This window comes from Methylophaga nitratireducenticrescens (assembly GCF_000260985.4).
Taxonomy (GTDB): Bacteria; Pseudomonadota; Gammaproteobacteria; order Nitrosococcales; family Methylophagaceae; genus Methylophaga; species Methylophaga nitratireducenticrescens.
Genome location: NC_017857.3, coordinates 2,653,358 through 2,711,028, shown reverse-complemented (window position 1 = coordinate 2,711,028; position 57,671 = coordinate 2,653,358). Strand labels below are relative to the sequence as shown.

The window sequence follows — 57,671 nt, the reverse complement described above, 5'->3', positions numbered from 1 at the left end:
CCAATGCCATCAGTATTGTCTCCAAACAAGCTACCATCATTATTGAATACCACGGTATTAACTGCTCCAGCCAACTCGGCCCGGGCAGATTTTTGCTGGGTTATCTTCCAGACCTGCTCCTTGAATGGCACTGTTACATTGATGCCTTTTAGTTTAAGCACGTCGCGAAGCTGTTGAAGACTGTTCTGCAGCCCGTCCAACGGAACTTCAATCGCTGAATATTCAATATCCTCACCGGTTTGTCTGGCAAACTCGGCATGAATCAAAGGGGATTTACTATGATGTATCGGGTTACCGATTACGGCGTATTTATCTGTCATGTTCAGCGTTGTAATTTTTGGGCAATATCTTTGGCAAAGTAGGTGAGGATACCGTCGGCACCCGCACGCTTGAATGCCAGCAGGCTTTCCATAATCACTTCTTCACCTAGCCAGCCTTTTAACGTTGCTGCCTTGAGCATCGCATATTCACCACTGACCTGATAGACAAAGGTCGGTTTTTGAAACGTCTGTTTCACCCGATACAGCACATCCAGATAAGGCATGCCGGGTTTGACCATCACCATATCAGCACCTTCCTGAATATCCAAAGCGACTTCATGTAAGGCCTCATCAGAATTTGCTGGATCCATCTGATAACTGAATTTATTGCCACCGGCTAAATTCCCTGCACTGCCCACAGCATCACGAAATGGTCCATAAAAACTGGAGGCATATTTGGCGGAGTAAGCCATGATCCGGGTATGTATATGTCCGGCATTTTCCAGAGCATTGCGTATCGCGCCAATTCGTCCATCCATCATATCGGAGGGGGCAACTACATCGGCTCCAGCCTCAGCATGAGATATCGCCTGTTTGATCAGTACTTCGACTGTTTCATCATTAATAATATAAGCGTTGTCATCGATCAAGCCATCCTGGCCGTGGGTGGTAAAGGGATCCAGAGCAACATCAGTCATCACACCCAAATCGGGGAAGGCTTTTTTTAATGCTCTGACGGCCCGTTGCGCCAAACCATCGGGATTAAACGCTTCAGCAGCATCCAGCGATTTCTGTTCCAATGGGATCACTGGAAACAATGCCATCATCGGGATGCCCAATTTGTGGATAATTTCAGCTTCCTGAAGCAGCAAATCAATGCTCAGTCTCTCCACCCCAGGCATTGAAGTGACTTTTTCTCGTTGACTTTTGCCTTCGAGTACAAAGCAGGGATAAATCAGATCATCGACGGTTAGCTGGTGCTCTCGAACCAGTCGCCGGGAAAAGTCATCTTTGCGCAAACGACGGGGTCTTTGTTGTGGAAAAGCGGAAAAATTAAAATACTGTTGGGTCATAAGTTCTGCCAGGTAAATAAGCTGCGCTTCATACTACCGCTGGCAAGGTAACTTGTCATCGTTTTTAGCGTGGACGCATAGGCTGCAGATAGGCTAAAATTGCAAAGATTTTGTCTGGGGAGAACGTCGTCCCCTGTTCCTTTTTTATCTGGTGGAGGTTCCCCTTGCGTACAACTGCGCTACTTGCTCTTGAAGATGGCACGGTCTTTCACGGCGAATCAATCGGTGCTGTGGGCCAGTCAGTTGGTGAAGTGGTCTTCAACACCGCGATGACAGGTTATCAGGAAATTATTACCGACCCGTCGTATTGCCGCCAAATCGTCACTCTGACTTATCCGCATATCGGTAACGTTGGCGTTAACAAAGACGATGAAGAATCTGACCAGATTTATGCCAGTGGTTTAATCATTCGCGAACTTTCACCCGTCATGTCCAGCTGGCGTGGTGAAGAAGCTTTGGATAAATATCTTGAGCGCCAGAATGTTGTGGGACTGGCCGGTATTGATACCCGTCGTCTCACACGTTTGTTGCGCGAAAAAGGTGCGCAAAAAGGCTGCATCGTTGCTGGCGATAATATTGATGTTGATGCGGCAATTGCTGCGGCCAAAGCCTTTGCTGGTTTGAAAGGCATGGACTTGGCCAAAGAAGTTTCCACCAAACAGGCTTATGAGTGGACCGATGGTGTCTGGCACATCGACAACCAGTCCCGTAAAGCCGAGCCCCGTTTTCATGTGGTTGCCTATGATTATGGCATCAAGAAAAACATCATGCGTATGCTGACCGAACGTGGCTGTAAATTAACGGTAGTACCTGCTCAAATGCCAGCTGAAGAAGTCATGAAACTTAATCCTGATGGTATCTTTCTGGCCAATGGCCCGGGTGACCCGGAGCCTTGTGATTATGCAATCAAGGCGATTCAGTATTTCCTTGATAAAGAGATGCCAATTTTTGGTATCTGTCTGGGACATCAATTACTGGCATTGGCTTGTGGCGCCAAAACCGAAAAAATGAAATTCGGTCATCATGGGGCGAATCATCCGGTTCAGGAATTGCTGGCAGGGCTGGTGATGATTACCAGCCAAAATCATAGTTTTGCTGTAGATGAAGCCACCTTGCCAGACACGGTAGAAACCACCCATCGTTCTTTATTTGATGGCACATTGCAGGGCATACATCATAAAACCAAACCGGCTTTCAGCTTTCAGGGGCATCCTGAGGCAAGTCCCGGTCCGCAGGATGCTGCACCTCTATTCGATCACTTTATCGACCTACTCGAACAAGCGACAGGTAAATAACACACAATGGCTAAACGTACTGATATTCAAAGCATTCTGATTCTCGGTGCTGGTCCGATTGTTATCGGTCAGGCCTGCGAATTTGATTATTCTGGCGCACAGGCTTGTAAAGCTCTGCGGGAAGAAGGTTATCGCGTCATTCTGGTCAATTCCAACCCGGCCACCATCATGACTGACCCAAATATGGCCGATGCAACTTATATTGAGCCGGTTACCTGGGAAGCGGTCAGCAAGGTTATTGAAGTTGAGCGTCCCGATGCAATTCTGCCGACCATGGGTGGCCAAACCGCGTTGAACTGTGCGTTAGACCTGGAAAAACATGGCGTACTGGAAAAATATGGTGTCGAGATGATCGGTGCTGACAGTGAAGCCATCAATAAGGCCGAAGATCGCGATTTGTTCCGTGCGGCAATGCGCAAAATCGGTCTCGATATGCCGCAATCGGATATCGCTCACTCGCTGGAAGAAGCTCTGGAAGTTCAACAGAAATTTGGTTTCCCAGTGATTATCCGTCCGTCGTTTACCATGGGCGGTAGTGGTGGTGGTATCGCCTACAACCGTGAAGACTTTGTCGATATCTGCCAGCGCGGTTTGTATCTGAGCCCGACCTCCGAGTTGCTGATTGAAGAATCAATCATCGGCTGGAAAGAATATGAAATGGAAGTGGTGCGTGACAAAAAAGACAACGCCATCATTATCTGTTCCATTGAAAACTTTGATGCAATGGGTGTGCATACCGGTGATTCAATCACTGTTGCACCGGCTCAGACGTTGACCGACAAAGAATACCAAATCATGCGTAACGCCTCGCTGGCAGTTTTGCGTGAGATTGGTGTAGAAACCGGTGGTTCGAACGTGCAGTTTGCGGTGAACCCGGAAACTGGTCGTTTGATCATTATCGAAATGAACCCGCGGGTGTCACGCTCGTCTGCTTTGGCTTCTAAAGCAACCGGTTTCCCAATTGCCAAAGTCGCTGCCAAATTGGCGGTGGGTTATACACTGGATGAATTACAGAACGAAATTACCGGTAATGCCACACCGACGTCATTTGAACCGACAATCGATTATGTCGTTACCAAAATTCCCCGTTTTACCTTTGAAAAATTCCCGTTGGCGGATAATCGCCTGAGCACTCAGATGAAGTCTGTTGGTGAAGTGATGGCCATTGGTCGTAATTTCCAGGAATCTTTACAGAAAGCATTACGTGGACTGGAAACAGATCGGGATGGTTTTAACGAAATCCTGGATCTGAAAGCTGAAAATACCGCTGAAGTATTACGTCGTGAACTAAGTTTGCCGGGATCAGACCGACTTTGGTATGTCGGCGATGCTTTCCGTTATGGAATGAGCTTTGACGAAGTTCAGCAACTGACACATATTGATCCGTGGTTCCTGATTCAGATCCAGGAGCTGGTGGAAATTGAACATCAGCTTAAAGAGCGTTCTTTAAACGATATTGATGAAGCTGAAATGCGCGCATTGAAGCGCAAAGGTTTCGCTGATTCACGTCTGGCAAAACTGTTACACAAGACGGAAAAGCAATTCCGCAGCCATCGTCATGCATTGGGTGTACGTCCGGTGTATAAACGGGTTGATACCTGTGCAGCTGAATTTTCAACCTCAACTGCCTATATGTACTCAACCTATGATGAAGAATGTGAAGCCAACCCGACCGATCGTGACAAGATTATGATTTTAGGTGGTGGCCCCAACCGTATCGGTCAGGGTATTGAGTTTGATTACTGTTGTGTTCACGCCGCGTTGGCGTTACGCGAAGATGGTTACGAAACCATTATGGTTAACTGTAATCCTGAAACCGTTTCCACCGATTACGATACCTCCGACCGACTGTATTTTGAGTCACTGACGCTGGAAGATGTACTGGAAATTGTCGCGCTGGAAAAACCTAAAGGCGTGATCGTCCAGTTCGGTGGTCAGACACCATTGAAACTGGCGCGTGCACTAGAAGCTGCCGGTGTACCGATTATTGGTACTTCGCCGGATGCGATTGACCATGCAGAAGATCGTGAACGGTTCCAGCAAATGGTTGAGAAACTTGGTTTGCTGCAACCGCCTAATCGTTTAGCACATTCAGTTGATACCGCTGTGTCACTGGCTGCCGAAATCGGTTATCCATTAGTGGTGCGTCCATCTTATGTATTGGGTGGCCGTGCAATGGAAATCGTTTATAACGAAGAAGAGTTACAGCGTTATATGTTGACAGCAGTATCGGTTTCCAATGATTCACCGGTCTTGCTGGATCGTTTCCTGGATGACGCCATTGAAGTCGATGTGGATGCAATTTGTGACGGTAAGGAAGTCCTTATCGGCGGTATTATGGAACATATCGAACAGGCTGGTGTTCACTCAGGTGACTCGGCTTGTGCTTTACCACCTTACAGCCTTAGTCATGAAATTATGGATAAGTTACGGGTTCAGGTGAAACAGATGGCGCTTGAGCTGGGTGTGGTGGGATTGATGAATACCCAGTTTGCTATTCAGGGAGAACGTATTTTTATTTTAGAAGTGAACCCACGTGCTTCACGTACGGTGCCGTATGTATCCAAATCCATCGGTGTACCATTGGCCAAAGTTGCTGCACGCTGTATGGCCGGTATGAGCCTGGCAGAGCAGGGTGTTACCGAAGAAGTGATTCCATCTTATTTCTCGGTTAAAGAAGCTGTGTTCCCATTCATTAAGTTCCAGGGTGTGGATCCAATTCTTGGACCAGAAATGAAGTCTACCGGTGAAGTGATGGGTGTTGGTCGCACTTTCGGCGAGGCATTTGCCAAATCCCAGTTAGCAGCCTCTGTTAGTCTGCCGGTGGGTGGTAAAGCCTTTATTTCAGTGCGGGATGCCGACAAACAATCGGTTATCAAGATTGCCAAAGATTTGTTAGGCTTGGGATTCTCGTTGTTGGCCACCCGTGGCACACAACAAACGTTGATTGAAGCGGATGTGCCTTGTGAACGGGTGAAAAAAGTCGCCGAAGGTCAGCCGCATATTGTAGATATGATTAAAAACGATGAAATTGCTCTGATTGTAAATACAACTGAAGGTCGACAAGCCGTTGTGGATTCAAGAGAGATCCGCCGTGCAGCTTTACAACATCAGGTGAACTACACCACAACATTGGCCGCTGCTCGTGCCACCATTCTGGCCTTGCATTGCGAAGATAGTGTGTCGGTGAATCGTTTACAGTCATTGCATGGAGAATTAAATTAATGGCCGTTCCTATTACCGCCCGCGGTGCCCAAGCACTGAAAGATGAGTTACACGAACTGAAAACCGTCAGACGTCCAGCTATCGTTAATGCGATTTCTGAAGCGCGCGCCCATGGTGATTTAAAAGAAAATGCCGAATACCATGCCGCGCGCGAGCAGCAAAGCTTCACAGAAGGCCGTATTCAGGAACTTGAATCGACTTTGGCGGATTGCCAAGTGATTGATCCTACGTCTTTACCTAAAGATGGCCGCGTGGTATTTGGTGTAACGGTTGATTTGCTGAATATCGATACTGATGAAGAAAAGCAGTATCAGATCGTGGGCGATTATGAATCAGATATTAAATTGAACCGTATTTCCATTTCTTCACCCATTGCCCGTGCATTGATCGGCAAGGAAATTGACGATGTAGCAACTGTTCAGGCGCCGGGTGGTGCAATCGAATATGAAATTACCGGCATTCATTATCTGGACTAACTGTTGAATCGTTCTGAAACCATTGGCGAACGCTTATTACTGACACTGTGGGTAGGCGCTTTATGGTCAATTGGTTATCTCGCTGTACCATTGGCTTTTATCAGCCTTGAGGCATTGGTGGCCGCAGAATATGCGGCCAAACTGTTTTTTGCAGTGAATGTTATTGGCATAATCAGTGGTACGTTAATCCTTCTCGGCAAAATAATTATTCAGCGTGGTAGGGCAATGTATTCCTGGCGATTCTGGCTATTGATTGCCATGCTGTTAATTACTCTGATTTTTAGCATGTATGTCCAGCCGGAAATAGCCAATATAAAAACTGTCGATAACTGGCGTTTAGAGACCAATCTCGCCGAGCGCTTTGAATGGTTACATATGCTGAGTCAGAATTTGTATCTGATGTTGAGCATTGCCGGTTTATTGTTAGTACTGAGTACCGACAAGAGCCACGTGGCAGAGAAGAGCTGAAATGGCGCGCAGTAAATCCAGCACAAATTGGCTTAAAGAACATTTTGACGATCCTTATGTCAAAAAAGCACAGCAAAAGGGTTACCGTTCCAGAGCAACCTTCAAACTGGAAGAAATCGATCAGAAAGATAAATTAATTCGCAACGGCATGTCGGTGGTCGATCTTGGTTCGGCGCCTGGGGGATGGTCTGATTATGCTTTGCATCGGGTCGGTGACAAAGGTAAAGTTATTGCATTGGACATTTTGCCGATGACGCCTTTGACTGGAGTACATTTCATCGAAGGTGATTTTCGTGAGGATCATGTACTCGAACAACTGAATGAAGTATTGGCCGGACAATCAATAGACCTTGTATTATCGGATATGGCCCCCAATATGACAGGTGTAGGCGCAATCGATCAGCCGGGCAGTATGTATCTGGTAGAACTGGCATTGGATTTTGCTATTAATAACTTGAGTAAACAGGGTGATTTTCTGGTCAAAGTTTTTCAAGGTGAAGGATTTGATGAATTCTTGAAGTTCATGCGGGCACATTTTAATAAAGTGATAACCCGTAAACCAGATGCTTCACGCGCTCGCAGCCGTGAGGTATATCTACTCGGACGTGGACTGAAATGACAGTAAAAAGACTAACGTTACTAGGGGTAACAAACATTGAGTGACATGATGAAAAATATTGTTTTATGGGTCGTCATCGCGATGGTATTGATGTCGGTATTTAACAATTTCGGTCCGCAGCAAAGCAAGCAGAGCGAAATGGATTACTCGACCTTTATCAGCAGTGTGAAAAATGGCGGGGTCTCCAGTGTGGATATTCAGGGCCGGACGATCACCGGCGAATTATCGGATGGCAGTAACTTCACAACCTACAGCCCAGATTACGATCCAGGTTTGATTGGTGATTTGCTGGATAACGGCGTGGCTATCAAAGCTGAACCAGCAGAAAAAACCGGTCTGCTGATGCAGATATTTATCTCATGGTTCCCAATGTTGTTACTGATTGGTGTGTGGATTTTCTTCATGCGTCAGATGCAGGGTGGCGGTGGCAAAAATCCTATGTCATTCGGTAAAAGCAAAGCCCGTATGCTGAATGAAGATCAGGTTAAAGTGACTTTCAAAGATGTCGCTGGTGTCGAAGAAGCTAAAGAAGAAGTTCATGAGTTAGTAGACTTCCTGCGTGACCCAGGTAAATTCCAGAAGCTGGGTGGGCGCATTCCACGCGGTATTCTGATGGTAGGTTCGCCGGGTACTGGTAAAACCTTGTTGGCCAAAGCGATAGCCGGTGAAGCGAAAGTACCTTTCTTTACTATTTCAGGTTCTGATTTCGTGGAAATGTTTGTTGGTGTCGGTGCCTCACGGGTTCGTGACATGTTTGAACAAGCCAAAAAACATGCGCCATGTATTATCTTTATTGATGAGATTGATGCGGTCGGTCGTCACCGTGGTGCAGGTCTGGGCGGTGGTAATGACGAACGTGAGCAGACACTGAACCAGTTGCTGGTTGAGATGGATGGTTTTGAAGGTAATGAAGGTGTCATTATTATTGCCGCCACCAACCGTCCTGACGTACTTGATCCCGCTTTATTGCGTCCGGGTCGTTTCGACAGACAGGTTGTGGTGCCATTACCGGATATTCGTGGACGTGAGCAGATTCTGAAAGTTCATATGGGTAAAGTCCCCGCTGATGAAGATGTTAATCCAAGTGTTATTGCACGCGGAACTCCAGGCTTTTCAGGTGCTGATCTGGCCAACCTGGTGAACGAAGCAGCCTTATTTGCAGCGCGCACCAACAAACGTTTGGTTTCAATGAATGATTTGGAACTGGCAAAAGATAAAATCATGATGGGTGCCGAGCGGCGCTCCATGGTCATGAGTGATAAAGAGAAAGAGCTGACGGCTTACCATGAGGCTGGCCATGCGATTGTCGGTCGTAGTGTACCGGGCCATGATCCGGTCTATAAAGTCAGTATTATTCCGCGTGGTCGTGCACTTGGTGTCACCATGTTCTTGCCAACGGAAGACCGTTACAGCTATACCAAACAGCAACTGGAAAGTCAGATTTCCAGTCTTTACGGCGGTCGGTTGGCTGAGGAAATGATCTTTGGTTCTGAAGCGGTTACCACGGGTGCGTCGAATGATATTCAACGGGCAACCGAGCTGGCACATAATATGGTGACCAAATGGGGTTTGTCTGACAACATGGGACCATTGTCTTATGGTGAAGATGAAGGCGAAGTATTCCTTGGTCGTAGCGTGACACAACACAAAGCGGTATCCGATTTAACGGCTAAACAGATTGATGAAGATGTTCGCGCATTGATTACTCGTAACTATGATCGTGCCAAAAATATCCTCACCGAAAATCTTGATAAATTGCATACCATGGCAAAACTGTTGATTACGTATGAAACTATCGACAGTGATCAGATTGATGCCATTATGGAAGGTCGTGAACCAGGTGCACCTAAGGGCTGGGATGATAAATCATCGACTCCACCACCATCCGCTAAAGCAGATGAAAATGGCCCTGAACCTACAGGCAAGCCTGCTGATCAATTAAACTGAGAAAAGTTAAATCATGATGATGGATTTTGCGGACAAATCTCTGGATTTGTCCGCTCCGCACGTTATGGGCATCGTCAATGTAACGCCCGACTCCTTTTCGGATGGTGGGCGTTTTTTTTCGGCTGATAAAGCCCTCGAACAAGCTCGAAAACTGGTTGCTGATGGTGCTACTATTATTGATATTGGTGGCGAATCGACTCGTCCCGGTTCTGATCCTGTAGGCGTTGAAGAAGAAATTCGCCGTGTTGTTCCATCAATCGAAGCAATTCGTTCTGAACTTGATGTAGTTATCTCAATTGATACCATGAAGGCTGAGGTCATGCGTGCTGCAGTCACTGCTGGAGCGAGCCTGATAAACGATGTAAATGCATTGCGTGGTGATGGGGCATTACAGACAGCTGCAGAACTGGGCGTGCCGGTTTGCCTGATGCATATGCAGGGCTCACCTCAAACCATGCAACAACAGCCCCAATATGCCGATGTGGTCAGTGAAGTAACTGAATTTCTGTCTGAGCGGGTCGCTGCCTGTGAAGCAGCGGGAATCTCGCGATCAAAGATTATTCTGGACCCGGGATTTGGCTTTGGTAAAAATGCCCGTCATAATCTACGATTAATGAAACATTTATCGGTGATAACGGAATCGGATCTGCCTGTTCTGGTCGGGGTTTCACGAAAATCCATTATCGGTGCGATGTTAAATGTATCTGTTGAAGAAAGATTGGCGGGAAGCCTGGCTCTGGCATCGATAGCGATCTGGCAAGGCGCAAAAATCATACGCAGTCATGATGTACGGGAAACCGTACAGGCAGTTCGATTGTGTGAACATGTAATGCAGGTTAACGATTTTGACTGAACAAAAACGACGTTATTTTGGTACTGATGGCATCAGAGGAAGAGTAGGCGATGGCGCCATTACACCTGACTTTGTATTAAAACTCGGTTGGGCGATTGGACGTGTGCTGGCGAAGGAACGTAACAGCAAGGTTTTGATCGGTAAAGATACCCGAATATCCGGTTATATGTTTGAATCCGCATTACAGGCAGGCCTTTCAGCCGCTGGTGTAGATGTTTATTTAATGGGGCCGATGCCAACCCCCGCAGTAGCTTATCTAACCAGAACATTTCATGCCCAGGCAGGCATTGTAATCAGTGCCTCGCATAATCCCTATCACGATAATGGCATTAAATTCTTCTCTGATAAGGGAACCAAGTTACCCGATGCTGTTGAGCTGGCAATTGAAGCTATGCTGGACCAGCCAATTAAAACGGTTGATTCTGCCTATTTAGGCAAGGCCCATCGTATTGCTGATGCTGCAGGACGTTATATTGAATTTTGTAAAAGCACAATTTCTACTGGCGTAGATTTATCCAATCTGAAAATTGTGGTGGATTGCGCTCATGGCGCCACTTATCACATTGCACCAAATGTATTCCGTGAGCTGGGTGCCGAAGTCATTTTGATGGGGGCCGAGCCGGATGGTCTGAATATCAATCAGAATTGTGGCTCGACTGAACCGCGATTACTCCAAGCCAGCGTGCTCGAGCATAAAGCTGATTTGGGCATTGCCCTGGATGGCGATGGGGATCGGCTTATCATGGTGGATCATCAGGGCGAGCTTGTGGACGGGGATGATATTCTGTTCATCATAGCTCGTGGTAGACAACGTGCTGGCTTGGATCGAGGTCATGTTGTCGGTACACAGATGTCGAATCTGGGATTGCAGCATGCATTGGAAAAACACGATATTATTCTGCACCGGGCAAATGTCGGTGATCGTTATGTGATGGAGAAGCTGCAACAGGTTGACGGACTGATAGGAGGTGAGGCATCAGGTCATATCATCTGCCTGGATAAAACCAGTACAGGGGATGGCATTGTCGCCGCATTGCAGGTATTGGCTGAAATTCAGCAAACAGGTAGCAGTCTGCATGAATTGTGCTCTGCTATCATAAAATATCCACAACGACTTATTAATGTACGTATTAATAAACTGGTTAATTTACGAGACTATCCAGAAATTCAGACAGCAGTAGAAGCTGTGGAAAATACACTTGGTCAGGAAGGGCGAGTGCTGCTGAGAGCTTCCGGAACAGAGCCTGTTATAAGGGTTATGGTTGAGGGGCACGATGCAACCCGCACTAACCATCTAGCCAAGTCTCTGGCTGAACAAATTGAGACAATATTACAGCGTTAATCCGGTAGTTTTATTATAGTAACAGCGTAAACGGTAATGACATTGCTTTATCTACTGTCTGTCGGTAACCTTTATGATTCATTTTTATTAAGAGTAGGTATCTGTGCGCAAACCGCTGGTCGCTGGTAACTGGAAAATGAACGGCTCTAGCGCAAGTAACAAATTGTTGCTTGATGCGATACTGGCGCAAAGAGACTCGTTTGCGTCAGTGGATGTCGCTCTATTTCCTCCCGCACTTTATATACAACAGGTTCAGTCTGCTTTAACGGGAACAGGAATGCATTGGGGCACTCAGAATGTATCGCAATTTGACTCCGGTGCCTATACAGGTGAAATATCAGCGGCCATGTTGCGTGATTTCAGTTGTCAGTATGTTTTGATCGGGCATTCAGAGCGACGTTGTTTGTACGCGGAATTAAACCTGGATCAGGTCTTTCTGGATCACATCATCGCTGAAAAATATGAAATGTCTGTCAAACATGGCATTACACCTATTATCTGTATCGGTGAAAGTCCAGAAGAACATTCCATGGGGCGTACCGAAGAGATGGTAGCACGACTTATGGACATCGTTATTGCGCAACAGGGTGTCGAAATGTTGTCAAAAGTTGTATTAGCATATGAACCGGTTTGGGCAATCGGTACAGGAAAAACCGCCAGCCCGGAATGGGCGCAGGATGTGCATTCTTTTATGCGTCAGCGGGTGGCAAAACATGATGCAAATATTGCTGCATCACTCAGAATACTTTACGGCGGCAGCGTAAAAGGTAATAATGCTGCCCCATTATTTGCCAAGCCAGATATTGATGGTGGATTAATCGGTGGAGGTTCTCGTGATGCCGATGAGTTTGTCCAAATCTGTCAGGCTGCAGTTCAAAATTAGGAAATTAAATGGATGCGTTGATTCTGGTGGTTCACATTGTGATCTCACTATTGTTAGTAGGTTTGATTTTAATCCAACACGGTAAAGGGGCTGATGCCGGTGCTGCTTTTGGTGGTGGCGGTGGTGGTGGAGCTTCTGCCAGTTTATTCGGCAGTCAGGGCTCAGCATCTTTTCTGAGTCGTAGTAGTGCAATTCTGGCCACGGTATTTTTTATTACCAGTCTGACATTAGCTTATCTTGCAGGGAATGCTGACAGGGTGCAAAGTGTCACTGACTCAGTTGTCATTGAGCAGCCCGCTGAAGAAACTCCTGCAGATCTGCCAGAATTTCCGTAAAATATGCCTCAATCAAATTGCCGTCGTGGTGAAATTGGTAGACACGCTATCTTGAGGGGGTAGTGCCTTAGGGTGTGCCGGTTCGACTCCGGCCGACGGCACCAATTAGACATTTCATAATGTCGCAAGTAGTACCTAAAAGCCCGTTTTATAACGGGTTTTTTTGTGTCTGTCATATCATAACGTCCCATCACATCCCTTGACATGTACCATTTATTGGTGCCAACTATGGTGCCATCAGACTTAAGTGTAAAGGAGTTGGCACCACATGCTGACCGATGTGAAGATAAAAGCACTAAAACCAAAGGATAAGCTTTACGCCGTATCGGATGAAAAGGGCTTGTACATAGAGGTGTCTACTACCGGCGGAAAATGGTGGCGATTCAAATTCCGTTTTGATGGAAAGCAAAAAAGATTATCTGTTGGCACCTATCCTGATGTTGGTCTTAAGCAGGCAAGAGAGCAACGGGATGAATTAAGAAAGCAGATTGCCAATGGTGTCGATCCTTCCGATATTCGCAAGGCTGAAAAGCAGTTAAATGCTGGTCAGTTAAGCTTTGAGTTTGTTGCCCGTGAATGGCATCAAAAATTTCGGCATCGTTGGTCAGAAAAATACGCGCTCAATACGATCAGCCGTCTTGAAAGAGAAGTGTTTCCCTTCATTGGCTCAAAAAATATTAACGATATTAAAGCACCAGAATTGTTGGCGGTGCTGAGAAGAATGGAAAGCCGAGGTATTTTAGAAACAGCCCACAGAGTTCATCAGAAATGTGGACAGATTTTCCGTTATGCCGTTGCAACTGGCAGAGCAGAGCGCGATCCCTCCACTGACTTGAAAGGTGCATTACCGCCTGTAAAGGTCAAGCATCATGCGTCAATAATTGAACCAAAGCAGATCGGCGGACTTTTAAGGGCCATAAATGGCTATTCAGGCTCTTTTGTGACTCTTTGTGCGCTACGACTAGCCCCGCTAGTTTTTGTACGTCCAGGTGAATTAAGACATGCCGAATGGACTGAGTTTGATTTAGAAAAAGCCGAATGGCGTATACCTGCCGAAAAAATGAAAATGGCCTCAGTTCATATCGTCCCGCTATCTAAACAAGCAATCGCCGTTATCGAAACATTAAAGCCCCTCACAGGCTCAGGAAAGTATCTTTTCCCCTCAATACGCACCATCACAAGACCAATGAGCGAAAACACCGTAAACGGCGCTCTAAGACGGCTTGGTTATACGGGTGATGAAATGGTGGGGCATGGCTTCCGAAGTATGGCCTCTACCATTTTGAACGAGCAAGGCTGGAACCGTGATGCAATCGAAAGGCAACTAGCCCACAGTGAGCGTGATGGGGTTAGGGCAGCTTATAACTATGCTGAGTATTTGTCCGAACGTAAAAGGATGATGCAATCGTGGGCAAATTATCTAGATGGACTAACGGCTGGAGCAGCGGTACTACCATTTATTCAAGCTGGATAAAGCCAATAATATTTACCTCCGAAAGGTGCCTTCAAATCGTAAATAAGGTTCCGACATCATTAAACCTGCCTGAAACCCCTATATTTAATGGATATGCCAGTATGGCTAATGCTCAGAAATCCTGAGCATTTGTGATGATGGTTTCGAAACTGAATTCGTATATTTTACCGTTTATTTTCATGTCGTGCGCCATAGCGTCATAGTCGATGTAGCTCGTGACCTTTCCCTTGAATTAGTACCAATCCTTAGATGATATTTGGTTACTTTATGCGGCATGTTTTGCGTATTCAACTGGTGGCATGTAATTCAATGAGCTATGCGGTCGGATGTGGTTGTAATGCTCCCGCCACAAGTCAATTTCATATTTGGCTTCGTCCAGTGTTCTAAACCAGTGTTGATTCAAACATTCATTCCAGCATCGGAGTTGTCATCAAGGTCTGCAAGTGAATCGAACCAAAATTCAAGATTGCTTTGACAGATGACGGCTTCACTGAAGAGTTTTGGGTTGTCGCCGTCAATGAATTGGATTTCATATTCTTCGACAGGTAAACGTTTAGTATATTTTTCGTTATATTCAGCGATTGTACTAAAGTAAAAGGCTGCTGCTGAAGTGTCATAAGAGACTGCGCATATAGTTATCATTTTTGAGAATCTCCTGATTAGTTAAACGTGCTACAGGAGAAGCCAATGAGATAGCTTAGTATGGTCAATGGCATGCAGTGCTTCGTACTACCGTTGACCAAACAATTTCATTGGTTAATGTTGCTTTTAGTTTTACTTTCTGTGGATTGAAAAAATCTAGACTTGCCAGATTCATTTTCCTGAATTTTTATCGGTGGCCTTAGGTCTACCATCTTTTATTCTACAACTTAATCTACATCAATCTTAAATCGGATGAGCTTCTACGGAATTTCCTTTCAGCACTTCAACAACTATTGCCTTGTAGAACGTAACAGATACAAAAAATACTAGAGGCGTTCTCAGCTACTATCTCTAGTATGCTCAGATTCAAAGCACTTATTTATTATCAGCATTCAAGAAAAAAAATCAGGGTCATTGGTTTTATATTCTGACGTTCATCATGGAGCACAAAAATGGGGGGTTGATGCCACGTGCCAGCTAAGATCGCATTATCAATACGAAAACTGCTGAGCGTCTGCCTTGGCGCATTAGCCAACTGATGCATTATTTTTTCAGCGATAACGGTATCAAGCAAATCAGTCAGTTGTTTTGATTTGGCAGTAGTTTTTAATGATTGTTTGAGTTTTTCACTGACTTTTTTAATTTGCAGATTGTCATCAAGTTGTATGACCGCAAATTCATTCTGATCAAACACCGCTTGCCATTGCTCCAGTGCAGTCATCAATGTGCGCTCAGTGTTTTTTAGATCGGTAATGTCCTGATTAACTTCAATCGCGCCGATAATTTCTCCCGCCGCATTTTTAAGCGGGGTAGCGTGCATAATAATTGTGCGCTGGTGCCCATCAAAAGTTTCGATATTAACGACTTCCGGTTCACTGGTTTCACCATGTTTAACGGCGCGGGCCAATGTCCAGCCTTCAGCGCCCAATTCTTTGCCGTTTTTTTCCCACCAACCTTTGTACACACCATAATGTTCTAGGCCAACATATTTGGCGCCGCCCCAGATCCGTTTTACTTCTGGATTGGCCAGACAGATTTTGCCGGTTTCATCAGCTACCCAAAGGCCGACTGGAATAATGTCGATAATTCTTTTTTGAATATATTCACTTTGTGCCAGCGCCATTTCGACCTGTTTACGATCGGTAATGTCGCTGCTGACACCAATGACTTTGATCGGCCGGTTTGCTGCATCATAAATAAGCTCAGCACGAGATGAGAACCATTTTGTCTGCCCGGTATCATCAATGACTTCGAAATCCCAGTCATGCGGCTGGCCGCTGCCAAAAGTGGTTACTAATTCTTCCAGTGGCAGTTGTGTGAAAGGCATCATGCAATTCGGTAAATGATCTGCTGTGACGCCAAAAAGCTGTGTGGCGTTTTCTGAGCAGGTCACGGTACCGGTGAGCACATTCCATTCCCAATTAATTATTTGAGCCATTTCCAGGGCCGCTTTCATCCGGGCTTCGTTTTCGAGGATCTGATTCAGATATTCGCGGCGAAGATCTTTCATCGGGCCATTATCAGGCGCATCCGATTGCAGGCTCTCGATGGCTTCATCACCATATCTGAGCCAAACCCAGTTTATTTCCAGAAAATCAGCCAAAGAACGCAGGTTTTCATACTCAATCTCGCCACCTTTGGTCCATCTGTTGACGGACGGAATAGAGGTGCCAATCGCTTTGGCAACCTGTGCCTGGGTCAACGATTTTTGTTTGAGCAATACCTTCAGGCGTTCGCCAAATCCGTTTTTTTTCATCGCTTTGCAAAAACTCCTGTGGCCATTTCCAGTGATCAGCTAACTGCCGCAAAGCATGTTAGCACGAACATTTCAGGTCTTTATTATAGCGAGTAAATTACTTAATGAGTAATAAATTACTTGACAGGTAATATTTGACGGGAATATAACTAAAAACGCATGCAGGACTTTTTTCCTGAACGTGACAGAGCAGAAGCTATGAAATCTGCTAAATCATTGAATGCATTTAGTTAAATATTTTTGGAGATACAGAAATGAATATCAGATTACCGATGATTGGTGCTGCCGCTATAGGTTTAACAGTTAGTGCAATGGCCCTGGCACATGGTGTGGTTGAGCATGATGGGGTCAGTAAAAACCTGAAGTTTTTCCCCGATGCCCAGCAAATGGAGCTTTCTTCAATGGAAGAGCCGGGCGTTGCAGCGTTTTTTGAAGATATTGTCGGTTCCGGTCATCCGCAGTCACCGATTTCATGCGGTTTGTTCAGAATCGAAGCGGGCAATCCTCTGGTTTATACCTACGATTACGATGACATCAAAGTCATGCTTGAAGGCAATATTACTTTTTCCGATGGCAAACAAGAAGTATCAGCCAAGCCGGGTGATGTTTTGTTCTTCCCGAATGGTTCAACCATCACTTTTTCGACTGATAGCTCAGGGCTGGCATTCGCTTGTGGCCAGCGAACAGTGTTCTAGTCCAACAACCATTTGCCGGGATGTTTGAGTAATAAAACAGCAAATAATAATAACAATGCTGGCAGACATCCTTATTTTTTGAAGGAGAGAGAAATGAACAAAATCAAACTCAGCAAGATACTTTCATTAAGCCTGTCGATCACTGCTGTTGGTAGTATTCATGCAGCAGACATAATTGATCTGACAGGTGGCGATCCATTTTTTTATACCTTTGACCAAATGGTCACTGAGGACAATAAACAAAAATCGCTGTTGGGCGTTGGTCGTCCGGATAAAACCCATTCACAGATCCCGCATCTGCCGGTTTATTACGGTTATATGAGCACCAACTCCACCTACCGTTTTGTCAACGTGGTTGAGCAGGTGTTCACCATGATAGGTGAGGGTAAGCATGGCCTGTGGCGTATCCAGGAAAATGGCACGGTCCGCTTTTATCTGAAAAGAGATGGCCAGGGTCTGGATAAAGCTGCCGATATTCTGGCGGTTGAAAATCAGCAGCACATTGAAGACAACTACAGCTACTACCTGCCAGAGGAAAGTTGGTCAGGCTATAAATATCCTGATCAAAAGTTTAATGAAGAGGGCAAATTAAATTTCGTAGATTTGCCGATTAATCATCCGATTTTTGATCAGCAATATGCAGATCATGAGCCGATTGATTTGGCTAATTATTATTGCACCATGTCTGGCAATGATTATCCCTACGCCAAAATGGCACTGGATTTTGCTTTCAGTCAGCCGGGCGCCAATCAGATTGGACCATTGGGGAAACGGGCGGGTCTAGATGTAAAAGAAAACTACGCCAAAGTCCTGCGGTTGAATCATTTACCCGATGCCCGTTCGTGGGTAAATGTTGGCCAACCCGGCAAAGATGCATTGCATGTTAACTGGCAAGCGGTTGATGCTGATAAAACGAAAGGCGAGTTTTATCTGGTTGAAAGAACTTTCTTTAATAAACCGTATATTTTTCTGACCGCGGTGTATGACAACCCGGATAACACGGACCATCAGTATATTCGTCCGGCAGGGCCTTATTTTGAATCGCTGGGTGGAAAGGGTGCCGAGCTCAAAAGCACTGTTACTAAAACCCCGCGTTTTCATTTAGAGAATGGCGATATTGGTCAGGCAATCGGCCTGCCGCTCTACGGCGTTCACCATCCGGATCGGGCTTCGTATGATTCTGGTGGTGCCTGCCCGTTAAAAGGTGGCGACTGGGGAAGATATCCAGACACCTCGGGTGGCTCATCGTGGCCAACAACTTATGAGGAAGTCACACCACTTTGTGATGCCTTGTTGGTAGATATCAAGTTTTATTCAAACCTTGATGGCCGTGACTGGACTGATCCAAATAAATATCTGGCTAACGCAGGTATGGGAACTGAAACAGTGACCTACAAAATGCAGCCCGGTCATTACGGTGTTTTTACCGATCCCTATAACACTTCACGCGGCATTAAAAATAGCGAAAGCCAGGATCTGCCTGCGGAAATTACCGTGACTTATCCAACAGCAGAGCCGCCGGTTAGTTTTGTAAAACCCGCTGTATCAGAAGTCGTTCAGGGCATGGTGCCTGGAGAATTCTCTACCTGCCGGCCGGTTATTCAGGCCTCACTCGTTGACGAGGTAAATGTTAAATGAAAACTTTTAAATTAAATCACCTGGTTTTATTGATGACCGGTACCGTCATCAGCTCGGCCAGTTTTGCAGATTCTGGACAAGCTGAAGTTGGCCCTGCAAAAGCAGCCAAAGAGTCTGTGGCTTTTGTAGATTATTTAGACCGTGAGGAAGTCTTTGGTGGCAAGTTTTCCACTTGGGTGGAATTTGCTTCTGATTATGTCTTTCGTGGTGAATCAGAGACCAACGATGGTGATATTCCCTCGTTAAAAGGTGCTATTACCTGGACACATAATACTGGCGTTTACCTCGGTTATTACCTTGCCAATAATATGTTTCCCGGTAATGATTCCGAGGGCAATAATCCAAAAATTAACGCTATCTGGGGTCCTTATGTGGGTTATTCGACTCAGGATATCGCCGACACCGGAGTTAACTACAACGGTATGTTTTTCCAGTATGTGTATCCGGGCGACCGCGATTCAAATTATCTGGAAATGTTTAACTACGTCGATAAACAATTCGGCAAAGTAAATATCAAGCTTGAGTATTCACCGACATTGACTGACTGGTTCGGAGTTGAAGATTTGCAGTCACATAATATTGCCATCCACCCTAGCTACACATTACCGCACGGTTTTACTTTGTCAGGTAGTCTGGGCTATCAATTTTTTGATAACAGTGGCCCTAATCTGGATGCCAATGGCAACGGCAAAGAAGAGTTGGACTGGACGCATTGGAACATAGGTATCAGTCGTAATGTGTTTGGCTTTAATGTCGATTTGCGTTACCACGATACCGATATAAAGAAAGGAAAACACGATTTTTACGGCTTTGATAACAATCATCAGATTGTTGATGAACGTTATGTAATCTCTGTTTCAAAATCGTTTTAGCTTTATTTGTAGACACGGATGTTTGTCAGATAAAGTTTTCAGCTAGGGGCAGGCAACTGCTCCTTTTGCCGGTCACAAGTAATTGTGGTCGGCTTTTTTATATCTGTGATTCTTCCTGAAATAAGTTGACACACTGGAGACTTAATTATGGACAAGCCATAAAAGTCAAGACATAAACGTACGCAACGAGATTATACATTGGCCTTTAAATTAGCCATTGTTGACCAGGTAGAAAAAGGCGAGTTGACGTATAAGCAAGCACAAGCTCATTATGGGATCCAAGGACGAAGTACTGTCCTCGTTTGGCTTCGAAAACATGGCCGTCAAGACTGGCATCCATTGAGGTTAATGCCTATGACTCACACCAATCCCACACCTGAACAGCAAATAAAAGCGCTTGAACGCCAGCTTGAGGATGAAAAGCTGAGAAATCTCGTGCTCAATGAGATGATTGATTACATTGATACGACACAAGGAACCCAGCTGCGAAAAAAGCTTGTCACTATGGGGTTAGGAAACTCCAGAGCCAAGCTCAAATAACCTTAACCCGGTTATGTCGCATCATGGGACTTTCCCGCCAAGCCATATATCAGGCTGAAAGTCGCTTCTGCGAGCGTGCAGTTGCCTTGCAGCCAGTGATGGAAATGGTTCAAGACATCCGGCGCTTTATGCCCCGGCTTGGCACACGGAAGCTGTATCATCTGCTCAAGCCCAAGTTTGACGCCTATGGAATTAAACTCGGACGAGCTGTCGTCTGAAGATCATGGGGCATGATGTCTCACACACGATGACCGTGAAAGATATTAGCCGGGCCTTAAAACAGGCGATACGAAATCGCCTGAGCACACAGCCATTGCTTCATCACTCTGACCGAGGGGTGCAGTATTGTTCACAGGAATACCAAAACCACCTTAACGCCAATGCCATCAAACCTTCTATGACCGATGGGTATGACTGTTATCAAAATGCGTTAGCAGAACGTGTGAACGGTATTCTCAAACATGAGTTCTTACTGACTAAATGCCGAAACCTGGTGCTGTTGATATTTTTTCCACATGCCTGCTACAAACAAGATCAATGCCATCCAGATTATTCCAAAGGTAATCAACCGTTCCGGGGGGTAAGCTTCTTTAAGTACATATACCCCAATCACAAACTGAATTGACGGGTTGATATACATAATAAAACCCACCACGGATAAATCGACACGGGTGGCGGCCATGGCGAACAAAACCAACGGTAAGGCGGTCAGTAGGCCTGATCCAATTAATAACAAGGTCAATTGTGCTGTATCACCAAAGACGAGATTATAATCACTGTTTGATGCTTGCCAGAGAATCCAGAACAAAGCTAAGGGTGCCAGCCACAAAGTTTCAATGGTCAGCCCGTTGACCCCATCCACGGGATGTTTTTTTCTGATGAGGCCATAAAGGGCAAATGCCAGAGCGAGGGATAATCCCACCCAAGGCAGCTTGCCGAGACTGAACCATTCCCATAAAACAGCAACGGTGGCCAGAACCCCAGCCCAGGCCTGTAATGGATGCAACTGTTCCTTAAGCAACCATCTCGCCAATAGCAGACTCATTACCGGAGTAATGAAATATCCTAGACTGGCCTCCAGTACTCGATGTTGTGAAACTGCCCAGATGAATATCAACCAATTTATCGCAATCAGCAAAGAGGATAATGCCAACCAGAAGAGCAGTTTTCTATCTGCGAACGTTTTGACTAATTTACGGCCACGACCAAGAAAAAGGCCTACCAGCAAAGTAGCTAGTAGAGACCATAGTATCCGATGTGAGAGCACTTCAACCGCTGAAACACTATTCAAATAACTGAAATAAAGCGGGAAACTACCCCAAATGACATACGCAGCAACAGCAAAAACTAGACCATACATAAATATCTCAGCAGTAAAAATGTGAAAACGACAATCTTGATGTCATGACATGATAGTAGCTTGACTTTCAAGTTGTAGTTGAAAATCCGTTTGCAATGTACTCTTTGAAATTCAGGTCAGGAGCGAGCAGAAGAATTAATTATCATGGATTAAGAACGTATAGGGCCGATGATACTATCATCCATGGAGATAATCGTTTTAGAGTATATGCCCCACGGGGTAAAACACATCTTATCTTCCATAAATTATAAGTTGGTAATTATATGGATCAGTACAGCTTAATTTTTAGTACTTATGATTATTGTCATTACGTGCTTCAAATACGACACGTTAATGTGTACCATTAGGCGTTGATTAAATAAGCACGATATCACTAAAAATAATAATTATCAGGTGTCACACAGACACTAAATCTCGGAAGAGTGGAAGAGCGGCATGTTAGAGGGATACCTCCCCATTTTGTTGTTTATCATTATTGGCATTGGCTTTGGTGTCATGCCTTTAATTGCAGGCTTTATTATTGGCCCACAGCGCCCAGACGCTGAAAAACGCTCCAGCTATGAGTGTGGTTTTGAACCTTTTGAAGATACTCATGGCAAATTTGATGTGCGGTATTATCTGGTAGCCATCCTGTTTATCATTTTTGATTTAGAAATAGCCTTTTTATTCCCTTGGGCCATCGTGCTTGATGAAATCGGTGTATTTGGTTTGCTGGCCATGTTTCTGTTTCTCGGAATTCTGGTGGTGGGATTTATCTATGAATGGAAAAAAGGAGCCTTGGAATGGGAATAGAAGGCGTTCTCCATGAAGGCATTGTCACAACTTCAGCAGATAAATTAATTAATTGGGCCAGAACCGGATCGTTGTGGCCGATGACCTTTGGTTTGGCCTGTTGCGCTGTTGAAATGATGCAAGCAGGCGCTTCACGGTATGACCTGGATCGTTTTGGCGTAGTGTTTCGGCCCAGTCCACGTCAGTCGGATGTGATGATTGTTGCCGGTACTTTGGTCAACAAAATGGCACCGGCACTGCGTAAAGTATATGACCAGATGTCAGAGCCGCGTTGGGTCATCTCAATGGGGTCCTGTGCCAATGGCGGGGGCTACTATCATTATTCTTATTCAGTTGTTCGAGGTTGTGATCGAATAGTGCCAGTGGATATTTATGTCCCGGGTTGTCCACCAACCGCTGAGGCTTTGCTTTACGGGATTATTCAATTACAGAAAAAAATTCAGCGCACTAATACTATCGCTAAAAGCTCACAAGAATAAGGTCGTTGCATGAAATCGCTCAAAGATAAATTACAACAACACTTTGTCAATCAGCTGGTGGAATGTGAGTTTAATCGTGGCGAATTAACGATCCATATTGAAGCGGAACAGATTATCCCGGTATGCAAAGCGTTACGCGATGAGTTTAGTTTTACCCAATTAATTGATTTATGTGGAGTGGATTACTCTGCATACGGCCACAGTGGCTGGGAAACCAAACAGGCCACCGAACATGGTTTCAGCCGGGCGCGTGAACCGTTTTCGCAAATCGACGAAATGGACGAAGGCTTTCGCTATGCCGTGGTTTATCATCTGCTATCAGTGCAACACAATAATCGACTGCGCCTGAAGGTGGATCTGATTGCTGAAACGCCTATTATTGATTCAGTCACCAGCATCTGGCATTCGGCGGACTGGTACGAACGTGAAGCCTTTGATTTGTTTGGAATTCTCTTTAAAGGCCATCAGGATCTGCGACGTATTCTGACGGATTATGGTTTTGTCGGCCATCCGTTTCGCAAGGATTTTCCATTGATTGGCAATGTGGAAATGCTTTATGACCCCGAACAGAAACGGGTGATTTATCAGCCGGTCAGTATTGAACCAAGAACGCTGGTCCCGCGGGTGATTCGTGACGATAACCGTTACCTGCAACCGCATGGCGAGGCCAAGAAATAATGGCTGAAATTAAAAATTACACGCTGAATTTTGGCCCGCAGCATCCAGCAGCACATGGTGTATTACGCCTGATTTTGGAAATGGATGGCGAGGTTATTGTGCACGCTGATCCACATATTGGTTTGTTGCACCGGGGTACCGAAAAGTTGGCTGAGTCCAAACCCTATAACCAGAGTATTGGTTATATGGATCGGCTGGATTATGTGTCGATGATGTGTAACGAACATGCCTATGTGATGGCGATTGAAAAGCTGTTGGGCATTGAACCTCCAGTCCGGGCACAGTACATCCGGGTATTGTTTGATGAAATGACCCGGGTTTTGAATCACCTGATGTGGCTTGGTGCACATGGTCTGGATATTGGTGCTATGACCGTATTTCTTTACTGCTTCCGTGAGCGTGAAGATTTAATGGACTGTTACGAAGCAGTCTCCGGTGCGCGGTTACATGCAACCTATTATCGTCCAGGTGGCGTGTATCGTGATTTACCCAACAGCATGCCGCAATATCAAAAATCCAAATGGCATTCTGAAGCCGAAGTCAAAAAGTTAAATCAAAACCGTGAAGGCAGTCTGCTCGATTTTATTGAGGATTTTTGTCAGCGCTTTCCCAAATGTGTCGATGAATATGAAACGCTGCTGACTGATAATCGAATCTGGAAACAACGTACGGTGGGAATTGGTGTGGTGTCTCCAGAGCGGGCACTCCAATTAGGCTTTACTGGCCCGATGTTACGTGGCAGCGGTGTGGAATGGGATCTGCGGCGCAAACAACCTTATGAAGTGTATGACCGATTGGATTTTGATATTCCAGTAGGTAAAGAGGGCGATTGCTACGACCGATACCTGGTTCGGGTCGAGGAAATGCGGCAGTCAAACAAAATTATGCAGCAATGCGTTGATTGGTTACGTGCCAATCCTGGTCCAGTAATTCTGGACAATACCAAAATTGCTCCTCCCAGCAGAGCAGATATGAAAGATGATATGGAGGCTTTGATTCACCATTTCAAGCTCTTTACCGAAGGTTATTGTGTTCCTGAAGGTGAGGTCTACAGTGCCGTGGAACACCCTAAAGGTGAATTTGGTATTTACATGGTTTCTGATGGTGCCAATAAACCTTATCGAGTCAAAATACGTGCACCGGGTTTTCCCCATCTGGCTTCGATGAATGAAATGGCTAAAGGGCATTTACTGGCTGATGTGGTGGCTATCATTGGCACAATGGATATTGTTTTCGGGGAGATTGACCGATGACCGAAATGTTACAACTTACTGGCCACAAAGATCAGTTATTTAATGAAACTGTGCGGCAACAATTGGATAATTGGATCAGTAAATATCCACCCGGACAGCCACAATCAGCGGTAATACCCTGCTTGCATATTCTGCAGAATGTTCATGAAGGATGGCTTAGTGAAGGCTTAATGCGTGCCTTGGCGGATTATCTGGGAATCCCGGCGATCAGTGTGTTTGAGGTGGCGACGTTTTATACGATGTTCGAACTCAAACCAGTGGGGCAACACAAAATCAGCCTTTGTACCAATATTTCCTGCCAATTATGTGGTTCGCAAGATATCGCCAGACGGATACAAAAAAAGCTGGGTATTGGTTTCGGTCAAACCACTGCTGACGGCAAATTCACATTAAAAGAAGTCGAATGTTTGGGAGCCTGTGTCGGAGCACCAATGTTATTGCTGGATCATGATTATCATGAGCATCTGACCGAAGAAAAAATTGATGCGCTTCTAGACGGGGTGAAATGATGCAACAAAATCAGGTTTGTTTTCGTACTATGCATCTTGATAAGCCCTGGTCTATGGAAGCCTATCGCAGTATCGGTGGATATGAGGTATTGGAGAAAATTCTGCATGAAAAGACCCGCCAGGAAAGTATTATTGAAACCATAAAAAATTCGGCACTGCGTGGTCGCGGTGGAGCGGGGTTTCCTACTGGACTGAAATGGAGTTTTATGCCTCGGCGGATGCCGGGCGATAAATATATTGTCTGTAACTCGGACGAGGGAGAGCCTGGCACCTGCAAGGATCGCGATATTCTGCGATATAACCCGCATCAGTTGATTGAAGGTATGATCATTGCCGGATACACCATTGGTGCACAACGTGGCTACAACTATATCCGTGGCGAATTTTTTGAGCCGATGGAACGATTTGAACAAGCGTTAGCCGAAGCACGCCAAGCAGGTTATCTAGGCAAAAATATTCTGGGTAGCGGCTTTAATTTTGAACTTCATGCTCATCCTGGTGCTGGAGCTTATATATGCGGAGAAGAAACAGCATTACTGGAATCCCTTGAAGGTAAAAAAGGTCAACCGCGTTACAAGCCACCTTTTCCTGCAGGCTATGGATTATATGGTCGGCCCACTACGATCAACAATACCGAAACACTGGCATCGGTGCCAGTCATCTTGCAGCATGGTGCGGACTGGTTTCATGAGCTGGGTACTCCAAATAATGGGGGACAGAAAATCTTTTGTATGACTGGCCACGTCAATAAGCCGGGAAATTATGAAGTGCCACTGGGCATACCCTTTGCTGAGTTATTGGAACTTGCTGGTGGTGTTCGCAATGGCAATAAACTCAAAGCCGTTATTCCTGGTGGAAGTTCGACACCTGTGGTGCCTGCAGAAGCCATGATGCAAACCGCAATGAGTTATGATGGCATCGGCAAAGCTGGATCGATGCTGGGTGCAGGGTCAGTAATTGTTATGGACGAAACCACCTGTATGGTCAAAGCACTGGAGCGTATTGCGTATTTTTATTACGAAGAATCCTGTGGTCAGTGCACGCCATGTCGTGAGGGCACCGGCTGGCTATACCGCGTCATTAAACGTATTGAAAATGGCGAAGGCCGTCAGGAAGATCTGGATCGTCTGGTGGATGTGGCGAACAACATTAACGGTAATACGATTTGTGCTCTGGGCGATGCCGCAGCCGCGCCGGTTATCAGCTTTATCAAGCATTTCCGCGATGAATTTCAGTATCACATCGATCACCACCGTTGCCTGGTTGATGAACCAGAATTGAAGTTGAACTATGGTTAATATCGAAATTGATGGCATTCCACTTAAAGTGGATTCAGCCAAAATGATTATTCAGGCTGCTGATGAGGCGGGTATTGATATTCCGCGTTTTTGTTATCACAAAAACCTGTCAATAGTCGCCAACTGTCGGATGTGTCTGGTGGAAGTTGATAAAGCCCGTAAAGCTTTGCCTGCCTGTGCCACACCGGTGGCGGAAGGCATGAAAGTGTTTACTCAATCAGAAATGGCACTTGCCGCACAACGCGGTGTAATGGAGTTTCTGTTGATCAATCATCCACTTGATTGCCCGATTTGTGATCAGGGCGGCGAATGTGAATTGCAGGATTTGTCGCTGGGCTATGGTAGCGGCATCAGTCGTTTTAGTGAGAAAAAACGTGTAGTTAAGGATAAAGATATCGGCCCGCTGGTTCAAACCGATATGACACGCTGTATTCACTGCACCCGCTGTGTTCGCTTCGGTCAGGAAATTGCTGGTATCAAAGAGTTGGGGGCCACTGGGCGTGGTGAACATATGGAAATTGGCACCTATGTTGAACATAGCCTGGCATCAGAATTATCCGGCAACATCATTGACTTGTGTCCAGTAGGTGCACTCACTTCCAAGCCTTTCCGCTATAAAGCCAGGGCTTGGGAGATGACTTCACACCCTTCAATAGCAATACATGACGCCCTGGGAACAAATGTTGAAATTCATACTCGGCAAAATGAAGTTATGCGCGTGGTGCCCAGAGATAATGAATCCATCAATCAAAGTTGGATCTCAGATCGGGATCGCTTCAGTTATCTTGGCTTAAAGCATCCAGACCGTTTGCTACATCCCATGATTAAACAAAACGGTGAATGGCAAACCACAGATTGGCAGACGGCACTTGAGTTTGCAGTAGAAGGGCTCAAACACGTTAAGATCAAAAATGGTGCTGACCAAATTGCTGGCTTGATTTCCCCCATGGCTACGCTTGAAGAAGCTTATCTGTTCCAGAAATGGCTTCGGAATTTTGGTAGCCATAATATTGATCATCGTTTACGCCAACAGGATTTTAACGATATCGGTCACGAACAATTTAGTCCAGTGTCTCTGGCACAGGTTGAACAAAGTGATGCGATTGTTTTACTGGGGTGTAATGTTCGCGGTGAAGCTCCTTTGTTGGCTCATCGGATTCGGCAATCTGCCTGTGCTGGCGGATTGATAACGGATATTAATTTTTTCAAAACAGATTTGTTGATGCCTGTGGAGCGGCAGGTTGTTGTTAATTCTACACAGTTATTTTCATTATTAAGGGGCGTCGCTAAAGCGTTATTACATCTAGATGCTACGTTAGCAAAAGAATGGGAGCATCTGGTATCGGAAAAAGCGGCCTCGGCGACCGAACAGAATATTGCAATGCAATTGGCGAATGCCAATCAGCCATTGATTGTAGTTGGCGCCATAGCGAATCAACATCCCCAAGCTTCAGTAATCCGCGCCATGGCAGCACTTATCAGTAAACTAACGGGTGCACAACTATTGATCCTTCCTGAGGCGAATAGTCAGGCTTTGCACTTGGCCGGTGCCATTCCGTACAGCGAAATGATGACAGGCTCAAAGCCGGGGCTGGATGCTAAAACAGTCTGGGACGAGCAGTTACGTGCGTATGTGTTATTTAATATTGAACCGGAATTTGACTGTTCCAATCCATCTGCTGCTCAACTTGCCTTACAACGAGCAGGTTTTGTGGTAGCGATAAATAGTTTTCATTGCAACAGCTTGCATGAGTATGCCGATGTATTACTGCCTTTGGCGGCATTTGCCGAAACCTCGGGTACTTTTGTCGGGATGGACCATCAATGGCAGTCTTTTACGGGTGCGGTTTCTCCACCAGGAGAAAGCCGTCCTGGCTGGAAGATTTTGCGTGTTCTCGGTAATATTTCGAAATTTTCTGGTTTTGATTTTGTGTCATCAGAAGGGGTACGTCAGGAGTTAGAAGATCAGTTGAATCGACATTCTTCCGCCAAAAATAGTCTGTATCTTCCCACCGAAATTTTGCCATCTAAAGCCGTACAACTGATTTCAGAAGTACCGATTTATCGAACGGATAGCCTGGTCAGGCATAGCAAAGCCCTGCAGTTAACTCCGGAAAATCAATTCCTGGACATTGTGCGCATTCATCCGGATCAGGCAAAAAAATCTGGGGTGAACCAAGGTGATCCAGTGTTGATTCAACAAGGTGATTTCACCGTCACGACGACAGTATTGATTGATGAGCAGGTAGCGGAAGGTATGGTTTATCTTTCTGCTGCTTCGCCTCTCGCGGCAAAACTGGGTATGGCATTCGGTCAAGTACAATTGTCTGCTGTCACGGAGATGGCAAATGCTTGATTTGCTTACTCAGCACTTGTTACCCAATATCGGAAAGATTCTACTGATCATAGCGATTTTGATGTTGGCGGTTGCCTATCTGACATTAGCCGAACGAAAAATAATTGGTTATATTCAGATGCGTATTGGACCGAACCGTGTTGGGCCACGTGGCTTATTGCAACCGATTGCCGACGGTCTCAAGCTGTTACTTAAAGAAGTTATTGTGCCCAGTCGATCCAATCTATATCTGTTTGTATTAGCGCCGGTTCTGGCAATAGGGCCAGCGCTCGCCGCCTGGGCCGTTATTCCGTTTGATGCGGGCATGGTGTTAGCTGATATCAATGCTGGATTATTATATGTATTGGCCATCACCTCAATGGGGGTTTACGGCATTGTAATTGCGGGTTGGGCTTCTAATTCACGTTATGCTTTTTTAGGTGCGATGCGTAGTGCTGCTCAAGTCGTTTCGTATGAAATAGCCATGGGCTTTGCTCTGGTAGGAGTATTGATTGCTGCTGGTAGTTTGAATCTGAGTGAAATTGTGATGGCTCAGCAAGGTGGCATTTTTTACTGGTACTGGTTACCTTTGTTACCTTTGTTTGTCGTGTATTTTATTTCTGGCGTGGCCGAAACCAATCGAGCGCCATTTGATATTGCTGAAGGCGAATCCGAAATTGTTGCCGGTTTCCACGTGGAATATTCCGGTATGGCGTTTGCGATATTTTTCCTCGCTGAATACGCCGATATGATTTTGATTTCGATTTTGGCCGCCACCTTATTCATGGGCGGCTGGTTATCGCCCTTTCAGGGTATTCCTGTGCTGGAGTCAATGTTCTCCTGGGTGCCGGGATTGGTCTGGTTACTATTGAAAACAAGTTTTTTCCTGTTTATCTACCTATGGATCCGTGCCACATTCCCTCGTTATCGGTATGATCAAGTGATGCGTCTTGGCTGGAAGGTGTTTATTCCAGTGACATTGGTTTGGCTGGTGATCATATCGACTATGCAGGTGTTCGATATTGGACCTTGGTTTAACGACGTTGTCGAGGTGACTACCTCATGATGCAATCCGTACGTCACTTTTTTAAAAGCTATTTTTTATGGGAATTGGTTCAAGGATTACGCTTGACCGGTCGACATTTGTTCTCCCGTAAGGTCACGGTGCAATATCCCGAAGAACAAACGCCGCAATCGCCACGTTTCCGTGGTTTGCATGCATTACGCCGTTATCCCAATGGTGAAGAACGCTGTATCGGCTGCAAGTTGTGTGAAGCAGTATGCCCGGCATTGGCGATTACCATTGATACCGAACCCCGTGAAGACGGCACCCGCCGAACCACGCGCTATGATATCGATTTATTCAAATGTATTTACTGCGGATTTTGTGAAGAATCCTGTCCCGTCGATTCGATAGTAGAAACCCGGGTATTTGCCTATCACTTTGAAAATCGTGGTGAAAATATTATGGATAAACAGCAGTTGCTTGCGATTGGCGATAAATACGAGCCGGAAATCGCTGCTGACCGGGAGGCTGATGCGCCTTATCGATAGGCCGGATAATTATGGAAAAAATACTGTTTTATTTTTTTGCTGGCATATTACTGTTTGCCGCCACCATGGTGATTACGGTACGAAATCCGGTGCGTGCAGCATTGTTTCTGGTGCTGGCCTTTTTTACCAGTGCAGCCATCTGGTTGATGCTGGAAGCCGAATTTCTGGCGATCAGTCTGGTATTGGTATATGTCGGTGCGGTGCTGGTGCTGTTCCTGTTTGTGGTCATGATGCTGGACATAGATACCAGCGTGCTTAAAGAGGGCTTTACCCGTTATCTGCCGTTGGGTTTGTTAGTCGCGGTGTTGATTGTGCTGGAATTAATTGCAGTCTTGGGGGCCGCAAATTTTGGTTTGGATCAAGTGCCAGTTCCTGAAGGTTCTGATGAAAGTAATACCAAAACGTTGGGCCGACTGTTGTATACGGTTTATGTTTATCCATTCGAAATCGCTTCGGTGATTCTGACAGTGGCCATCGTCGCAGCCATTACGCTGACCTTAAGACCCAACAAACGGAAAACCCAGGATCCAGCTGAGCAGGTCAAAGTTCGTAGTAAAGACCGCGTACGTCTGGTCAAAATGGCCTCGGAAAAATGCCAGGATGGGAAACAAAAACCATGATTGCTTTATCTGACTTTCTAATTGTTGCTGCTATTTTATTCAGTCTGTCTGTTGCCGGTATTTTTCTCAATCGCAAAAACATCATTATCCTGCTGATGTGCATTGAGTTGATGTTGTTGGCGGTGAATCTTAACTTTATTGCCTTTTCGTATTTCGCAGGTGATGCAGCTGGTCAGGTGTTTGTATTTTTTATTCTAACCGTCGCTGCAGCCGAAGCAGCAATAGGTTTGGCAATTCTGGTCGTATTATTCCGCAATCTCAGCACCATCAATGTTGATGTTCTCAACCGGTTAAAGGGTTAATGGCATGACCCAGTCACTGTTACTGACCATCGTTTTAGCACCATTAATCGGTAGCATTATTGCTGGATTGTTGGGTAGGAAGATTGGCCGTAACTGGTCACATCGTGTTGCAATTGCCGGTGTCAGTATTGCGTTCTTTTTATCGCTCTGGGTGTTGAAGCTGGTGGTCATGTATGGCGCGACCTATAACCAGGCGGTATATCAATGGTTGCAGGTCGGAAGTCTCAGTATTGAAGTCGGCTTTATGGTGGATTCATTAACCGCTATGATGATGGCAGTTGTGACTTTTGTTTCGCTTATGGTGCATATCTATACCATTGGTTACATGCATGACGATGACGGCTACAGCCGTTTTTTTAGTTATATCTCGCTGTTTACCTTCTCGATGCTGATGCTGGTCATGGCCAATAATTTTATGCAGCTGTTTTTCGGCTGGGAAGCGGTTGGGGTGGTGTCATATCTGCTAATCGGCTTCTGGTACAAAAAGCCCACAGCAATTTACGCAAATCTCAAGGCATTTCTGGTCAATCGTGTGGGGGATTTCGGCTTTCTGTTGGGTATTGCTGCCGTATTAATGTATTCCGGCAGCCTGGATTATCTGGAAGTGTTTAATCAGGCACCGGTTATGGCCGGTCAGACGATTACCTTGTTTGGCAATCATGCCTGGTCATTAATGACAGTGATTGGCATTCTGCTATTTATCGGTGCAATGGGTAAATCAGCGCAGGTGCCACTGCATGTCTGGTTACCGGATTCGATGGAAGGCCCAACGCCGATATCCGCATTGATCCATGCTGCGACAATGGTCACGGCGGGTATTTTTATGGTGGCAAGAATGTCACCTTTATACGAATACTCTGAAACCGCATTGGCATTTATTCTGGTGATTGGTGCGTTTACCGCTTTGTTTATGGGCTTTTTGGGTTTAATTCAGAACGATATCAAACGAGTTATCGCTTATTCGACACTCTCACAGCTCGGCTATATGACAGTGGCACTTGGTGTGTCGGCTTATTCTGCGGCAATTTTCCATTTATTCACCCATGCATTTTTTAAAGCATTGCTGTTTCTAGCGGCCGGTTCGGTCATTCTGGCCTTGCATCATCAGCAGGATATTCGGCAGATGGGCGGGCTGAAAAAATATCTGCCAATCACCTATTGGACCAGTCTGATTGGTACGCTGGCGTTAATTGGTTTTCCTGGGTTGGCGGGGTTTTTCTCTAAGGATGCCATTATTATGGCGGTACATGAGTCCACCATTCCCGGTAGTAGTTTTGCCTTATGGGCAGTGATGATTGGGGTGTTTGTCACCAGTCTGTACAGCTTCCGGCTTTTGTTTCTGGTGTTCCATGGTAAAGAACGTTTTGATGCACACGGCCATCCGCCGCATGAATCCCCCAGTGTAGTTACCTGGCCGTTGATTCTACTAGCGATTCCATCGGTATTGGCGGGCTATTTGATTGGCACTTTAGTGTATGACAATTTCTTCAACGATGCGATAACCGTTATGCCTCAACATGATGTGCTGGCAGCAGCAAACTATCATGGTTTGGCTGGGTTTATTACTCATGGGTTGATGACAGCACCATTCTGGCTGGCGATGGCCGGTTTAGTAACCGCCTGGTATTTGTATCTCAAACGTCCGGATCTGCCAGCCAAAATTCAGCATCGACTGATGTGGCTATGGCAAATTCTGGAAAACAAATACGGCTTTGATGCATTCAATGACAGAGTTTTTGCCGGTGGTTCACGAGGTCTGGGTTGGCTGTTCTCTCGCGTTGGTGATCGAATGTTAATTGATGGTTTAGTGGTTAATGGTGCAGCACGAACAGTGGGCTTAATCTCGAGAGTAGGGCGCAAAATGCAGAGCGGTTATTTGTACCATTACGCCTTTGTAATGATTATCGGGGTGTGGCTGTTGCTCACCTGGTTTGTGGTTTAGGAGCAAGCTGATTAAATGATGGACTTCCCGCTGCTCAGTATATTGATTTTGCTGCCAATTATCGGCGGCGGTTTGCTTTTGTTCTGTAAACAAAATCATGTTTTGGCCCGCCAACTGGCTTTAGTTATCAGTTTAACGACCATGCTGCTGTCGTTTTTGCTGTACATCGGCTTTGATGTCACCAGTCATGAAATGCAGTTTGTTGAACGTTTGTCATGGATTGCCACATTTAATATCGAGTATTATCTGGGCATAGATGGCTTTTCTATGCCACTGATAATCCTGACCACGGTTTCTACAGTTCTGGTTGTAATCGCCGGTTGGCAGGTCATTCAGGATCGGGCAGCGCAATACATGGCTGCTTTTTTGATTATGGAAGGCTTGATGCTGGGCGTGTTTGCATCACTGGATGCCATTCTGTTCTATCTGTTTTTTGAAGCAATGCTGATTCCATTGTTTCTGGTGATTGGTATCTGGGGTGGACCAAACCGGGTCTATGCCACTATCAAGTTTTTCCTCTATACTTTCTTTGGATCTGTTTTTTTGCTGATTGCACTGTTATACCTGCAATTTCAGGCTGGCAGTTTTACCATCCTGGATTTTCACACTGTCAGTTTGACGTTAACCCAGCAAATATGGATTTTCTTGGCATTTTTAATTGCCTTTGCTGTAAAAATACCAATGTGGCCAGTACATACCTGGTTACCTGATGCACACGTTGAAGCGCCTACCGGTGGCTCGGTGATTCTGGCGGCGATCACGCTGAAAATCGGTGGTTATGGTCTACTACGTTTTGCTCTGCCGATTACCCCGGATGCCAGTATGACACTGGACTGGCTGGTCATTGGCTTATCGTTGATCGCCATTGTTTATATCGGTTTTGTCGCGCTGGCCCAATCGGATCTGAAAAAACTGATTGCCTATTCAAGTATTGCCCATATGGGCTTTGTCACCCTGGGCTTGTTTATAATCTTTCGGATTACCGCCAATGAGGCAATCACTATCGGCATCGGTAATGGTCAGGTGCTGGCTATCGAAGGTGCGATGGTACAGATGATTTCGCATGGCTTTATTGCCGCAGCGATGTTTCTCAGTGTCGGTGTGTTATACGACCGAATGCATACCCGTGAAATCAGTGCCTATGGTGGTGTTGCCAACAGCATGCCGAAATTTACCGCACTGGCCGTGTTCTTTGCGATGGCTAATGCCGGATTGCCCGGTACTTCGGGGTTTGTCGGCGAGTTTATGGTGATCCTGGCAGCGTTCCAGGCTAACTTCTGGTATGCCTTTCTGGCGGCCACGACATTAATTCTGGGGGCGGCATATACCTTGTGGATGGTCAAACGGGTATTTTTTGGCGAGATCGCCAATGATGAAGTCGCCAAATTACAGGATATTAATTCACGAGAAATGCTGCTATTGGCAAGTCTGGCGGTTATTGTATTAGTGATTGGTGTTTGGCCAGATCCGTTACTAAATGTGATGCATGCGTCAGTAGATAATCTGCTGCTGCAAATCACTCAGTCAAAGCTTTAAAGGACACACCAGATGGCGTTTGAGGTTCCAAATATGCTGTTTGCCCTGCCAGAGATGCTGATGCTGGCTATGTGCTGCATTGTGCTGCTGGTGGTGGCATTTACCGTTAATCGTCGAATCAATTTAGTACATGCATTAAGCCAATTGAGTCTGTTAGTAACCTTTTTGACGGTTTTCTGGATGATGGGCGAGGGTGGCCTGACTTTTTCGGAAACCTATATCAAAGACCCGCTAAGCGATGTGCTTAAACTAGCGATCTGTCTGGTGAATATGCTGGTGTTGAGTTATTCCTACAGTTATTTGCAGGCCCGAAATTTATTGCAAGGCGAGTTTTATGTACTGGCGTTGTTTGCCACCCTGGGCATGCTGGTAATGGTTTCGGCACATCACTTTTTGACGCTGTATTTAGGTTTGGAACTGATGTCGCTTTGTCTGTACGCCATGGTAGCAATGCAACGTGATTCATTTGCCGCTACCGAAGCCGGAATGAAGTACTTTATCCTGGGCGCATTGGCCTCGGGCATGTTGCTTTACGGCATGTCGATTATCTACGGGGTCACTGGTGAATTAGGTATCCAGGCCATTGCAGTAGCCTTAGACACTGAAGACTTGAATCAGACAGTGCTGAGTCTGGGCATTGTGTTTCTGGTGATTGGTATCGGTTTTAAATTTGGTGCGGTACCGTTTCATATGTGGTTACCGGATGTCTATCAGGGGGCGCCCACAGCCATTACTTTATTTGTGGCCAGTGCACCCAAAATAGCGGCTTTTGCGTTATTGATACGCATATTGACGGAAGGTATGGGCGATATGCTCAGTGTGTGGCGCGATATGCTGATCATGCTGGCGGCGTTATCGATCATCCTGGGTAATGTGCTGGCAATTGCACAAAGCAATTTAAAACGGATGCTGGCGTATTCCACCATTTCTCACGTTGGCTTTTTGTTATTGGGTGTTTTGGCCGGAACCCAGGCAGGCTATGCTGCAGCATTGTTTTATACGCTGGTTTACGCACTGATGACGTTAGGCAGTTTCGGTATGATTCTGCTGCTGAGTCGTGAAGGCTTTGAAGCTGAAGAGATAGAAGACTTTAAAGGTCTTGGACAACGTCATCCCTGGCATGCGTTGATGATGCTGTTACTGATGTTTTCCATGGCAGGTATTCCACCACTGGCCGGTTTCTATGCGAAATTAGGCGTGATTAAATCAGTCGTCGATGTTAATTTACTCGCCGTTGCAATTGTTGCCGTCGTGATGTCGGTTATTGGTGCGTATTATTATTTGCGGGTGGTCAAAGTGATGTTCTTCGACACAGCCACCGAAAAGCCCCATATTGCAGCCACAACCTCAATGCAGTACCTGCTGAGTGGCAACGTATTAGCAGTACTGTTACTCGGTCTGTTTCCAGGAAGTTTATTTGCGCTTTGCGCCAGAATATTTAGTTAGGTTTAAAAATGTCGATTTGGTTACTGCTGTTGATTATGTTTGTGCTGGCAAATTTACCTTGGGTAAACTCACGATTATTTCTGTTTATCCCGTTAAAAAATGGTAAAAATGCCTGGTTGAGACTGTTTGAAGTAGTGGTATATTATTTTGTAGCTCTACTGGTCTCCATCGCTTTTGAGCAGCAATATGCAGGTAATATTTATCCCCAGCAGTGGGAGTTTTTTGTCACTACCTTGAGTTTGTTTCTGGTGTTTGCCACACCGGGCGTGGTGTATCGGCATCAATGGTTGCCATTACAGAAAAAACTACGCTAAAAATCGCAAAAATGCGCCCGTTAAGTGCGTAGTAATTCAATCCGAAATTTCAAAAGACTGCTATCAGGGCACTTAGAGGCTTTGATATCAATTCGGGATGCATCCCGAAGCATTGTAGTTTAGAATTTGCGGGTTTAACTCCCTGATGATGTAACAACATCGGTTTTTCACACAAAAGAGACAGGATTATGGCTTCTTCCGATTTATCCAAGTACAGAAATATTGGTATTTTCGCTCACGTTGACGCGGGCAAAACCACCACAACCGAACGTATCCTTAAACTGACCGGCAAAATCCATAAGTCTGGTGAAACCCATGACGGTGAATCCACAATGGACTTTATGGATCAGGAAGCCGAACGCGGAATTACTATCCAATCAGCGGCGACTACCTGTGAGTGGAAAGGTCACCGACTGAACGTTATCGATACTCCAGGCCACGTTGACTTTACTATCGAAGTTTACCGTTCACTGAAAGTACTTGACGGCGGTATCGGTGTTTTCTGTGGTAGTGGTGGTGTTGAACCACAATCAGAAACCAACTGGCGTTATGCGAATGACTCTGAAGTTTCCCGCCTGATCTATGTCAACAAATTAGATCGTATTGGTGCTGACTTCTATCGTGTTGTAAAACAGGTTGAAGACGTTCTGGCGGCAACCCCGCTGGTTATGGTTCTGCCAATCGGTGTCGAAGATGAATTTACCGGTGTTGTTGACTTGCTGACCCGCAAAGCATGGATCTGGAAAGATGACAAAAATGCTGAAGATTACACCATTGGAGAGCCACCAGCTGATATGGCTGATGCTATCGAAGAATGGCGTGAAAAACTGATCGAAACGGCTGTAGAGCTTGATGATGATTTGATGGGTAAGTACCTAGATGGCGAAGAACCTTCTATCGAAGATCTGAAAAGATGTATCCGTAAAGGTACCTTGCAATTGGATTTCTTCCCGACTTACTGCGGTAGCTCATTCAAAAACAAAGGTATGCAGTTAGTGCTGGATGCTGTTGTTGATTACTTGCCTGATCCAACTGAAGTTGATCCACAACCAGAAGTTGATTTGGAAGGTAACGAAACTGGTAAACACGCTATCGTTGATATCAAAGGCCCATTACGTGCCTTAGCATTCAAAATTATGGATGACCGTTTCGGCGCATTGACCTTCGTTCGTGTCTACTCAGGCGAATTGAAAAAAGGCGATACCATCCTTAATACTTTCACCGGCAAAACAGAGCGTGTTGGCCGTATGGTGGAAATGCATGCCAATGACCGTAACGAACTGGATTACGCACATGCTGGTGATATCATAGCCATCGTCGGTATGAAAGATGTTCAGACCGGTCACACCTTATGTGACCCGAAAAACCCGGCGACATTGGAACCAATGGTATTCCCGGATCCAGTTATCTCAATCGCTATTGCGCCTAAAGATAAAGCTGCCGCTGAAAAACTCGGTGTCGCACTGGGCAAAATGATTAAAGAAGATCCTTCTTTCCGTGTTGAAACCGACGACGATAGCGGTGAAACCATTATGAAAGGTATGGGTGAATTACACTTGGATATCAAAGTCGATATCCTGAAGCGTACCCATAACGTTGATGTAATTGTTGGTGAGCCGCAGGTTGCTTACCGTGAAACTATTACGCAAAAAATCGAAGACAGTTACACCCACAAGAAACAATCGGGTGGTTCTGGTCAATTCGGTCGTATCGACTACATCATTGAACCAGGTGAGCCAGGCAGCGGTTTCAATTTTGAATCAACTGTAACCGGTGGTAGTGTTCCTCGTGAATACTGGCCAGCTGTTGAAGCCGGCTTCAAGAAAATGATGGGTCGTGGTGTGTTAGCAGGCTTCCCATTACTTGATGTTAAAATTAACCTGTTCGATGGTGCATTCCATGCCGTGGATTCATCAGCAATGGCCTTTGAAATTGCTGCAATGGGCGCTTTCCGTCAAACCATTCCGAAAGCCGGTCCACAATTGCTGGAACCTATCATGAAAGTAGACGTGTTCTGCCCGGATGATAACGTCGGTGATGTTATCGGTGACTTGAACCGTCGTCGTGGCATGATCAAATCGCAGGATGCGGGCGCAACAGGCGTGCGTATCAAAGCTGAAGTCCCACTGAGCGAAATGTTCGGTTACATCGGTACTCTGCGTACCATGACATCCGGTCGAGGTCAGTTCTCAATGGAGTTCCTGCACTACCTGCCATGCCCACGAAATGTGGCAGAAGAAGTTATTAAAGAAGTTAAAGAGCGCGAAGCTGCTGCGAAAAAATAAGCAGTTACTAAAAGTTCGATTGAGAAAGGGGCGTTTATCGCCCCTTTTTTTTGTGGCTGTAATTTATTATCGAAAGCTTATAAGACACCAGATTTAACTGTTTTATTGAAGAGTCATTCAACGGAACCAGTGAGCTGGCTGACAAATCTAAATGATAATTATTTGTTTTTGTTGGCGGGTTTAGCGAAAATGCCACAAGGTATTTAGCAAAACCGAGAAATAAATAATGTTTGAAAAAAACTTGGGCGAGCAACCAACGTCGAAACAATCCATTAAACAAGCCTGTGAATGGATGGCACGGTTATGGGCTGATGACGCAACAGAAAAAGATCATTTAGCCTGTCAGGAATGGCGTGCTGCAGCAACAGAAAATGAACAGGCTTGGCTGAAAGTACAGCAGTTACAACAACGTTTTCAAGTTGTGCCAGATCCAGAAGTTGGCAGCAAATTATTAAGGCAACATAAATCAGTTTCGCGCCGCCAGTTCATTTCCTATGGAGGTCTTGGCATTGGTCTCGGCGTGCTTGGCACCGGTTATTTCACTTCAATGGCTATTAATTCTACGGACTACGCCACCCATACTGGTGAAATACAGAATTTAGCTTTGGCAGATGGAACGCGACTGTTCCTAAATACCACTACACGGCTGGATATTAATTATGACCAGAACAAACGTGAAATTCTATTGCATGAGGGAGAGGTTTATATTGAAACTTCTCCAAATCCTTTGCCTTTGACTGTAGTTTCACGAGAGGGAGTGCTACGTCCATTAGGAACGCGTTTTACCGTCAGAGTTATGAGTGAACAAGTTCAATTGGCCGTATACCAGGGAAGGGTACAGATCCAACCAGCGCAATCTAGCAGCACGAATGTTATTGACTCGGGGTTGGGGGCTGACTTTAATCGGTTTGGTTTTATAAAAGACTTTGCAGCAGATGCCTCTGATATAGCTTGGACTGCTCACAAACTGGCTGTTGCCAATATGCCATTAAACAAATTTGTTGAAGAATTATCTCGTTATCGCCCAGGGGTACTGCGGGCCAGCCCTGAACTGACTTCATTGACCGTCACTGGTGTGTTTTCCTTGTATGACACTGACCGTATTCTCAAACAATTAACAGAGGTTCTTCCCGTCAGATTGCAAACGTATACTTCCTATTGGGTTAACATACTTCCGGTTTAATTTGATTTTCAAACAGCGAACCCCATACCCTTCACTTTACATTCCTATATGTAAATACAAATCATTTAGCTTTTTCTTACGGGTTTAACGTTCTCATTCGGTATACAGATTACAACTTGATGAGAAATGTAAGGAATCCGTATGTCGTCGCGACCGTTTTCACGACTAAAACCCATCGTAATTAGCCTGTCCTTGGCAGGCATAGTGCCATTCTATGCATTGCCTGTTGTTGCTGAAACGGTTTTGTCCGAGGTTCAGCAGTTCAACATTCCAGCAGGAAATCTGGATCAGGTGTTAAATCATTTTGGCTTGGAAGCCGGGTTAGAACTCTATCTCGATGGCTCCTTGATACAAGGACAAACCAGTCATGGTTTGAATGGCCAATACAGTGCGTTGGAGGGGTTACGCACATTGCTTCAAGGCACAGGATTGACTGCTATCCAGCAAGCCGATGGGGCTTACCGTATTGGCTCACCCGATGATATTTATCAAGACAATAATCTCGCTGGATCCGTGCAACTTGATGCAATTGATGTGACGGGTAAAAGCTTTGCGTTTACACGTGATGAGCAAGGTTATAACGATGTATTCGACAAAAATATTTCAAACACTTTTGCAGGTAAAAAGGAGCTTGAACGATTTAAAGGTTCCTCTCCAGCAGACATGCTGAGTGGCATGCTCAATGTTTACAGTTCAGACGCACGTAACAGTGGAGGACTTGACCCCAATATTCGTGGCATACAAGGACCAGGCCGTGTGCCAGTCACCATTGACGGAACAGAACAGGCCATCACTATATGGCGTGGTTATAACGGTGCAAATAATCGTAGCTATATTGATCCAAATTTGATTGGTAGTGTTCAGGTTTTAAAAGGACCTAATCTGGAACGAGATGTTCACAGTGGAATAGGTGGGGCAGTTGTAGCCTCTACGTTGACAGTTGATGATGTTCTAAAACCTGGCGAAGTGTTTGGTGGTGAACTTAAAGTTGAGGGAAGTAACAACGCCGTTACTGCAGATGTTCCTCGTTTATCAACTGGAACTCCTTATACCGACATACCGGGATTTACAGCTTCTGGCGATATCTACGATCCGACATTATTAGTTGAGCCTCATAGTGGTGGCCAAAGTTATTGGGATGATTACGCTTATCGGCTTGCTATAAGCACACGCCAGGATTTTTTCGATCTGATGGGGGCTTATGCTTACCGTAAAAAAGGCAATCATTTTTCTGGTAAACATGAAGATGGTTTTTACTCACAGGGCTCAGAAAATATTCAAGAAAACCTTGTCCCTAATTTAGCCAATGTCTATAAGCCAGGTGATGAACTACCTAACACCTCCAGTGAAATGGAGTCCTGGCTAGCTAAGGCAACAGTTAAGTTCAGTGATAATCACAATCTAAAATTTGGTTATCGTGAAACTGATACTACATACGGCGAAATTTTTCCTTCACGTATTCTTTGGGACAAAGCTGTTGATGACGGCGTGCCACAGTGGCCGTTAAGCACGGTCGATAGCAAAGCTTATAACGTCGAATATCAATTCAATCCTGAAAATAACCAATGGGTCGACCTGTATGCCAGTGTCTGGAGAACCGACACAGTAAGCAACACTTATACCGCTGGTGGTTACCCTAATGAACCTTATGATAGAGAAACCTCTGGTGACCATCGGCTCATTAATACCGGATTGCGAAATGCAATAGAGAAACGCAATGGTCTGACATTAAGCAATACTTTCTCACTTTCGAATAACCTCGACTTGACACTGGGTGGACGCTATCAGCATGAACAATTGCGTAGCGATGATGACTATGACGATCCGAATTTACAACGATTTTTCCGTATGGTTCCTAAAGAAGGCCGTCGGCAGGAAAAAGACTTTAATTTTAACTTTGCTTGGAAGCCTACCAGCGTTATCAACATTGATGCGGGTATGCGCTATTCGTCATTTTGGACCTTTGATGATTTCCGTAAAAGTAGGCTGGATGCAGGTGATACCAATTTCACTAGATATACTCCAATTACTGGACAAACGATTCATTATGATTATGACTACACTCTCACTCAGGATGATGTTCAGCCCGCTATAGATAATTTTGAAGCCAATCGCGCCTTTTATGAAATGTTCGGCGCTGATGTTGATGCGCTGATTCAAGCCGAATTGGACAAAGTTGGTAGCACTACCACAATGTCTGAAAGTGCTGTTTGGGAAAAAAACAGTAATGGAAAATATAGCCGAGAAAATCACCCCTGCCTAAATGCAGAGGTAGAGATAACAGCTTGCCATAATGGTATACGGCAAACAGGTGATGTGCAGACTGTACAAAAAGTCAAACATCTTAAAGGGGATGGTTGGGCTCCCATTTTTTCTGCAGCGCTTGACTTGCCAAATGATAGCCGTGTTTATGCCCGCCATAGTCAGGCATATCGTTTTCCAAGTCTATTTGAAAATACCATCAGTTTTTCAGCATCACTACCCAGTCCAGATTTTCAACTGAAACCCGAGCATATTTATAGCTATGAGTTGGGTTATGTGCAAAACCTGACCCGATGGGTTGCTGCTGAGTACGCCGATCTAAAACTCAGTTATTTCTACAATCGCACCGAAAATGTCATTGAACGTGATCCTAATATGAACTTCAGCAATCTGGAAAAACAAACGATTGAGGGCGTCGAATTTCAGGGGCGATATGACACAGGACGGTTTTTTACCAACCTCAGTCTGGCTTATAACTTTAGAAATGAGGTTTGCGATGAGCACTCCGCTGTGATGCTGGATTACCTCTCTACAAGTGATTGTGTTGATGACGGTTTTGTGGGTGGTTATCTCGTCAGTATGGCCATGCCTGAATACACCGCCAGTTGGACATTAGGCGGGCGTTTCCTCAAACGTAAACTGGAGGTGGGCAGTCGAGTGACCTACTACTACAAACACGAAGATAAATTCGATAGTAATTATCGTGATCCCAGCGAAATTACCTATTTCGCCAATACGCCATTGTCCTGGGACACGATTCTATTATTTGATGCTTATGCCAGCTATCAGTTAAACGACGATCTGAATATTGAACTTACCGGTACAAATTTAACTAACGAATATTACCTCGATCCGATGAGTCGATCGGCTATTCCTGCACCGGGTAGGACTGTAAAGCTCAGTCTGACGGCTAAATTCTGAACAAAAGGAGGTGAGATCTAGAAAAAAACTATGTTTAAGCAAACAAAGCGAGAACTAAATTTATTTTCAATGAAAAGGAATATGCAAATGAAAATCACAAATAAACTTTCTATTTTAGCGTTAATGTTAGGTCTGGTTAGTGTAGCTCAAGCTGATCCAACAACAGTGTCTGGTCAGAGTTACCTCGGGGATATCACCGTGGGTGGAACAACTGATACAAGCATTGACCATCCAGGTACAGAAGGCGCTCCAGGCGTTGGTGTCAATGACTTTTATTCTGGAGCGATGGTGAGTTTTACCGGTTTGGATAGTATGGTCGCTGATGACTCTAATGGCATCAATACCATTACACCAGCAATGATGCCACCATCTCATGCCGCTCTTGGTTATTTTGACTTTGCCAAAATTTCGGGCAATGAAGTCTATTTTGGTGAATGGTCACAAAATGGCACAACCAACGATCCTACCAGAGTCGTTTACTATGCAGGTGAATCGCAAAATACCACGATGCCAACAACAGGCTTAGCGTCATATAACATCAATGGTATTAATAACTATAACGGTAGTAACCTGCTGACAGGCACGTTGAATGCAAATTTCGGTACAGGAAACCTGTCTGGTTCTATGAGTAGAACGGGTCTTACTATTGCTATTAATGCAGCTATTAACAGTTCGAATGCTAGCTTTTCTGGTGGTGCATTAGCAAATGGTAGTGTGGGTGGAACCGCTGAAGGTCATTTCTTCGGTGCCAATGCTGCTGCGTTAGCAGGGATTGCCAAGTTCACCAGCAACCGTGATCTGGATACCGCTTTTGGTGGTGCCCAGTAATCATTGCTGTTTCATGGATGAAATATGGCCAGATGCCTTTGGGCATCTGGCTTTTTCTTTTTATTACCAAAGCCGAATTATGTTGCCTGAATTACAACTATCTTTTGTTTCTTCACGGAAATTGGTGATCTCTACTGCATTGTTTATCACACTACTGACCAGCGTGAACAGTTGGGCGGACGATAAGGATACTTCTCTGCGGCTGAATCAAAGTATTGATCTGCAATCGAATGAGCAAGAACGACAAATCCTCAAAGATGAAGATTACCTGAAAGGGGAGCGTCCGACCTTAACGATTGATGGTAAGACTTACACAATCAAACACAATGTGAACGATGTAGGCCGTGCGTTATATATGTCGATTCAACAGAAACAATGGTCTGCGGTAGGGTATTTTTTGGATGAATATCTGACCTTTTCCAATGCGGATCCAATGTTGATTGCTTATGCTCAGGGAGCCCTAGCCAGACTTCAGGGTAATATGGAAAAGGCCGAAGCAGAATTTAAAACCCTGCTTGATATCAAACCGGATTTTATGCTCGGTCAGTTGGAACTGGCCCGAGTATTGTTTGAAAATCGTAAAGATGCCGAATCGGAGGCGATGTTTCAGCAAATCGCTCAGTCGCTTAATCCGGCTGATGCCAGGCAGCAGGGTGTGCTCACTACCGTTGATAGCTTTCTGCAAGCGGTTGATAAACGTCAGGCATGGCAAGGATCTATCGCATTAGGCCCAACCTGGTCGGATAATCTAAACCAGACATCTGAAAGTTACAGCTGTCTGTTTTATTACGGTTCGGTATGCCTGTTTGAACGTGCTACCCCTGAAGCGGTTAAATCCCATGGTATGGATTATGAAATAACGTTAAATAAACGTTTTGCTTTGTCCGGTCATCATGGTTTGTTTTTTCGTTCGTTATGGTTTGGGCAAAGTTATAAAGATCATTCGCTCTACAACGAAAGTCAGCTTAGCACCCAGTTCGGCTACAGCTACCACAATATGCGTAATCAGTATTCTTTAGCACCTTCATTTGAGTTTGTTCGTTATGGTAATGATTCACTATACGGGGCTTCGGGTCTGCATGGTGAATGGCTGCATTATCTGAGCGACAAAGCGATGTTCAAGCTGGAAGCAGATTATAAAAATCAGCAATACCGGAAAGAACTTATTGCCGACCAGTACGACGGTGGTATCTGGTCTACTTATGCAACAGCCTGGTATGGCCTGCCAAATAACTGGACTGTATTTGGTGGTCTGGACTGGACCCGCAAAACCGCCGAAGTCGATCAAAATGCGTATGAGCAAATCGGCGTCAGAGCAGGTGTCGCCAAAACCTTTAATGCGCATATTAATGCGGTACTGTTCGCTTCATTACGGGAACGTGAACATGATGCATTTAATGCGTTATTGGATGAGCAGCGTAAGGATTTCGAACAAAACTATACCGTTATTCTGCGTTTTCCGACCCTCGCTGTTTACGGCTTGGAGCCCAATCTGACTTTTAAGCACCGCAAAGTGCACAGCAATGTGGACTGGCTGTATTCCTATGACCGCAACAGTGTCAGCCTGAAACTGGAAAAACGTTTCTAATCAATTGAACCCCTAAATCGAGAATGTTATGCGCTCTTTTCATACTTTTTTACTGATTCTAGGCTTATTAGCTTTTAGCCTGCCATCCCTTGCCGAAACAGCCGATTGGCAGCAGTTTCAGTCACAGGCGACACAAGCCTATCAGGATGGAAACTATCTGCTGGCGGAACACACAATTCAGCAAGCCATCCGTGTTGCTGAAAAGGCAGACAATGGAGCTGCCTATAAAGCTAGCAGTTTAAATATGTTGGCCTATATTTATTCAGCACAAGGACAGGACGATCAGGCACTGCAAGCGATAAATCAGGCTGTGAAGCTGAGCCGACAAGCTTTTGGAGAACCCCATGAACAACTGAGTCAGTTGTTATTCAATCAGGGGCAATTATTAGAACAAGCAAATAAACCCGAGCAGGCTAAACACGCTTATCAACAAGCAATGGACAGTTATATCACTTTAAACAGTACCGGTGATGCTAAGTTGTGGCAGTCGGTACTAGTACAGGCACATATCCTGACAGAAGCAGAACAGTTTAATGAGGCTGAGAGTTTGATTAAAAACGCACTGGCAGGTTTTCCGCAAAACAGCCAGTTTAATCTCCAGCCAACAGCAATCTTAGACAGGGTGGATTTGAGTGTGTTACTGGCACAGATTCAAATAGCACAGCAGCAGAATAAACAGGCAATTGAATTACTTGAGCAAGTCAGACAGTTATTGCAGCAACAGTCATCGCCGGAGAATGAACGTCTGCTACTGGTGTTGGAGTTACTGGCAAAAGCCTATGAAGATACCCACCAGCAAGCCAAATCTACACCAATACGTGAGCAGGCATTACTGTTACGGCAGCAACAAACCACGCCGAGCCTGGCCAGTGTGATGCACCTTAACGAACTGGCATTGCGTCAGCAACGTGATGAAAACTATGAGCAGGCTGACAAATTTTACCAACAGGCACTAACCCTGCTGGCAGAGTTGAATAAAAGTGATTCCATTGAGCAGGCATTGATTTTGGGAAATTGGGCCAGTCTCAAGTTACTAGAAAAAGATACTCAAACAGCTTTGTCTTTATTTGAGCAAAGCTTACAGCTACATAACAGGTTCGATCAACGTCCTCAGGAAGCATCAAAAATCGCCACCTACAGCGCAACGATCTATTACAACCAACGACAATATGCGAAAGCTGAACCGTTATTTTTGCAAGCACTGGAACTGCTGGATAGCAGTGCATCTGCTGATAAAGACAGTCTGTTGATTGCTCTGGATAACCTTGTCGCATTGTATAAATCATGGGGAAAACCGGGCAAAGCCACAGCGTATTCCAGACGAGCCAGAGAATTGAAAAATAAATAAATATGAATCTTACGCATTTATTTTTACGGAAATCATCATCTCGTTCGGTATAAGAGATAACCCCTATCATTTAATGGATATAAAAATGAAACAAGCAGCAGATCCACAAGCATTTTCGGTATATCTGAAAGAAGGCACACAAACAATACATGATGAATTAGATCAAAGGGTTATGCAGCTTAATCCTTTTGCTGATAAAGCTCATTATCAGGGTTTTTTACGGATGCAACTTCGCTTGCACACTGCTGGTGAGCAGGTTTATCACAATCAACAGATAAATAATCTTATGCCTGAGATAGAGCAGCGCAGCAGACTGTATGCCGTGCTACAAGACTGTGTGGATTTAGCGATTCCAGTTGAGCTGCAGCAACATGATCAGCAGGTAGGAAAGCTTTTTAAAATTGCAGATCCTTACGCCGGTCTGGGCTGGTTATACACCATTGAAGGTTCAACACTGGGTGCAGCGATGCTACTGAAACATGTTAAAAATTCATTGGGTCTGTCCGAGGCTTATGGCGCCAGACATATGGCCGCGCATAGTGATGGCAGAGCCACCCATTGGCGTGAATTTAAAGCCATACTGGATAGTTTGACGCTTAATGATTTGCAAAGGAAACAAGCGCTGGATGCAGCCAAACAGGCTTTTTATTTTGTAACTGAAACCGTTGATGAAATTATGGTCATTGGTAAAAAAGAAGTGGCTGGCTAATGATAAAAATAGCACTGTGGCGACTGCTGGCATTATTTTTTGTTGCCTTGGCTTTTATTGGGAGCATTCTTCCCGGTATTCCTACCACAGAGATTGTGTTGTTAGCGGTATGGGCTTCGGCCAATGGCTGGCCTAAATTACATGATTGGTTATTAGCTCATCCACGATTTGGCCCGCTGATTAAGCAATGGCAAACTCATCGAGCTATTCCACGTCGAGCCAAATGGGTTGCGGGCTTAAGCATGTTAGTAAGCACCTTGCTGTTGATTTTCTCTAATGCACCGTTATGGGTGAAATGCTCATTACCAGTCATGATGGCATTAGTGATGTTTTGGTTGGCCCGACGGCCTGAAATACCAATGCTAAGCTGTGAAAACGAGAAATAATTAATGAAATTACTGAAACATATAATTCCGTTGTATTTGGGCCTAACCATGGCAGTTTCGGTTATGGCGGAGGAGGCGTTGACTCCAGCTGTGACCGCGGATAACGCCGAGATTACTGATACTGAACAGGTTGATGGTTCAGCCAGTCAAAACGTGCAACTTAAGGTGGAAAGCAATGCTGCACTAGATCTAGAACCAAAAGAGCTTCTTGAAAAACCAGTGATGGGAGATGTGGCTCACGCTCTCTCCCCATTAGGAATGTATCAGGCAGCTGACTGGGTGGTGAAGTTAGTGATGATAGTGTTGCTGGCCGCATCCATGCTGACATGGGCTATCTGGCTGGCAAAATGGCTGCAGTTAGCAAGTGCCAGAAAACAAGTAAAAAAACTGCTAGGTCAGGTGACGACATTACATCGATTTGACGCAGTGCACGACTTGCAATTGGGGGTCAGTGCTGGACAGACATTAATTAATGCCACCGAACAGGAGTTGACGCTATCCAGACAGGAAAATGCCTGGGTGGATGAGGGCATCAAGCAACGGATGGGAGCGAGATTGGAGCGTATTCAAATTGCTGAGGCCGGAGCCATGGGCATTGGAATGGGCATCTTGGCAACGGTTGGGGCCGTAGCGCCTTTTGTTGGTTTATTTGGTACCGTTTGGGGCATTATGAATGCCTTTATCGGAATTGCCCGATCGCAGACTACCAATCTGGCGGTAGTGGCGCCAGGTATTGCCGAAGCGTTGTTGGCGACCGCCATGGGACTGATCGCAGCGATTCCAGCGGTGGTTATCTATAATCATTTCTCTCGTAAAATTACCGCTTATCGTTCCCTGCTGGGTGATATCTCAACTAATCTACTGATTCTGGTCAGTCGCGATCTGGATCGGCAGAGCCTCTTTTCAGTGACCAACAAAGTAGACTTTCCGAAAATCAAAAAAGCAGCGGAGGTGAGTGCGTGATAGGCGGATTTTCAGACCATACGGGTGAGCAAGAGCTGCCGGAAAATCACGACATAAATGTCACCCCTTTTATTGATGTAATGCTGGTGTTATTGATCATATTTATGGTGGCAGTGCCATTGGCAACCGCCAGTATTCCGATTGATCTGCCGACCACTTCTGTTCAGCCGCCTTCGGTAGAGCAGAAGCCGATTTATCTTTCAGTAAAAGCTGATATGACGCTGACAGTGAATGACAAAGATAGACTCACATTGGATACGCTGGAACAGCAGCTATTGAGATTTGTTCCCGACCACGAAACCCGCATTTTTCTCAGGGCAGACAAACGTCTTACATATGAAGAGTTAATGCAGGTCATCACTGCTTTGGGAACAGCCGGTTACATGAGGATTGCTCTGGTTGGACTTGAGAAAACCAGCGGAGCCTGAAGTGTTGATCTCAAATCGCTGCTCATGGCAGATGCGCTTCGGCGCTGGAATACTGTTCAGTTTAGTGGTGCATGGTGGTGTTTTGGTAGCTTTTCTTTGGTTTCCATTATCAAAACCGCCCATTCTTCCGGATGCGATCCCAATTGAAATCGCTATGGTCTCGCCATTGATGGCAGCACCAGATGAACCCGTTATAGTCGATTTGCCTGATGATATTGAACAATCTGAGGCGATTCGGCAAAAGTCTACATACCCTGTTAAAACCAATTTTTCTCAGCTGGAGAGCAGTGAGCTCAACGCATATGAAGTTGATACTGAAGCTGACCTGCAAAGTGAACCAGAACTACCAGAACCAGAACCAGAGCCAGAGCCAGAGCCAGAGCCAGAGCCAGARCCAGAACCAGAACCAGAACCAGAACCAGAACCAGAACCAGAACCAGAACCAGAGCCAGAGCCAGAGCCAGAGCCAGARCCAGAACCAGAACCAGAACCAGAACCAGAACCAGAACCAGAACCAGAACCAGAACCAGAACCAGAACCAGAACCAGAACCAGAACCAGAACCAGAACCAGAACCAGAACCGGAGTCAGCAGCGGTGGTTGAAACTGATAACGACCAATCTGCTCCCAAAACCTCAGCACCTCAGGCTGCAGAGGTTAAGACTAAAGCAGAATCAACTACTGCACGTCGTAGCGGTAAATTAAACGAACAGATTGTTCAGGCAAGAGATAATTGGCAATATAGATTGCATGCCCATTTGGCGCAATATAAACAATATCCAAGTTCCGCCCGCCGCAAAGGTCGGGAAGGGAGTCCAAGGATTGCCTTTACTATGAGTAGGGATGGAACAGTATTAGATGTATGGTTGGTACAAAGCAGTGGTACGGAATTGTTGGATCGAGCTGCACAGCAACTTATTCGTCAGGCAGAGCCACTGCCAGCCTTACCCGATGAAATTAAAGAACAAGAGTTGACGTTGACAGTGCCGATTAACTACTCACTTTGAATATCCGATTAAATACGATCTTCGAGGGTTGCTTCCATACAAGCTTGCAAGGCTTTAGCAATATATTTTTCCACCGAGGAAATGGAGACGTTCAAACGCATGGCAATTTCTTTATAGCTAAGATTGTCTAATTGTCTGAGAAGTAAAGCTTCTCGAACGTTGGCTGGCAATTGATGTAACAAAGTATCAATTGCTGTGAGGGCCTCAATCATCTGCATATGAAACTCAGCTGAAGGGGCATGGTTTTCCGGAAGATGTTGAACATACTCTTTATAGGCTGTTTCAATCTGCTTCCGACGATAATTATCGATTAGTAGACCTTTAGCGATGTGAGTTAAGAAACGTTTGGAATCCTGTTTTGGGGGAAGCCTGCCGCTACTCAGAATACGCAGGTAGGTGTCATGAATGAGGTCTGCAGTGTCATCTGGGCATCCAAGGCGTCGTTGGATAAAAATTGATAACCAGCTGTGATGTTCCTTGTAGAGCTGCTCTATTTGTTCTGCAAGTGTCGAGCTTATAGCTGCCATGAGTTTGCACTCCAAAATAGAATGACTTGATGATAATGGTTATCATTATCATTTAAAACCGTTTCATCTGCAATATCAAATTAAAAATCCTCTGAATCTAGGTTAGCCACTTATCCCATCAATTCAGCTAAGCTCAATCCTTATTTTTAAAATAAAGAATTAATAAATGGATCTGAAAAGCGGTTATCCCTACTAGGCGGTTAGAAATGGATTGATGCGAACCTTCCTGCACAGGATCAGGATATTGACTGTGATGTAGCAATTATTGGCGGCGGAGCATTGATTGCTGACGATCTCAGTTCAAATGGCTATACAGTGGCGGTTATAGAACAGCGAGATATCGGTTGGGGCAGCACTGCTGCCAGTACGGCTATGCTGCAATACGAAATTGATACTCATCTGACTGAGCTTGCAGAATTATATGGCGAGGTGGATGCATTAAAAACTTATCGAGCATGTGCAGAGGCAATTAATGACCTTAAAAAACTTGCTAAGACTGTCGGTGATGTCGATTTTGAAATGCAGGAACGTCTGTATTACGCCAGTCGCAGTCGTGATAAACAATCGCTCAAAGAGGAATTTCTGTTACGACAAAAACATGGATTTGATGTTGAATGGTTGGAATCGGATGCGATAAAAAAATTGTATGGTTTTAAATCGCCCGGGGCGATCCTTAGCAAACTGGCTGCTCGAGTTGATCCTTATCGGCTGGCGCATAAACTTCTGGACAGACTGCAAATTAGTGGCCATCACGTTTATGACCGAACCGAAATAAAAGATTTGAAGCCTTCCGACAAACAGGTGGTTCTAACCACAACATCTGGATTTAAAATTAACTGTCAACATGTGGTAATTGCAACGGGTTATGCCAGTCAGAAATTACTGAAACAAAATGTAGCGTCAAATCGCAGCAGCTATGCCTTTATTACCGACCCGATAGATCCCGAGTTACTGGGCGAATTAAATAAAACCATGATGTGGGAATCTGCCAGACCTTATCTGTATATGAGAACAACGGGAGATGGACGTGTGGGGAAGACGATGATATTGATATCCCGGCAAAACGGGATAAACGGGTAGATAAAAAAGCCCAGACGCTGGCCAAGAAAGTCGAAAAATTGTTTCCCAAACTACCAATGAACCCGACATTTTCCTGGGCGGGTACCTTCGCTGAAACGAAAGATGGTTTGCCATTTTTTGGTGCTCATGCCCAATATGGTGAACGTGTGCAGTTTGCCATGGCCTATGGTGGAAACGGTATTACCTACAGCATGATTGGTGCTGGCTTGTTAAGAGCGAATATCGAACAACGCGAACACCCGTTAGCCGAGTTATTTTCTTTCTCCAGATTAGACTAAAGTGACAACGATTGATGCGGTGACACAGAACAGTACGGTCCATAATGCCGAGCGCTTCAGCACGTAAATAATTAAAAAGCCGCCGAGGGCAATCAGTAAATCCAGCCACTGATTTACGCCTTCAGTGAAAATTGGATCGTATAAAGCAGCGGCTAATAAACCGACTACAGCTGCGTTAATGCCGGCAACAACGGCACCTGCATTAGGCAGATGAGCAAGTTGCTGCCAAAGCGGTAATATCGCCAGCAATAATAAAAAACCCGGAACAAAAATGGCGAGGGTAGCCAGTAGGGCATTCCAGCCCGAAGGCAACTGTGTGGGAATTTCAGCGCCGAGATAAGTTGCCAGCGTGAACATCGGGCCTGGAACGGCCTGTGCAGCACCATAACCGGTTAAAAACTGATCGGTGGTGAGCCACCCCGTGGCAACCGTCTGCTGTTCGAGTAGTGGCAACACAACATGGCCACCACCAAATACCAATGCACCGGCCTGATAAAAGCCGGCCAGCATATTAGTGGTATTAAGCTGACTGCCTGCAAACAGACTGATAATAAGCAGCAACATAAACAAACTAAACAATATCCATGCGGTTTGTTTGCCGTAATTGACCGGGAATCTGAAATCCGCTGAAAGTTGTTGCTGGCGACATAAAAACCAGCCTGCCAGACCACCCAGGATAATCACGGCAATTTGCATAATCGCCAGATTGAAAATCAACAGTAAGATAAAACTGAGCAGTGCTATCAAGATACGTTGCCAGTCCGGCGTCAGTTTCTGCGCCATACTGATAACGGCCTGGGCTACCACCGCCACTGCCACCAGTTTCAGACCATCAATAATGGCCATGCCGATAGCATTGTCCAGCTGATGGGCAATGGCAGCAAAAGCAAACAACAGCAATGCAGAAGGCAGGGTAAACGCTATAAAAGCAGCAATGGCGCCAAGCCAGCCACCGCGAAACAAGCCAATTGAAAAGCCCATCTGGCTGCTGGCCGGACCAGGCAAGAACTGTGTTACAGCAAGTAACTGAGAAAACTGCTGTTCAGAAAGCCATTGGCGTTTACTGATAAATTCAGTGCGGAAATAACCAATGTGAGCAATCGGTCCGCCAAACGCCGTTAGACCCAGTTTGAGAAAGGCTAAAAATACTTCTACCAAGTTCTGCAGATTGTTTGGTGTCTTCACAGTTATTTCCTCTGGTTAATCAGTATGGCTGGCTGCATCCATCCGTAACAGTTCCAATAATCGTTGCATATCATCCGGTAAGGGAATCTGCCAGCTTACCGCTTCTCTAGTAGTCGGATGATCAAACCCCAGTAAACCGGCATGCAAAGCCTGACGATGCGTATTCTGCAAGGCAGCCAGACAGCTGTCAGTCATGCCTTTTGGTGTTTTAAACCGGCCACCATATAAAGGATCGCCCAATAAAGGATGGCGAATATGCGCCATATGCACACGGATCTGGTGAGTGCGTCCGGTTTCCAGTTTGCAACGCAAATGGGTGTGCGCCCGAAACCGCTCCTCAATCCGATAGTGTGTCACGGCAGGTTTACCGTTTTGTGTCACTGCCATGCGTTTGCGATCAATATGATGCCGACCAACTGGTGCATCAACTGTACCGCCTGCGGTAAATACACCACAGGCAATGGCCTGATATTCACGTACAACAGTACGTTCCTGTAATTGACTAATTAATGAATGATGCGCCTGCAAGCTTTTGGCGACCATTAATAGTCCGGTAGTGTCTTTATCAATGCGATGCACAATACCTGCGCGTGGAATATGCATAAGTTGCGGCGCATGCGCCAATAGCGCGTTGACCATTGTGCCGTTCTGGTTGCCAGCACCGGGATGCACCACCATGCCAGCTGCTTTATTGATGATTAATACATCGTCATCTTCATAAATGATATCCAGGGCAATAGATTCCGCCTGCCAGTTATCATCATGAATAATCTGTTGTGCGGCAATTTCAATCTGGTCGCCGGTGCGTACCGCATCTTTAGGGCGACAGACTTTCTGATTGACCAATACATCGCCGGCTTTAATCCATTTGGTGAGCTGGCCGCGGGAGTATTCTGAGAACAGCTGGGCCAAGGCCTGATCTACACGCAAGCCACTTAATGACTCGGGAATGATGGCATCTAGTTTTATAATCTCGGTCATGAATGGCTTTGCATAAAATGGGTTGCGTATTATAACGTAGCTTGATACGTCGCCGTGAAACGGGCGAAAGGGGAATTATGAAACGACTGCTGATATATCTTGCATTACTACTGACTTCGACCTGGATTCAGGCTGAGCCAAATATGGCTTTACTGGCTTCATCCTGCGCAGGGTGTCATGGTACCAATGGCCACAGCAAAGGCGAAATGCCCAAACTTGCAGGTTTGGAGCAAGATTATTTTATTCAGCAGATGCAGGATTTTGCCAGTGGTGCAAGAGAGTCTTTTGTTATGCGACATCATGCTGCGGCATACAGCGAAACTGAAATTCGTTTGTTAGCTGAGTATTTTTCTAAACAATAGACAGACCTTACAATTTCTGGCATTGCGGGCAGAAATAGGTCGCCCGCTGTGACTGGCGAATCAACTCTATCGGATGACCGCATTGTTTACAGTCTTGATTCTGCCGTGCATAAACCCATAATTCCTGAGCAAAATATCCGGGTTTGCCTTCGCTATCCCGAAAATCCCGCAAGGTTGTTCCGCCCGCTGCAATCGCTTTTTCCAAAGTCAGTTTGATCGCGGCGACCAGTTTTTCTGCCTGTTTTTTTGTTAGTTTTGCTGCTATCAGTTGAGGGTTAATGCCGGAGAGAAACAGTGATTCACTGGCATAGATATTCCCCACACCCACAACGATCTCCGCATTCATAATAAACGTTTTAATGCTGACCTGACGCTTACGGCTACGTTTGAACAGGTATTCGGCGTCAAAATCCTCCTCCAGTGGTTCAGGCCCCAGATGGTGTAATAACGGATGTTGCAGTGGTGGCTCAGTGGTCCACAATACAGCCCCAAAACGACGAGGATCGGTAAAGCGCAGAATAATATTATTGGCAAACACAATATCAACATGATCATGTTTTTCAGCTGGCTGAAAAGTGGTCAGAATGCGTAACCGCCCTGACATACCCAGATGGATAAACAGGGTCCCTTCAGCAGTATGGAGCAGTAAATATTTGGCGCGGCGGCTGACCGACTGAATGATTTTCCCACAGAGTTTTTTATCCAGATTTTCAGTGATGGGCCAGCGCAGTCGAGAGTCACGAATGACAACCTGTTTAACCTGTTGATTTTCTATATATGGCGCAATGCCACTGCGGGTAGTTTCGACTTCAGGTAATTCAGGCATATCACTCGTTTATTGAAAAGAGGGCAGGGATAATGGTGGCTGGAAACAGATATTGTAATTGTTGTTGATGATCAGTAAGCGTAAGACCTTCCTCGCTATGTGACACGACGAAGTTACGCTGTGTATTGTCGGTTAATTTAATTGTCACTTCCTGCTCATCTCGTGCAATCGTTTCAGCATTAGACAGGATAACTACCTGCATGGCATAGGCCTGTTGCCAGTTTTGCAAAAGTGCCAGGAGTTTATCCTGAGGATAATTTTGGGGTGTGGAGTGCCAGCTGTCATTTTGCTGAATTATGGAGAGTGCCGCGTATTGTTGCTGAACCTTTTGGTTTTGCAGCTCAGGCAAATGCAGTGCCGTAATCTTGCTGGCGGGATCCAATAAACGGTTATCGACAAAGCTGCTGGCACTGGCACCGAGTAATGGTGAAATATCATCGTTAACTAAATAAATCTGCTGATCGTGCAAAATATAACGATACTCGCTGAGCGGTTCGGTATCACCAAAAGCAAAATGGTATTCATTGAAAACTAATGATAACTCAGGCTGCTGCAGTCCGAATTCTGCCAGGTCAGTTGTTTGTGTCACCGGGATCTGTTGATGAACTGGTTGTTGTAACAGACTTAGTAACAAATTGATCCGGGTTTGATTGGCTCGCACATTTACTGGCTGGCTTAAACGCCATTGCTGATCGCGTTGCAAGTGAATGCTTTGTTGATCACGGCGAAGAATCGTTATTTGATTGACCTGTGCTGCTTGAATTTTATCAGTGATATAAGCTGAATCCGCTATTTGCGATTCTGTCATTAGCCACACTAATAGAACCGCAACCACCAATAACAGCAGATTGGTCAGATATGTGCTTTTCATCGACGTCTTCTAATCCACCAGATACTGATGCCAATCAGAAGCAGACTAAGTGGTAATCCGAGTAAAAATCCAATACCAATTAATAATGATTGGCGTTCGGTTAAGACCAGTTGGTTATCGCGGGTTTTTACTACCGGAATATCGATTGAATCATCCTCGGCAACCAGCCAGTTTGCCAGAGCCATCGCCAGTTCCAGATTGGCTGCGGTGCCGAGATACAGGTCCGAGACAAAATCACCATCACCAAATACGGCAACACGTTGTTTTTGTGTTGAAGAAACAGGTTTTTCCATTAATACGCTGAGCATTAACGGCCCAGGAATATCTATTTCTGCATCAAAACGTAAATCGTCGAGACTGGTGCCAGTCATATCCCCTAATTCAGACCAGCTATCACTTTGTGATTGCATCAGCTCAGTAACTTGCCAAGTAGATTCAGCCTCTGATAATTGAATAGCATGCGCTTCTGGCATCAGGGTGACGCTGGAAGTGGCTGCCGTAACCGGGTGATTGGCGTAATCTGTCACAATCACAAAACGTGGATCTTCCAGACCTAATTTACTGGCATTAGGATCTACCATCGTACCCGGTACAAAGTTCAGATTAAGCTGTTCACTGATGGCCGACAGACCCGTATCAGTGTCAGGTTCGCTGAGCCAGAGCAGATTACCGCCTTGCTGCAACCATGATTGTAACTGAACAATATCGCTTTGCGGCCAGGTTGTTTGTGAACTGGCGATGACCAAAACGATTTTTTTATCCTGACTGTCAAGTTGCATCGCTTCTGCCATCGACAGAGATTTTACTTCAAAGCCGGTGCTTATCAGTTGCTGTCCCCATTGC

52 protein-coding genes, 1 tRNA gene and 3 pseudogenes (2 of these 56 running past the window's edge) are annotated in these 57,671 nt (G+C 45.4%); 44 read left to right on the top strand and 12 right to left on the bottom strand.

Translation table 11 applies throughout. From position 1 onward, the window contains the following. Together aroE and hemB are read right to left on the bottom strand one after the other, a co-directional pair. Window positions 1–320, bottom strand: the 5' portion of a protein-coding gene (aroE, locus tag Q7A_RS12855) for a shikimate dehydrogenase (protein ID WP_014708042.1). The gene continues 502 nt to the left of window position 1, outside the view; the window shows 320 of its 822 coding nt (coding positions 1–320); it begins with the start codon at window positions 318–320; its stop codon lies off the left edge, out of view. A 2-nt stretch (window positions 321–322) separates the two neighbouring features. Beyond that, window positions 323–1,333 carry a porphobilinogen synthase gene (hemB, locus tag Q7A_RS12850; protein WP_014708041.1) on the bottom strand — a complete coding sequence of 337 codons (1,011 nt, stop codon included), beginning with the start codon at window positions 1,331–1,333 and terminating at the stop codon, window positions 323–325. A 164-nt stretch (window positions 1,334–1,497) separates the two neighbouring features. Here hemB and carA point away from each other — a divergent pair, with 164 nt between their 5' ends. From carA to Q7A_RS12790, 12 genes are all read left to right on the top strand, one after another. Continuing rightward, window positions 1,498–2,628 carry a glutamine-hydrolyzing carbamoyl-phosphate synthase small subunit gene (gene carA, locus Q7A_RS12845; protein ID WP_014708040.1) on the top strand — a complete coding sequence of 377 codons (1,131 nt, stop codon included), beginning with the start codon at window positions 1,498–1,500 and terminating at the stop codon, window positions 2,626–2,628. A 6-nt stretch (window positions 2,629–2,634) separates the two neighbouring features. After that, a complete protein-coding gene (gene carB / locus Q7A_RS12840) occupies window positions 2,635–5,853 on the top strand; it encodes a carbamoyl-phosphate synthase large subunit (RefSeq protein WP_014708039.1) in 3,219 nt (1,072 codons plus the stop codon). Next, the gene (gene greA, locus Q7A_RS12835) at window positions 5,853–6,329 is read left to right on the top strand and encodes a transcription elongation factor GreA (RefSeq protein WP_014708038.1); all 477 of its coding nucleotides are present in this window, start codon (window positions 5,853–5,855) and stop codon (window positions 6,327–6,329) included. The genes carB and greA overlap by 1 nt, the downstream gene beginning before the upstream one ends. A 3-nt stretch (window positions 6,330–6,332) precedes the next feature. Then, window positions 6,333–6,797 carry a DUF4149 domain-containing protein gene (locus Q7A_RS12830; protein WP_014708037.1) on the top strand — a complete coding sequence of 155 codons (465 nt, stop codon included), beginning with the start codon at window positions 6,333–6,335 and terminating at the stop codon, window positions 6,795–6,797. Window position 6,798: 1 nt separating this feature from the next. Then, window positions 6,799–7,416, top strand: coding sequence for a 23S rRNA (uridine(2552)-2'-O)-methyltransferase RlmE (gene rlmE / locus Q7A_RS12825; RefSeq protein ID WP_014708036.1), 618 nt, complete (start codon window positions 6,799–6,801; stop codon window positions 7,414–7,416). Window positions 7,417–7,461: 45 nt separating this feature from the next. After that, entirely contained in the window at window positions 7,462–9,363 is a 1,902-nt protein-coding gene (ftsH, locus tag Q7A_RS12820; protein ID WP_014708035.1) for an ATP-dependent zinc metalloprotease FtsH, read from the top strand. A 13-nt stretch (window positions 9,364–9,376) separates the two neighbouring features. Further along, complete coding sequence (gene folP, locus Q7A_RS12815) at window positions 9,377–10,216, top strand: dihydropteroate synthase (RefSeq protein ID WP_014708034.1); 840 nt, start codon at window positions 9,377–9,379, stop codon at window positions 10,214–10,216. Continuing rightward, window positions 10,209–11,558 (top strand): phosphoglucosamine mutase, encoded by a 1,350-nt coding sequence (glmM, locus tag Q7A_RS12810; RefSeq protein WP_014708033.1) that lies wholly within the window; start codon window positions 10,209–10,211, stop codon window positions 11,556–11,558. The genes folP and glmM overlap by 8 nt, the downstream gene beginning before the upstream one ends. Before the next feature lie 103 nt (window positions 11,559–11,661). Continuing rightward, window positions 11,662–12,441 (top strand): triose-phosphate isomerase, encoded by a 780-nt coding sequence (tpiA, locus tag Q7A_RS12805; protein ID WP_014708032.1) that lies wholly within the window; start codon window positions 11,662–11,664, stop codon window positions 12,439–12,441. Window positions 12,442–12,449: 8 nt separating this feature from the next. Next, window positions 12,450–12,776, top strand: a complete 327-nt coding sequence (gene secG / locus Q7A_RS12800; protein ID WP_014708031.1) for a preprotein translocase subunit SecG — start codon at window positions 12,450–12,452, stop codon at window positions 12,774–12,776. A gap of 19 nt (window positions 12,777–12,795) precedes the next feature. Beyond that, a tRNA-Leu gene (locus Q7A_RS12795) sits at window positions 12,796–12,880 on the top strand. A 164-nt stretch (window positions 12,881–13,044) separates the two neighbouring features. Then, a complete protein-coding gene (locus tag Q7A_RS12790; RefSeq protein WP_014708030.1) occupies window positions 13,045–14,250 on the top strand; it encodes a tyrosine-type recombinase/integrase in 1,206 nt (401 codons plus the stop codon). Window positions 14,251–14,515: 265 nt separating this feature from the next. Here Q7A_RS12790 and Q7A_RS12785 read toward each other — a convergent pair. The 3 genes and pseudogenes from Q7A_RS12785 to Q7A_RS12775 all read right to left on the bottom strand — a co-directional run. Beyond that, a pseudogene (locus Q7A_RS12785) lies at window positions 14,516–14,662 on the bottom strand (integrase core domain-containing protein); the annotation flags it as partial. Next, complete coding sequence (locus Q7A_RS12780) at window positions 14,650–14,892, bottom strand: hypothetical protein (protein WP_041354702.1); 243 nt, start codon at window positions 14,890–14,892, stop codon at window positions 14,650–14,652. The gene Q7A_RS12780 and the pseudogene Q7A_RS12785, both read right to left, overlap by 13 nt. A gap of 385 nt (window positions 14,893–15,277) precedes the next feature. Continuing rightward, a complete protein-coding gene (locus tag Q7A_RS12775) occupies window positions 15,278–16,648 on the bottom strand; it encodes a PAS domain S-box protein (RefSeq protein ID WP_089418546.1) in 1,371 nt (456 codons plus the stop codon). 254 nt (window positions 16,649–16,902) lie between these two features. On the opposite strand from Q7A_RS12775, the gene Q7A_RS12770 reads away from it, so the two are divergent. The 4 genes and pseudogenes from Q7A_RS12770 to Q7A_RS15580 form a co-directional block, all read left to right on the top strand. After that, window positions 16,903–17,343: a cupin domain-containing protein gene (locus Q7A_RS12770; RefSeq protein ID WP_014708027.1), complete on the top strand. Its 441-nt coding sequence runs from the start codon at window positions 16,903–16,905 to the stop codon at window positions 17,341–17,343. A gap of 93 nt (window positions 17,344–17,436) precedes the next feature. Further along, window positions 17,437–18,981 carry a hypothetical protein gene (locus Q7A_RS12765; protein ID WP_014708026.1) on the top strand — a complete coding sequence of 515 codons (1,545 nt, stop codon included), beginning with the start codon at window positions 17,437–17,439 and terminating at the stop codon, window positions 18,979–18,981. Further along, on the top strand, window positions 18,978–19,853 hold the full coding sequence (locus tag Q7A_RS12760) for a TorF family putative porin (RefSeq protein WP_014708025.1): 876 nt from the start codon (window positions 18,978–18,980) through the stop codon (window positions 19,851–19,853). Before Q7A_RS12765 ends, Q7A_RS12760 begins: the two co-directional genes overlap by 4 nt. A 198-nt stretch (window positions 19,854–20,051) precedes the next feature. Then, a pseudogene (locus Q7A_RS15580) lies at window positions 20,052–20,886 on the top strand (DDE-type integrase/transposase/recombinase); the annotation flags it as partial. Here Q7A_RS15580 and rarD read toward each other — a convergent pair. Further along, entirely contained in the window at window positions 20,863–21,753 is an 891-nt protein-coding gene (gene rarD, locus Q7A_RS12740; RefSeq protein WP_014708024.1) for an EamA family transporter RarD, read from the bottom strand. The pseudogene Q7A_RS15580 and the gene rarD sit on opposite strands and share 24 nt — an antisense overlap. A 435-nt stretch (window positions 21,754–22,188) precedes the next feature. Here rarD and ndhC point away from each other — a divergent pair, with 435 nt between their 5' ends. The 26 genes from ndhC (at window position 22,189) to Q7A_RS15355 (ending at window position 50,718) form a co-directional block, all read left to right on the top strand. Continuing rightward, entirely contained in the window at window positions 22,189–22,545 is a 357-nt protein-coding gene (gene ndhC, locus Q7A_RS12735; RefSeq protein ID WP_041354701.1) for an NADH-quinone oxidoreductase subunit A, read from the top strand. Next, on the top strand, window positions 22,536–23,024 hold the full coding sequence (locus Q7A_RS12730; protein ID WP_014708022.1) for a NuoB/complex I 20 kDa subunit family protein: 489 nt from the start codon (window positions 22,536–22,538) through the stop codon (window positions 23,022–23,024). Before ndhC ends, Q7A_RS12730 begins: the two co-directional genes overlap by 10 nt. A gap of 9 nt (window positions 23,025–23,033) precedes the next feature. After that, complete coding sequence (locus tag Q7A_RS12725; RefSeq protein ID WP_014708021.1) at window positions 23,034–23,702, top strand: NADH-quinone oxidoreductase subunit C; 669 nt, start codon at window positions 23,034–23,036, stop codon at window positions 23,700–23,702. Next, window positions 23,702–24,955, top strand: coding sequence for an NADH-quinone oxidoreductase subunit D (locus tag Q7A_RS12720; protein WP_014708020.1), 1,254 nt, complete (start codon window positions 23,702–23,704; stop codon window positions 24,953–24,955). Before Q7A_RS12725 ends, Q7A_RS12720 begins: the two co-directional genes overlap by 1 nt. Continuing rightward, window positions 24,952–25,464, top strand: a complete 513-nt coding sequence (nuoE, locus tag Q7A_RS12715; RefSeq protein WP_014708019.1) for an NADH-quinone oxidoreductase subunit NuoE — start codon at window positions 24,952–24,954, stop codon at window positions 25,462–25,464. Before Q7A_RS12720 ends, nuoE begins: the two co-directional genes overlap by 4 nt. After that, window positions 25,464–26,762 (top strand): NADH-quinone oxidoreductase subunit NuoF, encoded by a 1,299-nt coding sequence (gene nuoF, locus Q7A_RS12710; RefSeq protein WP_014708018.1) that lies wholly within the window; start codon window positions 25,464–25,466, stop codon window positions 26,760–26,762. Before nuoE ends, nuoF begins: the two co-directional genes overlap by 1 nt. Beyond that, window positions 26,755–29,118: an NADH-quinone oxidoreductase subunit NuoG gene (gene nuoG, locus Q7A_RS12705; RefSeq protein WP_014708017.1), complete on the top strand. Its 2,364-nt coding sequence runs from the start codon at window positions 26,755–26,757 to the stop codon at window positions 29,116–29,118. Before nuoF ends, nuoG begins: the two co-directional genes overlap by 8 nt. Then, entirely contained in the window at window positions 29,111–30,163 is a 1,053-nt protein-coding gene (gene nuoH / locus Q7A_RS12700) for an NADH-quinone oxidoreductase subunit NuoH (RefSeq protein ID WP_014708016.1), read from the top strand. Before nuoG ends, nuoH begins: the two co-directional genes overlap by 8 nt. Beyond that, on the top strand, window positions 30,160–30,651 hold the full coding sequence (nuoI, locus tag Q7A_RS12695) for an NADH-quinone oxidoreductase subunit NuoI (protein ID WP_014708015.1): 492 nt from the start codon (window positions 30,160–30,162) through the stop codon (window positions 30,649–30,651). Before nuoH ends, nuoI begins: the two co-directional genes overlap by 4 nt. Window positions 30,652–30,662: 11 nt before the next feature. After that, window positions 30,663–31,271: an NADH-quinone oxidoreductase subunit J gene (locus tag Q7A_RS12690; RefSeq protein ID WP_014708014.1), complete on the top strand. Its 609-nt coding sequence runs from the start codon at window positions 30,663–30,665 to the stop codon at window positions 31,269–31,271. After that, window positions 31,268–31,573, top strand: a complete 306-nt coding sequence (gene nuoK / locus Q7A_RS12685; RefSeq protein ID WP_014708013.1) for an NADH-quinone oxidoreductase subunit NuoK — start codon at window positions 31,268–31,270, stop codon at window positions 31,571–31,573. Before Q7A_RS12690 ends, nuoK begins: the two co-directional genes overlap by 4 nt. Before the next feature lie 4 nt (window positions 31,574–31,577). Next, window positions 31,578–33,515, top strand: a complete 1,938-nt coding sequence (gene nuoL, locus Q7A_RS12680) for an NADH-quinone oxidoreductase subunit L (protein ID WP_014708012.1) — start codon at window positions 31,578–31,580, stop codon at window positions 33,513–33,515. Window positions 33,516–33,530: 15 nt separating this feature from the next. Then, a complete protein-coding gene (locus Q7A_RS12675) occupies window positions 33,531–35,051 on the top strand; it encodes an NADH-quinone oxidoreductase subunit M (RefSeq protein ID WP_014708011.1) in 1,521 nt (506 codons plus the stop codon). A 12-nt stretch (window positions 35,052–35,063) separates the two neighbouring features. Continuing rightward, complete coding sequence (nuoN, locus tag Q7A_RS12670; protein WP_014708010.1) at window positions 35,064–36,497, top strand: NADH-quinone oxidoreductase subunit NuoN; 1,434 nt, start codon at window positions 35,064–35,066, stop codon at window positions 36,495–36,497. Between the two features lie 8 nt (window positions 36,498–36,505). Next, entirely contained in the window at window positions 36,506–36,811 is a 306-nt protein-coding gene (locus Q7A_RS12665; RefSeq protein WP_014708009.1) for a DUF2818 family protein, read from the top strand. A 188-nt stretch (window positions 36,812–36,999) separates the two neighbouring features. After that, entirely contained in the window at window positions 37,000–39,096 is a 2,097-nt protein-coding gene (gene fusA / locus Q7A_RS12660; protein ID WP_041354697.1) for an elongation factor G, read from the top strand. 226 nt (window positions 39,097–39,322) lie between these two features. Then, complete coding sequence (locus Q7A_RS12655; protein ID WP_014708006.1) at window positions 39,323–40,279, top strand: FecR domain-containing protein; 957 nt, start codon at window positions 39,323–39,325, stop codon at window positions 40,277–40,279. A 141-nt stretch (window positions 40,280–40,420) separates the two neighbouring features. Beyond that, a complete protein-coding gene (locus tag Q7A_RS12650) occupies window positions 40,421–43,462 on the top strand; it encodes a TonB-dependent receptor (protein ID WP_014708005.1) in 3,042 nt (1,013 codons plus the stop codon). Between the two features lie 87 nt (window positions 43,463–43,549). Next, complete coding sequence (locus Q7A_RS12645) at window positions 43,550–44,290, top strand: Slam-dependent surface lipoprotein (RefSeq protein ID WP_014708004.1); 741 nt, start codon at window positions 43,550–43,552, stop codon at window positions 44,288–44,290. 13 nt (window positions 44,291–44,303) lie between these two features. Continuing rightward, window positions 44,304–45,878 carry a surface lipoprotein assembly modifier gene (locus Q7A_RS12640; RefSeq protein ID WP_014708003.1) on the top strand — a complete coding sequence of 525 codons (1,575 nt, stop codon included), beginning with the start codon at window positions 44,304–44,306 and terminating at the stop codon, window positions 45,876–45,878. 28 nt (window positions 45,879–45,906) lie between these two features. Further along, complete coding sequence (locus Q7A_RS12635; RefSeq protein ID WP_014708002.1) at window positions 45,907–47,226, top strand: tetratricopeptide repeat protein; 1,320 nt, start codon at window positions 45,907–45,909, stop codon at window positions 47,224–47,226. 85 nt (window positions 47,227–47,311) lie between these two features. Beyond that, complete coding sequence (locus Q7A_RS12630) at window positions 47,312–47,935, top strand: biliverdin-producing heme oxygenase (RefSeq protein ID WP_014708001.1); 624 nt, start codon at window positions 47,312–47,314, stop codon at window positions 47,933–47,935. Then, window positions 47,935–48,321, top strand: coding sequence for a YbaN family protein (locus Q7A_RS12625; protein WP_014708000.1), 387 nt, complete (start codon window positions 47,935–47,937; stop codon window positions 48,319–48,321). The genes Q7A_RS12630 and Q7A_RS12625 overlap by 1 nt, the downstream gene beginning before the upstream one ends. A 3-nt stretch (window positions 48,322–48,324) precedes the next feature. After that, a complete protein-coding gene (gene exbB / locus Q7A_RS12620) occupies window positions 48,325–49,284 on the top strand; it encodes a tonB-system energizer ExbB (RefSeq protein WP_041354695.1) in 960 nt (319 codons plus the stop codon). Then, window positions 49,281–49,712, top strand: a complete 432-nt coding sequence (locus tag Q7A_RS12615) for a biopolymer transporter ExbD (RefSeq protein WP_014707998.1) — start codon at window positions 49,281–49,283, stop codon at window positions 49,710–49,712. Before exbB ends, Q7A_RS12615 begins: the two co-directional genes overlap by 4 nt. A gap of 1 nt (window position 49,713) precedes the next feature. Beyond that, window positions 49,714–50,718 (top strand): energy transducer TonB, encoded by a 1,005-nt coding sequence (locus Q7A_RS15355; RefSeq protein ID WP_238595916.1) that lies wholly within the window; start codon window positions 49,714–49,716, stop codon window positions 50,716–50,718. Between the two features lie 8 nt (window positions 50,719–50,726). On the opposite strand, the gene Q7A_RS12600 is transcribed toward Q7A_RS15355, so the two are convergent. Beyond that, window positions 50,727–51,245, bottom strand: coding sequence for a sigma-70 family RNA polymerase sigma factor (locus Q7A_RS12600; RefSeq protein WP_014707995.1), 519 nt, complete (start codon window positions 51,243–51,245; stop codon window positions 50,727–50,729). 279 nt (window positions 51,246–51,524) lie between these two features. Here Q7A_RS12600 and Q7A_RS12595 point away from each other — a divergent pair. After that, a pseudogene (locus Q7A_RS12595) lies at window positions 51,525–52,603 on the top strand (NAD(P)/FAD-dependent oxidoreductase). Here the strand turns inward: Q7A_RS12595 and chrA are convergent. Together chrA and rluD are read right to left on the bottom strand one after the other, a co-directional pair. Next, entirely contained in the window at window positions 52,595–53,788 is a 1,194-nt protein-coding gene (gene chrA / locus Q7A_RS12590; protein WP_014707994.1) for a chromate efflux transporter, read from the bottom strand. The pseudogene Q7A_RS12595 and the gene chrA sit on opposite strands and share 9 nt — an antisense overlap. Before the next feature lie 15 nt (window positions 53,789–53,803). Continuing rightward, a complete protein-coding gene (gene rluD / locus Q7A_RS12585; protein ID WP_014707993.1) occupies window positions 53,804–54,769 on the bottom strand; it encodes a 23S rRNA pseudouridine(1911/1915/1917) synthase RluD in 966 nt (321 codons plus the stop codon). A gap of 77 nt (window positions 54,770–54,846) precedes the next feature. On the opposite strand from rluD, the gene Q7A_RS12580 reads away from it, so the two are divergent. Then, entirely contained in the window at window positions 54,847–55,131 is a 285-nt protein-coding gene (locus Q7A_RS12580) for a c-type cytochrome (protein ID WP_014707992.1), read from the top strand. A 7-nt stretch (window positions 55,132–55,138) separates the two neighbouring features. Here the strand turns inward: Q7A_RS12580 and mutM are convergent, their stop codons facing one another. The 3 genes in view from mutM to Q7A_RS12565 are tightly spaced (at most 1 nt apart) and all read right to left on the bottom strand, a layout consistent with a single transcriptional unit that may run on beyond the window. Then, window positions 55,139–55,957: a bifunctional DNA-formamidopyrimidine glycosylase/DNA-(apurinic or apyrimidinic site) lyase gene (mutM, locus tag Q7A_RS12575; protein WP_014707991.1), complete on the bottom strand. Its 819-nt coding sequence runs from the start codon at window positions 55,955–55,957 to the stop codon at window positions 55,139–55,141. Between the two features lies 1 nt (window position 55,958). Beyond that, on the bottom strand, window positions 55,959–56,828 hold the full coding sequence (locus Q7A_RS12570) for a DUF4340 domain-containing protein (RefSeq protein WP_014707990.1): 870 nt from the start codon (window positions 56,826–56,828) through the stop codon (window positions 55,959–55,961). After that, on the bottom strand, window positions 56,825–57,671 hold the 3' portion of the coding sequence (locus Q7A_RS12565; protein ID WP_041354693.1) for a GldG family protein. Its footprint extends 521 nt past the window's final position; the window shows 847 of its 1,368 coding nt (coding positions 522–1,368); its start codon lies beyond the right edge, outside the window; its stop codon occupies window positions 56,825–56,827. Before Q7A_RS12565 ends, Q7A_RS12570 begins: the two co-directional genes overlap by 4 nt.

Bases quoted from the DNA above. Each gene is read 5' to 3' on its own strand.
- Q7A_RS12635 (WP_014708002.1), top strand. From the start codon at position 45,907: ATGCGCTCTTTTCATACTTTTTTACTGATTCTAGGCTTATTAGCTTTT.
- carB (WP_014708039.1), top strand. From the start codon at position 2,635: ATGGCTAAACGTACTGATATTCAAAGCATTCTGATTCTCGGTGCTGGT.
- Q7A_RS12630 (WP_014708001.1), top strand. From the start codon at position 47,312: ATGAAACAAGCAGCAGATCCACAAGCATTTTCGGTATATCTGAAAGAA.
- Q7A_RS12675 (WP_014708011.1), top strand. From the start codon at position 33,531: ATGATGGACTTCCCGCTGCTCAGTATATTGATTTTGCTGCCAATTATC.
- Q7A_RS12770 (WP_014708027.1), top strand. From the start codon at position 16,903: ATGAATATCAGATTACCGATGATTGGTGCTGCCGCTATAGGTTTAACA.
- rluD (WP_014707993.1), bottom strand. From the start codon at position 54,769: ATGACCGAGATTATAAAACTAGATGCCATCATTCCCGAGTCATTAAGT.
- ndhC (WP_041354701.1), top strand. From the start codon at position 22,189: ATGTTAGAGGGATACCTCCCCATTTTGTTGTTTATCATTATTGGCATT.
- Q7A_RS12725 (WP_014708021.1), top strand. From the start codon at position 23,034: ATGAAATCGCTCAAAGATAAATTACAACAACACTTTGTCAATCAGCTG.
- Q7A_RS12655 (WP_014708006.1), top strand. From the start codon at position 39,323: ATGTTTGAAAAAAACTTGGGCGAGCAACCAACGTCGAAACAATCCATT.
- Q7A_RS12625 (WP_014708000.1), top strand. From the start codon at position 47,935: ATGATAAAAATAGCACTGTGGCGACTGCTGGCATTATTTTTTGTTGCC.
- rlmE (WP_014708036.1), top strand. From the start codon at position 6,799: ATGGCGCGCAGTAAATCCAGCACAAATTGGCTTAAAGAACATTTTGAC.
- Q7A_RS12665 (WP_014708009.1), top strand. From the start codon at position 36,506: ATGTCGATTTGGTTACTGCTGTTGATTATGTTTGTGCTGGCAAATTTA.
- nuoG (WP_014708017.1), top strand. From the start codon at position 26,755: ATGGTTAATATCGAAATTGATGGCATTCCACTTAAAGTGGATTCAGCC.
- hemB (WP_014708041.1), bottom strand. From the start codon at position 1,333: ATGACCCAACAGTATTTTAATTTTTCCGCTTTTCCACAACAAAGACCC.
- Q7A_RS12775 (WP_089418546.1), bottom strand. From the start codon at position 16,648: ATGAAAAAAAACGGATTTGGCGAACGCCTGAAGGTATTGCTCAAACAA.
- Q7A_RS12600 (WP_014707995.1), bottom strand. From the start codon at position 51,245: ATGGCAGCTATAAGCTCGACACTTGCAGAACAAATAGAGCAGCTCTAC.
- nuoI (WP_014708015.1), top strand. From the start codon at position 30,160: ATGATGCAATCCGTACGTCACTTTTTTAAAAGCTATTTTTTATGGGAA.
- exbB (WP_041354695.1), top strand. From the start codon at position 48,325: ATGAAATTACTGAAACATATAATTCCGTTGTATTTGGGCCTAACCATG.
- Q7A_RS12570 (WP_014707990.1), bottom strand. From the start codon at position 56,828: ATGAAAAGCACATATCTGACCAATCTGCTGTTATTGGTGGTTGCGGTT.
- Q7A_RS12645 (WP_014708004.1), top strand. From the start codon at position 43,550: ATGAAAATCACAAATAAACTTTCTATTTTAGCGTTAATGTTAGGTCTG.
- Q7A_RS12690 (WP_014708014.1), top strand. From the start codon at position 30,663: ATGGAAAAAATACTGTTTTATTTTTTTGCTGGCATATTACTGTTTGCC.
- Q7A_RS12730 (WP_014708022.1), top strand. From the start codon at position 22,536: ATGGGAATAGAAGGCGTTCTCCATGAAGGCATTGTCACAACTTCAGCA.
- nuoK (WP_014708013.1), top strand. From the start codon at position 31,268: ATGATTGCTTTATCTGACTTTCTAATTGTTGCTGCTATTTTATTCAGT.
- Q7A_RS12580 (WP_014707992.1), top strand. From the start codon at position 54,847: ATGAAACGACTGCTGATATATCTTGCATTACTACTGACTTCGACCTGG.
- Q7A_RS12790 (WP_014708030.1), top strand. From the start codon at position 13,045: ATGCTGACCGATGTGAAGATAAAAGCACTAAAACCAAAGGATAAGCTT.
- nuoN (WP_014708010.1), top strand. From the start codon at position 35,064: ATGGCGTTTGAGGTTCCAAATATGCTGTTTGCCCTGCCAGAGATGCTG.
- nuoF (WP_014708018.1), top strand. From the start codon at position 25,464: ATGCAACAAAATCAGGTTTGTTTTCGTACTATGCATCTTGATAAGCCC.
- rarD (WP_014708024.1), bottom strand. From the start codon at position 21,753: ATGTATGGTCTAGTTTTTGCTGTTGCTGCGTATGTCATTTGGGGTAGT.
- Q7A_RS12640 (WP_014708003.1), top strand. From the start codon at position 44,304: ATGGATGAAATATGGCCAGATGCCTTTGGGCATCTGGCTTTTTCTTTT.
- greA (WP_014708038.1), top strand. From the start codon at position 5,853: ATGGCCGTTCCTATTACCGCCCGCGGTGCCCAAGCACTGAAAGATGAG.
- Q7A_RS12780 (WP_041354702.1), bottom strand. From the start codon at position 14,892: ATGATAACTATATGCGCAGTCTCTTATGACACTTCAGCAGCAGCCTTT.
- secG (WP_014708031.1), top strand. From the start codon at position 12,450: ATGGATGCGTTGATTCTGGTGGTTCACATTGTGATCTCACTATTGTTA.
- nuoH (WP_014708016.1), top strand. From the start codon at position 29,111: ATGCTTGATTTGCTTACTCAGCACTTGTTACCCAATATCGGAAAGATT.
- nuoE (WP_014708019.1), top strand. From the start codon at position 24,952: ATGACCGAAATGTTACAACTTACTGGCCACAAAGATCAGTTATTTAAT.
- ftsH (WP_014708035.1), top strand. From the start codon at position 7,462: ATGATGAAAAATATTGTTTTATGGGTCGTCATCGCGATGGTATTGATG.
- mutM (WP_014707991.1), bottom strand. From the start codon at position 55,957: ATGCCTGAATTACCTGAAGTCGAAACTACCCGCAGTGGCATTGCGCCA.
- nuoL (WP_014708012.1), top strand. From the start codon at position 31,578: ATGACCCAGTCACTGTTACTGACCATCGTTTTAGCACCATTAATCGGT.
- Q7A_RS12650 (WP_014708005.1), top strand. From the start codon at position 40,421: ATGTCGTCGCGACCGTTTTCACGACTAAAACCCATCGTAATTAGCCTG.
- fusA (WP_041354697.1), top strand. From the start codon at position 37,000: ATGGCTTCTTCCGATTTATCCAAGTACAGAAATATTGGTATTTTCGCT.
- Q7A_RS12765 (WP_014708026.1), top strand. From the start codon at position 17,437: ATGAACAAAATCAAACTCAGCAAGATACTTTCATTAAGCCTGTCGATC.
- Q7A_RS12720 (WP_014708020.1), top strand. From the start codon at position 23,702: ATGGCTGAAATTAAAAATTACACGCTGAATTTTGGCCCGCAGCATCCA.
- Q7A_RS12760 (WP_014708025.1), top strand. From the start codon at position 18,978: ATGAAAACTTTTAAATTAAATCACCTGGTTTTATTGATGACCGGTACC.
- folP (WP_014708034.1), top strand. From the start codon at position 9,377: ATGATGATGGATTTTGCGGACAAATCTCTGGATTTGTCCGCTCCGCAC.